Genomic DNA, 54,067 nt, shown 5'->3' with positions numbered 1-54,067 from the left:
CCCCGGCCGATTTCCTCGGTCCCGCTCCGCTTTCCGGCCTTTCGGCTTTCCGGCGAGTCCGACTCTATCAGATCCTTTCGGGCCTGATTCCCAGTCAGAGGGGCTTGTCCTCGCGGCTGTTGGGCCGTTCCGACGTCCCAAACTTTAGCGGATTCCCCGTCCCCGAGCTAATCGGGGGTTCGGAATTGAATTCGGGCATGCCGAATAGAATCCCGGCCGGGAGATCGTGCGAGTGGTTGGGGGTGCCGCCCTGTGGGCAACTCGCAGGACTCTACGCCACCAGCCCCCGCGGCACAAAAGCGGGGCCCGGTGCGACGCATCGCACCGGGCCCCGCCCACGGAAGCCGCTGAGGGGTCAGGCCCCGACCGGCTCCTTCGTACCGCCGTCACGCGGCTCCGGGACGTCCGGGTCCGAGTCGGACTGGGAGCCCGCGGAGTCGAGCAGTGTGCGCTCGTCGAAGGGCAGCTCGCCGGCGAGGACCCGCTTCACCCGGTCCCGGTCGACCTCACCGGTCCACGTGCCGATGAGCAGCGTGGCCACGGCGTTGCCCGCGAAGTTGGTGAGAGCGCGGGCCTCGCTCATGAAGCGGTCGATGCCGATGATCAGGCCGACGCCGTCGACCAGGCCCGGCTTGTGGGACTGGAGGCCCGACGCGAGAACGGCGATGCCGGAGCCGGAGACGCCCGCGGCGCCCTTCGACGCGATCATCATGAAGAGGAGCAGACCGATCTGCTCGCCGACGGACATCGTCTGGTCCAGGGCGTCGGAGATGAAGATGGACGCCATGGTCAGGTAGATCATGGTGCCGTCGAGGTTGAAGGAGTAACCGGTCGGGACGGTGATGCCGACGACCGGTCGGCTGACTCCCAGGTGCTCCATCTTCGCGATCAGACGCGGCAGCGCCGACTCCGAGGAGGAGGTCGAGAGGATCAGCAGGAACTCCCGGCCGAGGTACTTCAGCAGCATGAAGATGTTGAAGCCCGTCACCAGGCGCATGATCACGGCCAGCACGATGCCGACGAACAGGGCGCACGTGACGTAGAAGCCGACCATGATCGTGAGCAGAGCCTTGAGCGCGTCGAGGCCCGTTTCGCCGATCACCGCCGCCATCGCGCCGAACGCGCCGACCGGGGCGGCCCACATGATCATGCCGAGGACCCGGAAGACGAGCTTCTGGATGTGCTCGACGCCGCGCAGGATCGGCTCGCCGGAGCGGCCCATGGCCTGCAGGGCGAAGCCGACGAGCAGCGCGATCAGCAGAGTCTGGAGGACCGAGTCGCCGGTGAAGGCGGAGACCATGGTGGTCGGGATGATGCCGAGGATGAAGTCGACGGGGCCTTCGTTGGCCTCTTCGGCCGCGGTGTGGCCGGCGCCCTTCACCGCCTCGGTGAGGTGCATGCCGTCGCCGGGGTGCAGGAAGTTGCCGACGAGCAGGCCGATGGCGAGGGCCACGACCGACATCACCATGAAGTAGCCGAGGGCGAGGCCGCCGACCTTGCCGATCTTCGCGGCCTTCCGGACGGAGCCGACGCCCAGGACGATCGTGCAGAAGATGATGGGCGAGATCATCATCTTGATCAGGTTCACGAAGCCCGTGCCGATGGGCTTGAGTTCCTTGGCGAAGTCGGGCGCAATGAAGCCGACGGCGATGCCGAGCAGCACGGCCACGATCACGGCGATGTAGAGATAGTGGGTGCGGTCCCGCTTCGCTGGTGCGGCTGGCCCTGCGGTCTCTGTGTCGGCCACGGTTCCTCCTGACGACGACGTCGGCGTACCAGGTCGTGCGGCTCACGTCCTGCGAATCCTGGCGACTATCTCTCTCCCCGGTGAGGACCGTCACCCTTCCGTTCATTTAGTTCGCGCTTATACGAAGAGGCAGACTGTTCCGCATGCGTCTCCCCCGTCCCCGCAGCCTGGCGGGCCAGCTCTTCGCGATGCAGGTCGTGCTGGTGGCCGTCGTGGTGGCGGGGTGCGCCCTCTTCACGTACGTCAGTGACCGGGGGCAGGCGGAGAACAGTGCGCGGCGGCAGGCCACGGCCACGGCGCGGGCGGTCGCCGACGCGCGGTCCGTGCGCGAGGCGGCCTCGGGGGCCCGGGATCAGACCGCGCTGTTGCAGCCGTACGCGCGTGAGGTGCAGAAGCACACGGGCGTCGACTTCGTGACGATCATGGATCCGCGCGGGATCCGGTGGACGCATCCGGACGAGCGGGAGATAGGGGAGCGCTACCTCGGGCACATCGGGCCCGCGTTGAAGGGGCACACGTTCTCGGAGACGTACACGGGGACGCTCGGGGCCTCGGTGCGGGTGGTCACGCCGATCTACGACGAGGGGCGGCACCGGGTCGTCGGGCTCGTCAGTGCCGGGATCACGATCGACGTGATCACCGCGCAGGCGCAGGGGCAGGTGCTCGCCGTGGCGGGCGTCGCGCTCGCCGCGCTGGTGCTGGGCGGCATCGGTACGTACGTCATCAACGCCCGGCTGCGTCGGCACACGCACGGGATGAATGCGACCGAGCTGAGCCGGATGCACGCCTATCACCAGGCCGCGCTGCACGCCGTGCGCGAGGGGCTCGTGATGCTGGACGGGCAGCGGCGGGTCGCGCTCATCAACGACGGGGCGCGGGTGCTGCTCGGCGTGGAAGAGGGGGACGCCGTGGTGGGGCGGTCGGTCGCCGAGCTCGGGCTGCCCGCGCCGCTGACCGGTGCGCTGCTGGCCGCCGAGCCGCGGGTCGACGAGGTACATCTGACGGCCGACCGGGTCGTGGTGGTCAATACGTCGCCGGTGGCGAGCGGTGAGCGGCGCGGCACGGTCGTGACGTTGCGCGATCACACCGAGTTGCAGGCGGTGATGGGTGAGCTGGACTCCGAGCGGGGGTTCACGCGGGCGCTCAGGTCGCAGGCGCACGAGGCGGCGAACCGGCTGCACACGGTCGTCTCGCTGATCGAGCTGGGGCGGGCGGACGAGGCCGTGGAGTTCGCGACCGCCGAGCTGGAGCTGGCGCAGGCGCTGACCGATCAGGTCGTGGGTGCGGTGGCCGAGCCGGTGCTGGCCGCGCTGCTGCTGGGCAAGGCGGCGCAGGCCAATGAGCACGGTGTGGAGCTGGTGGTGTCGGCCGACACGCGGATCGACGACGGTCTGCTGCCGCAGGCGCTGCCCGCGCGTGACCTGGTCACCGTGCTCGGCAATCTCGTCGACAATGCGGTCGACGCGGCGCAGGGGTCGCCCGGGGCGAGGGTCACGGTGACCGCGCGGACCGATGACGACGTCCTGTTGTTGCGGGTCTCGGACACCGGACCGGGGGTCGATCCGGCGCACGCCGACTCCGTCTTCGACCGCGGCTGGTCGACGAAGCCGTCGGGGGCGGGTGGGCGTGGGCTCGGTCTGGCGTTGGTGCGGCAGGCGTTGACACGGTGTGGTGGGGTGCTGGATCTGGGCCGCGCGCCGGAGGGCGGCGCGGAGTTCACGGTGCGGGTGCCACTTGCCGATCAAGCCCCTGCGGCGATTGAGCAGCGGGGTCCGGGGCGGAGCCCCGAGTGCTCGGCCCCGGAGGGGGTTACGGCCGCGGGGCTCTGCCCCGGACCCCGCGCCTCGATCGCCGGCGAGGCCGATAGGGCAGACTCCGGCGGGGCCGAGAGTGCCGACACGGCCGGAACCGCAGGAAGAGGAACCCCATGAGTGAGCTCGACCGCACCATCCGGGTCCTCGTCGTCGAGGACGACCCCGTCGCCGCGGACGCGCACGCGCTGTACGTCGGCCGGGTTCCCGGTTTCACCGCCGTGGGCAAGGTGCACTCGGCGGCGCAGGCCAGGCGGTTCCTGGACCGCACCCCCGTGGACCTGCTCCTGCTCGACCTGCACCTGCCGGACGGCCACGGGCTCACGCTCGCCCGCACGCTGCGCGCCGCCGGGCATCAGGCGGACGTCGTGGCGGTGACGTCCGCCCGCGATCTGGCGGTGGTCCGCGAGGGCGTGTCGCTCGGGGTCGTGCAGTACGTCCTGAAGCCGTTCACGTTCGCGACGCTGCGGGACCGGCTCGTGCGCTACGCCGAGTACCGCGCGACGACCGGCGAGGCGTCGGGGCAGGACGAGGTCGACCGGGCGATCGCCACGCTGCGTTCGCCCGCGCCGGCCGCGCTGCCCAAGGGGCTGAGCGCGCCGACCCTGGAGCGGGTCACGCACACGCTGCGGGAGGCCGTGCCCGAGGGGATGACGGCGGCGTCGGCGGCGGAGGTGGTGGGGATCTCGCGGATCACGGCCCGCCGGTACCTGGAGCATCTGGTCGACTCCGGTCGGGCCGTGCGCAGTCCGCAGTACGGGCAGGTGGGCCGCCCGGAGCTGATCTACACCTGGAAGTAGCCGGCCCGCCGTCCTAGCGGACCCGGAAGCGGGTCAGCGTGTCCTCGCCCGCGGGGCCCGTGCCGGACTTGTCGACGACGTACGCGGTGCCGCGCGCGATCTCGACGTGGTTGGGGTTGGCGCCCGTGCTCACCGTTTTGACGACGGAGCCCTTGCGCGGGTCGACGACGGTGGCGGTCGCGTCGGTGCGGTTGACCGCGACGACGTCGCCGGACCGGTTGTCGGTGGCCACGGACAGGGGTCCCCCGCCGGTCGGTACGGATTTGGTGACGAGGCCCTTGTCGAGGTCGACGACGGAGACGGTGCCCGCGGTGTTGTCGGCGGTGTAGGCGGTGCGGCCGTTCTTGGAGAGGGCGACGGACAGGGGGCCGTCGCCGGTCGGGACGAGGCGCGGCTTCGTGGACTTCCGGGTGACCTGGATCAGTTGGTCGTTGGTGAGGTCGGCGGCGTAGACCGTGCCGGTGCGTTCGTCGACGGCGAGGCCGGTGGGGCCCGCTCCTTCGACGGTGACGCGCTTCTTCTCGGTGAACGTGCGGCTGTCGAAGCCCACGACGCTGCCGTCGCCGAAGCCGCTCGCCCACACGGTGTCGTGCCGCTCGTCCACCACGATCTCGCGGGCGTGCGCGACGTTCGGCAGCGTGGCGAGGTGGGCGCCGGTGCGCTGGCTGTAGACGGCGACCGAGTTGTCGCGGGTGTTGGTGACCCACACGGTGTTGTGCTCGTCGTCGACCGCGATGCCGTAGACCGCCTCGACGGCTCCGGTGGAGGCGTCGGTGACCGGCGGGGTGTACGTCGCCTCGACCTTGAGCGTGACCGGGTCGAGCTTGGTGAGCGCGGAGCCGGTCACCGGGGGACGGCCCACCGACGACGTGGTCCACAGGGCGTGGTTCCGCTCCGAGTACGCCGACTGGTAGAGCCCTTTGGCGACGGGAGCGGAATCGGCGGTGGCGGCCGCGGCGGTGCCGGTCTGCGCCGCGGAGGCGCCCGCGACGAGGGCCACGGCGACGGCGGCGGAACGGCGGATCCGGGGGGTGATTCGAGGCATGCTGCGTCAATCTCCTTTGCGGACGGGGGCGTTGTGACGCCACCCGAAGACCAACTTAGCTTAGCCTAACCTAACCTGCACACCCCATTGACCCTGTCCGGTACCGCCCTTACGTTCACGGGCAGCCACGCGAGGCAACGAAGCCCGCGATGCTCCGTAGGAGGTCGTGCCCGTGCGCCCCACCGCCCCGATCCTCACCGCCACCGTCCTGCTGGCCGCCGCGACGCTGACCGCCTGCGGCGGCGGCTCAGGAAGCGACTCGGACACCATCAAGGTCTCCTTCAAGCAGTCCACGGACAACAAGGTCAAGGTCATGGACACCTACCTGGCCGCAATGAAGAAGCAGTTCGAGAAGGCGAACCCCGGCAAGAAGGTGGAGTTCGTCCCGATCAAGGCGCCGGACGCGGAGTACTACACGAAGCTCCAGCAGATGCTGCGCTCCCCCAGGACCGCCCCCGACCTCGTCTACGAGGACACCTTCCTCATCAACTCCGACATCGCCAGCGGCTATCTCAAGCCCCTCGACCCGTACCTGGACAAGTGGTCGGACTGGGACCAGTTCATCGGCACGGCGAAGACCGCGGCGAAGGCGCGCGACGGGAAGACGTACGGCGTCCCGGACGGCACCGACACCCGCGGCCTCTGGTACGACAAGGCGATCCTGCGGAAGGCCGGCGTCCAGCTGCCCTGGCAGCCGAAGAACTGGGACGAGGTCCTGGACACGGCCCGCACCATCAAGCGGAAGGTCCCCGGCGTCACCCCGCTGAACGTCTACACCGGAAAGCCGGCCGGTGAGGCCTCCACGATGCAGGGCTTCCAGATGCTCCTGTACGGGACCGGTTCCGGGAGCGCGGACCCGCTCTACGACAAGGCCACGAACAAGTGGGTCACGGGCTCGAAGGCGTTCAAGGACAGCCTGAGGTTCGTGGAGACCGTCTACAAGGAGAAGCTCGGCCCCGACACCTCCGACGCCCTCGACCCGAACTTCCCCACGCAGGTGCGCGGTGAGCTGCTGCCCGAGGGCAGGCTCGGCATCAACCTCGACGGCTCCTGGCTGCCGCAGGACTGGATCAAGGGCAGCGGTCACGAGTGGCCCGAGTGGTCGAAGAAGCTGGGCCTCGCCCACATGCCGACGCAAACGGGCCAGGCGCCCGGCAAGGTCTCCATGTCCGGCGGCTGGACCTGGGCGATCCCCGCCAAGTCCGCCAATCCCGACCTCGCCTTCGACTTCGTCAGGACGATGCAGACCAAGCAGAACGCGCAGCGCTGGTACATCGCCAACTCCGGCATCGCGGTCCGCAAGGACGTGGCCGCCGACCCCGCGTACGTGAAGGCGCAGCCCGGCATCAAGTTCTTCACGGACCTCGTGGCGAGCACCCACTACCGCCCGGCCTACCCCGCGTACCCGAAGGTCTCCACGGCGGTCCAGGAGGCGATGGAGTCGGTGACGACGGGGGACGCCTCGGTCGAGAAGGCGGCGTCCGCGTACGACGAGCAGGTGAAGGCGGCGGCGGACGGCAAGGTCGTCAAGAAGCCTTGAAGGGGGCGGAGTTGAGCGAGAGAGCAGCGTCGTCATGACGCGTCGCAGAACCGTGTTCCGGCTCGTACCGATCGCCCCCGCGACTGTCATCATGGCGCTCTTCCTCGCGGGGCCGATCGCGTACTGCGCCTACATCGCCTTCACCGACCTGCAGCTGACCGGGCAGGCGGAGTCGTCCTTCGTCGGCTTCGACAACTTCACGGCGGCGTTCAAGGACGACGCGTTCCTGAACGCCGTCTGGCTGACGCTGGTCTTCACGTTCCTGTCGTCGATCGTCGGCCAGAACACACTGGGGCTCGCCCTCGCGGCGCTGATGCAGCGCGCGTCGAAGCCCGTCAGGAGCGTCACCGGGGCGGTCGTGGTGACGGCGTGGGTGCTGCCCGAGGTCGTCGCCGGATTCCTGCTGTACGCCTTCTTCCGCCGTGAGGGCACTCTCAACGCGATCCTCGACTGGCTGCAACTGCCCGGCCAGAACTGGCTGTTCACGCTGCCGATCCTGGCCGTGTCGTTCGCGAACGTGTGGCGCGGCACCGCTTTCTCGATGCTGGTGTACTCGGCGGCGCTCGGCGATATCCCCACGGAGGTCACCGAGTCGGCGGAGGTGGACGGCGCGAACGCCTGGCAGCGGCTGTGGCACATCACGCTGCCGATGATCCGCCGCTCCATCGGCACGAACCTGATGCTGAACACTCTTCAGACCCTGTCGGTCTTCGGGCTGATCTGGGTGATGACCCGCGGCGGGCCCGGCAACCACAGCCAGACCCTCCCCCTGTTCATGTACGAGCAGGCCTTACAGAAGTCCATGATCGGCTACGGCACCGCGGTCGCCCTGCTGCTGCTCGTCGTCGGCTCCCTGTTCTCGCTGGTCTACATGCGTCTGCTGCGTACGGAGGCCTGAGTGAAGACCCGTATCCGTAGACGGCTGACGGCGGACGCGGCGCTCGTCCTCGTAGCGCTCGCCTTCGCGCTGCCGCTGGCCTGGGTCGTGCTGTCCTCGGTCGACGCGGGGGCGAATCTGCGGGTGAAGTGGCCGGAGCGGTTCACGTTCGGCAATTTCGACGACGTCCTGAAGCCCGATGTCACCTTCACGCCGCTGCTCAACTCGCTGATCCTGTGCGGCGGCGCGACGGCCCTCACGGTCGCTTCCGCGGCGCTCGCCGCGTATCCGCTCTCGCGCTACCGCTCGCGCCTGAACACCCCGTTCCTCACGACGACGCTGTTCGCGACCTGCCTGCCGATCACCGCGGTGATGGTCCCGGTGTACGCGCTGTTCGTGCAGGTGAACCTGATCGACACCATGTCGGGCACGATCTACTTCTTCGCCGCGTCCCAACTCCCCTTCGCTGTATGGCTGATGAAGAACTTCATGGACGGCGTGCCGAAGGACCTGGAGGAGGCGGCGTGGACGGACGGGGCGAACACCTTCCAGGGACTGCTGCGCATCGTGCTGCCGCTGATGGGGCCCGGCGTCGCCGTCGTCACCGTCTACTCGTTCGCGATGATGTGGGGGAACTTCTTCGTCCCGTTCATGCTGCTGCTCTCCCCCGACCAGATGCCGGCCTCGGTCAGCATCAACGACTTCTTCGGCAACCGGGGCACCGTCGTGTACGGGCAGCTCGCCGCGTTCTCGATCATCTACTCGACGCCCGTGGTCCTGCTGTACGTGCTGGTCTCGCGGCGCTTCGGCGGCGGTTTCGCCCTGGGCGGCGCGGTGAAGGGCTGAGTGATCTCGTCGTTGTGCATGAGCGCGGCACACCACAAGTTCCGTCAACAGACACCAACTTGTCACGTAGGACGCACAGACCGTAGCCAAACGCCCCGTGACCCCCTACTTTGTGCCCGTGCACCACGAGGCCATGCCGAACCAGCCCACCCCGCCGTTCAACGCCCCCGCCGCCCGCCGCCTGCGCGAAGCGCTCGGCATGGCGCCGGGGCATGTCGCGTACGGCATGCGTGCCTCGTACGGGCTCGCGTACATCACCCCGGACCTCGTCGTCGCCTGGGAGCGCGGCGAGGCGTCGCCGACCGCCGGGGAACTCGCGGCGCTCGCGGGCGCGCTGTGGTGCTCGCAGAGCGAACTCATCGGCGAGCCGCGTACCCTGCGCGAGTACCGGCTGACGCTGGGGCTCGCCCCGGAGGACGTGGCCCGCGCCGTCGGCATGGAGATCCACTCGTATCTGCGGACGGAGGAGACGGGCGACTGGCAGGGCAACGACCGGCAGGCGACCGCGCTCGCCGAGACGCTGCGGCTCACCCCGCGGGCGCTCGCGACGGTGACCGGCCGGGACGCGCAGCTCACGGAGCTGCTGCGGGACGCGGCGCGCACCCGCTGGCAGGGGTCCGTGCGGCCGATCGCCCGGCTGGTGCCGGTGCCGCGCCGCGAGCTGGAGGACGTCCTGCACGAAATGCACCTGGAGTACCAGGCGTTGATGGCGGCCACGCTGAGCTGGGGCGGTGGCACGTCGCCCGGGGCCGGGGACGCGGGGCGGCAGTTCCTGGAGCGGATCCTGGACGAGTTCTGGTCCAGGATCCGCCATCCGTGACCCGCGTGCGGCGCTCGGCCTAGAAGACCGACTCGGCCTCGTCCATCCGGTCCTTCGGGACCGTCTTCAGCTCGGTGACCGCCTCCGCGAGCGGCACCATCGTGATGTCGGTGCCCTTCAGCGAGGTCATCTTGCCGAACTCGCCGCGGTGCACGGCCTCCACAGCGTGCCAGCCGAACCGGGTCGCGAGCACGCGGTCGTACGCGGTGGGCGTGCCGCCGCGCTGGACGTGACCGAGGATGACCGGGCGGGCCTCCTTGCCGAGGCGGCGCTCCAGCTCGTAGGCGAGGGCGGTGCCGATGCCCTGGAAGCGCTCGTGGCCGAACTGGTCGATCTCGCCGGTGCCGTAGTCCATGGTGCCCGTGGCGGGGTGGGCGCCCTCGGCGACGCAGACGACGGCGAACTTCTTGCCGCGGGAGAAGCGCTCCTCGACCATCTTGACCAGGTCGGACGGGTCGAAGGGCCGCTCGGGCAGGCAGATGCCGTGGGCGCCGCCCGCCATGCCGGACTCCAGGGCGATCCAGCCCGCGTGCCGGCCCATGACCTCGACGACCATCACCCGCTGGTGGGACTCGGCGGTCGTCTTGAGCCGGTCGATCGCCTCGGTGGCGACGCCGACGGCGGTGTCGAAGCCGAAGGTGCGGTCGGTGGAGGAGATGTCGTTGTCGATCGTCTTCGGCACGCCGACGACCGGCAGGCCCGCGTCGGACAGCATCCGGGCCGCCGTGAGCGTGCCCTCGCCGCCGATCGGGACGAGGGCGTCGAAGCCGATCTCCTCGGCGAGCTGCTTCGCGTTCTCGCAGGCCGCGCGGAAGCGGTCGCGCTCCAGGCGGGACGAGCCGAGGATGGTGCCGCCGCGGGCGAGGATGCCGCTGACCGCGTTCAGATCGAGGGGCTGGTAGCGCCCGTCGAGCAGCCCCGCGTAGCCGTCCTCGAAACCGAGCACCTCGTCGCCGTAGTGCGTGACGGCGCGGTGCACGACCGACCGGATCACGGCGTTCAGGCCAGGGCAGTCGCCGCCTGCGGTGAGAACTCCGATACGCATCGTGCTGTGTCTCCTGCTCGCTACTGGTACGTCGGTGAGCGATGTCGATTGTTCCACGCCCGCCGGGCCGCCGCGCTCGCTCGCGGCTGCGCAGGGAGCTTCGGAAGGGGCTGCGTGGGCACTTGGTCCCAAGGAAAGAGGCCTTCCGTCCGGCGGGCGACCTAGCCACCGCCGGAGGTATTGTCAAGAGGGCACGGCTTCCATTGCGCGCCTTTTTTTGACCCGAAAGAGACCGAATCAACCCGGAAACGCCGGGTTGGAACGCGTAGGACCATGACGCGTAGAACCACGAGGGAAACGGAGAGCACGCGTGACGCGCAGCGTGTACGTGACCGGGATCGATCGCGGCGACGGCCGCCAGGTCGTGGAGCTGGGGGTCATGGAGCTCCTGACCCGTCAGGTCGACCGGGTGGGCGTCTTCCGGCCGCTCGTCCACGACGGCCCCGACCGGCTCTTCGATCTGCTGCGGTCGCGCTACCGCCTGGGCCAGGACCCCGCGACGGTGTTCGGGCTCGACTACCACGAGGCCTCCGCGATCCAGGCCGAGCAGGGCACCGACGAGCTGGTCTCGCGCCTCGTCGACCGGTTCCACCAGGTGGCCCGCGAGTACGACGTCGTGCTCGTCCTCGGCAGCGACTACGCCGACACCCAGCTGCCGGACGAGCTCGCGATCAACGCCCGCCTCGCCAACGAGTTCGGTGCCTCCGTGATCCCGGTCGTCGGTGGCCGGAGGCAGACCGCCGAGTCGGTGCGCGCCGAGGCCCGCAACGCCTACCGCGCCTACGACGGCCTCGGCTGCGACGTCCTCGCCATGGTCGTCAACCGGGTCGCCCCCGCCGACCGCGAAGGCATCGCGGAGCGGCTCGCCAGCAGCCTGCCCGTACCGAGCTACGTCCTGCCGGACGAGCCCGCGCTCGCCGCGCCGACCGTCGCCCAGATCACCCACGCGCTGGGCGGCAAGGTGCTGCTCGGCGACGACTCGGGCCTCGCCCGCGACGCGCTCGACTTCGTCTTCGGCGGCGCCATGCTGCCGAACTTCCTCAACGCCCTGACCCCCGGCTGCATGGTCGTCACCCCCGGCGACCGCGCGGACCTGGTCGTCGGCGCGCTCGCCGCGCACAGCGCCGGCACCCCGCCGATCGCGGGCGTGATCCTGACCCTGAACGAGCGGCCCGGCGAGGCGATCCTCAAGCTCGCCGAGCGCCTCGCGCCCGGCACCCCGGTCATCGCGGTGACCGGCGGCTCCTTCCCCACGGCGGCCGAACTCTTCGCCATGGAAGGCAAGTTGAACGCCGCGACGCCGCGCAAGGCGGAGACCGCCCTCGGCCTCTTCGAGAAGTACGTCGACACGGCCGGCCTGCTGCGGACCATCCAGGCGCCGTCCTCCGACCGGCTCACGCCGATGATGTTCGAGCACAAGCTCCTGGAGCAGGCCCGCTCGGACAAGCGGCGCGTCGTGCTGCCCGAGGGCACCGAGGAGCGCGTGCTGCGGGCCGCGGACGTGCTGCTGCGCCGCGGCGTCTGCGACCTGACCCTGCTCGGCCCGGTCGAGCAGATCCGCAAGAAGGCCGCCGACCTCGGCGTCGACCTCGCCGACAGCGACATCGTCGACCCGCAGACCTCGGCACTGCGGGAACGGTTCGCCGACGCGTACGCGGCGCTGCGCGCCCACAAGGGCGTCACCCCGGAGCTGGCCCACGACGTGGTCGCCGACGTGAACTACTTCGGCACGCTGATGGTCCAGGAGGGGCTCGCCGACGGCATGGTGTCGGGGTCCGTGCACTCCACGGCCGCGACCATCCGGCCCGCCTTCGAGATCATCAAGACCAAGCCGGACGCCGCGATCGTCTCCTCGGTCTTCTTCATGTGCCTGGCCGACAAGGTCCTCGTCTACGGCGACTGCGCCGTGAACCCGGATCCGAACGCCCAGCAGCTCGCCGACATCGCCACGCAGTCCGCCGGTACCGCCTCGCAGTTCGGCGTCGACCCGCGGATCGCGATGCTGTCGTACTCCACCGGCACCTCCGGCTCGGGCGCCGACGTCGACAAGGTCCGCGAGGCCACGGAGATCGTCAAGGCGGCCCGCCCCGACCTGAAGATCGAGGGGCCGATCCAGTACGACGCCGCGGTCGAGCCGACCGTCGCGGCGACCAAGCTGCCCGAGTCCGAGGTCGCCGGTCAGGCGAGCGTGCTGATCTTCCCGGACCTCAACACCGGCAACAACACGTACAAGGCCGTGCAGCGCTCGGCCGGCGCGATCGCCGTCGGCCCGGTCCTCCAGGGCCTGCGCAAGCCGGTCAACGACCTGTCGCGCGGCGCGCTCGTGCAGGACATCGTGAACACGGTCGTCATCACGGCGATCCAGGCCCAGACCCCCGCCAGCTGACCCCCACCACCACCGAAAGCAGTACCCGTGACAGCGACTCGAATCCTCGTCCTCAACTCCGGCTCCTCGTCGGTGAAGTACCAGCTCCTCGACATGGCGGACCACTCCCGCCTCGCCGTGGGCCTGGTCGAGCGGATCGGCGAGGAGACCTCCCGCCTCAAGCACACGCCGCTGGCCACGGGCGGCGCGACCCGTGAGCAGAACCGGCCGATCGCCGACCACGAAGAGGCGCTGAAGGCGGTCGCCGCGGAGCTGACCGAGGACGGGCTCGGCCTGGACTCCCCCGAGCTGGCCGCGATCGGTCACCGCGTGGTGCACGGCGGCAAGCTGTTCACGCAGCCGACCGTGGTCGACGACGCGGTGCTCAAGGAGGTCGAGCGGCTCATCCCGGTGGCGCCGCTGCACAACCCGGCGAACCTGACCGGCATCCGCACGGCCCAGACGCTCCGTCCTGACCTGCCGCAGGTCGCCGTCTTCGACACGGCGTTCCACACGTCGATGCCGGAGTCGGCCGCGCGCTACGCGATCGACGTGAAGACCGCCGACGAGCACCGGGTGCGGCGCTACGGCTTCCACGGCACCTCGCACGCGTACGTCTCCCGCAAGACCGCCGCACTTCTCGGCAAGCGGCCGGAGGACGTCAACGTCATCGTGCTGCACCTGGGCAACGGCGCCTCCGCGTCGGCGGTCCGCGCCGGGATCTGCGTGGAGACGTCGATGGGCCTGACCCCGCTTGAGGGGCTCGTGATGGGTACGCGTTCAGGAGACGTCGATCCGGCCGTCATCTTCCATCTGATGCGGGTGGGCAAGATGTCGGCGGACGAGATCGACGATCTGCTCAACAAGAAGTCGGGCCTGATCGGGCTGTGCGGCGACAACGACATGCGGGAGATCCGCCGTCGTATCGACGAGGGCGACCAGGAGGCCAGGCTCGCCTTCGACATCTACGTGCACCGCCTGAAGAAGTACATCGGCGCCTACTACGCGGTGCTCGGCCGGGTGGACGCGATCGCGTTCACGGCCGGGGTCGGCGAGAACGCGGCGCCGGTGCGCGAGGCTGCTGTGGCGGGCCTGGAGGAGCTGGGCCTCGCGGTCGACGGAGAGCTCAATTCCGTACGTTCCGACGAACCTCGGCTCATCTCCCCCGAATACGCCCGCGTGGCCGTGGCCGTGGTGCCGACCGACGAGGAGCTGGAGATCGCGCAGCAGACCTACGCCCTGGTACAGAACCGCAACGACTGAGCGCCCACCCGCCCATTTGTAGATTCCACCAGACGGAATATTCCGTAGCGAAACAAACCGATAGGATCGCCCCCATGCGCCGTTCCAAAATCGTCTGCACGCTGGGCCCAGCCGTCGACTCCGAAGAGCAGCTCGTCTCGCTGATCGAGGCCGGCATGAATGTGGCCCGCTTCAACTTCAGCCACGGCACCCACGCCGAGCACCAGGGTCGCTACGACCGTGTTCGCGCCGCCGCCAAGAAGACGGGCCGCGCCGTGGGTGTGCTCGCCGACCTCCAGGGCCCGAAGATCCGCCTGGAGACCTTCGCCGAGGGACCCGTCGAGCTGGTGCGCGGTGACGAGTTCACCATCACCACCGAGGACGTGCCCGGCGACAAGTCGATCTGCGGCACCACCTACAAGGGGCTGCCCGGCGACGTCTCCAAGGGCGACCAGGTCCTGATCAACGACGGCAACGTCGAACTCCGCGTCGTCGAGGTCGACGGCCCGCGCGTGAAGACGATCGTCGTCGAGGGCGGTGTCATCTCCGACCACAAGGGCATCAACCTGCCCGGCGCGGCGGTGAACGTCCCGGCCCTGTCCGAGAAGGACATCGAGGACCTGCGCTTCGCCCTGCGGATGGGCTGCGACATGGTCGCCCTGTCCTTCGTGCGCGACGCCAACGACGTCAAGGACGTCCACAAGATCATGGACGAGGAGGGACGCCGCGTCCCCGTCGGCGCCAAGGTCGAGAAGCCGCAGGCCGTCGAGAACATGGAGGGCGTCGTCGCGGCGTTCGACTGGATCATGGTCGCCCGTGGTGACCTGGCCGTCGAGTACCCGCTCGAGAAGGTCCCGATGGTGCAGAAGCGCCTCGTGGAGATGTGCCGCCGCAACGCCAAGCCGGTGATCGTCGCGACCCAGATGATGGAGTCGATGATCACTAACTCGCGCCCGACGCGCGCCGAGGCCTCCGACGTCGCGAACGCGATCCTGGACGGCGCGGACGCGGTCATGCTGTCGGCCGAGTCCTCGGTCGGCGCGTACCCGATCGAGACCGTCAAGACGATGTCGAAGATCGTCAAGGCGGCCGAGGAGGAGCTGCTCTCCAAGGGCCTGCAGCCGCTCGTGCCCGGCAAGAAGCCGCGTACGCAGGGCGGCTCGGTGGCCCGTGCCGCGTGCGAGATCGCGGACTTCCTGGACGGCAAGGCGCTGGTCGCCTTCACCAAGTCCGGTGACACGGCCCGCCGCCTGTCCCGCTACCGCGCCGCCCAGCCGATCCTGGCGTTCACCACGGACGAGGAGACCCGCAACCAGCTCTCGCTGAGCTGGGGCGTCGAGTCGCACGTCGTGCCGCACGTGGACAACACCGACGGCATGGTCGACCTGGTCGACGCCGAGCTGGTGAAGCTGGCCCGCTTCGACGACGGCGACACCGTGGTCATCACCGCCGGCTCGCCCCCCGGCGTCCCCGGCACCACCAACATGGTCCGGGTGCACCACCTGGGCGGCGGCGAGCGCGACTGACACCGCACCGCCTGAGCGCATGACAAAGGGCACCCCCTTGAGGGGGGCGCCCTTTGTCGTGTGCGGCTCCCGGACGGGCCTTGAGGCTGCCTCTACGAAAAAGGTCAGCTATAAAAGGTCAGCTGTCCTCGATCGTGGTGTGCAGACCGGGCACGTGCAGGTTCCCGCCGAACTGCGAGGCCTGCGTGACCTTGACGTTCGTGAAGAACAGGGTCGGCAGGTTCACCGGCGGCGGGTTCTTGGCGTTGAACGTCAGCGGGATGAGCCCGAGCAGATTGCCCGAGAGCTCCTCCGTGTACATGGTCGTCTTCCCGCCGCGGATCGTGGACGTGGAACCCTTGTCCGCGCGGATGTGGAAGAACTTCCCGTTCGGGCCCGGCGCGATCTGGTGCAGATCACCGATGTCCGTGCCCTTGGAGATCACGTACTTCATGACGCGCTTGGTCGACCCGTCGGCCATGCGCACGTCCACCAGGCCCTTGTAGTCCGCTCCCTTGAGCAGGAGCGAGCTGGCCTCCAGCTTCCAGGTGTCGCTCGGCAGCTGGGCCGGGGTGTCCTCGTCGGCGCCGGACGCGTCCGTGGCCGCCGGGCAGTTCTCCGGCACATCGCCGGAGCCCTGCGGGTCGCCCACGTTCTTGGTCGCGTCCTTGGCCGCGTCCGCCACCTTGTCGGTCGTGTCCTTGACCTTGTCGGTGGTGTCCTTGACCGAGTCCCCGACCTTGTCGGTCGTGTCCTTGACCGAGTCGGACGTGTCCTTGACCGTGTCCCCCACCTTGTCGGTGGTGCCCCCGAGGAGGCCGCCCGAGTCCTTCGAGGACGTGGACGCCGACGGGGAGGGAGTCGCGCTCTCGGACTCCTTGTCGTCGGGCGTGAACGCCTTCTTCAGGGCGTCGCCGACGCCCAGCGGGTCCAGCGGGTTCTTGGTCTCGGAGGCCGAGGGCGAAGGCGTGGCCGCCTCGTCCGAGGCCTCGTCGTCCGACTTCGTGGACTCCGACTTCGTGGACTCCGACGCGGAGGGCGTAGGAGTCGGGGTCGCCTTCTCCTGCTTCTCCTCGGAGCTGTCCTTCGAGGCCGACGCGGAGGGCGACGGGGTCGGCTTCGCCGACTCCTCCGCCTTGTCCTTGTCCTTGGCCTCGGCGTCGGACCCGTCCCGGTTCGCCTCGACGGCGTCGGCGCACGCCTTGTAGTCGTCCACCGAGAACTTCGTCGGGTTGTCCTTGGCCGACGCGAGCGTCGGCGTCAGGCCGAGCCCCATCAGCACTGCCGTGGGCATGGCCGCGAGAGCCACCGCCTTGCCCGCGGGCATGTGCATCTTGGTGAACAGATGCTTCTTCGGTGCCGCATGCCGCCGCGCCGCATGCCGCGGCCCGGTTCTCGCACGGGGCTCCTCGGAGCCCTCGTGGTGCACCTCGTCAGCCGGCACGGTGCCTCCCGTTCGTCCCGTTGTTCGGGCTCGTCCCTGACACGTCGTCGTTCACGCCCGCGACCTGATAGGTGGCTCCCGCGACGGGCGGCGCGACCGGCGCCTGGTCCGTGGACCTGACGTCGTCACCGCCCCTCTTGGCCGAGTCGTCCTGCTGTTCCGCCGGCGCCCAGGCGATGCCCAGACCACCGCCGACGAGGGAGAGCAGGAAACCGATGACGAAGCCGCCGAAGTTCGACACCACGAGGGAGACCAGGGCGAGAAGAATGGCCGCGACACCCGCGAACACACGGGAGTGCGGCTGGAACCACATCGTCAGGCCGAGTACGACCAGCAAGATGCCGATGATGAGCGAACCGGCCCCGGCCGTGGTCGCCATCTTGATCGTCATGTTGCCGATCGCGAGGTTCGCGTACGGGAAGTACATGATCGGGAGGCCGCCGAGGATTGACAGCAGGCCGCCCCAGAACGGGCGCTGACCGCGCCACCCTCGGAACGATTGGCGCATCTGACCAAGCTTGGGGCCCAGCCCTGCGTGCGCTTCGGCGCTCATGTCGTACAGCTCCTCGGGAAAGGCGTTGATCTGTGGTGATGGTGGCTGTCCGGAAACGGGCACGGGGACCCTGTCACTGCGAGTGCCCCCGCGCCCGGCCGTTCAGCACATCAAGTGCCAAGACCCCGGCCCGTACACGGGCCCTGTGGGCCTAGTAGCACTCGTGCTTGCCCTTCTGGACCTTCATCTTGAGGCCGGAGAGCTTGAAGGTGCCGGCCGTGGTGGCCCACGCACGCTGCTGGACGTTCTCGAAGTGCACCGAGTCGGCCTGCTGGGCGAACGCGTTGGGGTCGGCCTTGTCGCCCTGGTGGATACCGGGGCCCTTCTTGGCGTCACCCGCCGCCACACCGATGTCGATGTTGTTGAAGGTCGCATCGGCCTTCAGGTCATCGGCGTCGATGTAGAGGGTCTTGGCCTCGACCGGGGCGCTCTTGTCCGCACCGGCCGACAGCTTCATCGAGACATCGCCGAAGACCGGGACGGGGACAACCACCGACTGGCAGAGGTTGTTGATCGTCGCGGACTTCATGCCGACGACGGCAACCGGGTGCGTACCCGTCTTGCCGGAGTCGACGGCGCCGTACTGGACAAAGCCCTTGCCGTCGAGGGAGTCCGCCGTCACCTTGAACGACTGACCCGACACACTGAACGATGCCGCGAGCGCACCCTGGGACAGGGCCACGCCTATCGCGGCAGTCGCCGCGACGCTCGGCACCATGACTACGGCGAACCGCTTCCATCTGGTTCCGCCACGAGTCACGGACTTCATGACTGTTCCTCCTTCTCGGACGTACATCTCCGGCCCTGACTGCCCCGAAAGGCGGCTCAGCCGGGCAGGGATGGGAGAAGTGCTACGTCCTCGGGAAGGAGAGCGCCCGCATCGGAAGTGCTTGGTCTGTCCGCACCTTGATCACCGGCGATCACCCCCGAGCGACAACCACTGGTCGCACCTGAGCCATCACGCGCAACCTGCCGGACAGGCCCAGCCGGACGGCTGAGACCCCCCTGTCCTTGGACCGCCGGCGCTCCCGCTGGTTCGCCGTCGACCGCCCGGTGGGGACCCAAGAACCCCGCCGTTCGAATGGCTGTCGGACGGTGGGGAGAGGACCGAGCGTGCCCGATCGTGGTGCATTAACGGCGCGGACACAAGGGGGTTCGTTACTCGCGGGTAACGGACGGATAACCGAACACCGACGCAGTGACACCGAACAACAACTGAGGGTGCCGTCACTCAAGTTGCAATACAGGTTGAATACGGGACGAAAGCGGACAGAAGATCGAGTCCGACTTACTCCAAGTAACAGCGGCCGCGATTACCAAGTTTTGGTAAAACGCGGCCGCTGTGCGCCCCCGACAACGAAATTTTCACTCCGGCATCACAAGCCGCAGTGTTTAACAACTGGTCACTGACGGCTCAGAAGAGAACCCGGGCCAGAGCCGTACGCGCCGTCGTCACGCGCGGGTCGTCTGCGCCCACAACCTCGAACAGTTCGAGCAGTCGGACACGTGCCGCGTCGCGGTCCTCGCCGGCCGAGCGCCCCACCGTCTCGACGAGCCGCCCGAAGGCGTCCTCGACGTGGCCACCGACCAGATCCAGGTCGGCCGCCGCGATCTGCGCCTGCACATCGGCGGGCTTCTCGGCGGCGTCCTTGCGGACCTGCTGCGGGTCGAGCCCCTGGACGCGCTGGAGGAGCTGCGCCTGGCCGAGGCCGAGCTTGGCCTCGCTGTTGCCGGGGTCGTCGGACAGGACGTTCTTGTAGGCCTGAACGGCGCCGTCGAGGTCGCCGGCGTCCAGCGCCTGCACGGCCGCCTCCAGAAGGGCGTCGTAGGGGCCCGCTGGGGCCTCCTCCACGACCGGCGCCGCGCCCTCCGCTTCCGGGTCGACCGCGATGCCGGTGAGCCCGAAGCGCTCCTCGGCGACCTGGATCAACTGGTCGAGCGTGCCCCGGATCTGGGACTCGGGGGCGGCGCCCTGGAAGAGCGGCAGGGCCTGTCCCGCGACGACCGCGAAGACGGCCGGGATCCCCTGGACCCCGAACTGCTGCATCAGCATCTGGTTGGCGTCGACGTCGATCTTGGCGAGCACGAAGCGGCCGCTGTACTCGGCGGCGAGCCGCTCGAGCAGCGGGCTGAGCTGCTTGCAGGGCTCGCACCACTCGGCCCAGAAGTCGATGACGACCGGCACCTCGGTGGAGCGCTGCAGTACGGCGCTTTCGAAGTCGGCCTCACCGACGTCGATGACGAGGCTCGACGGCGGTACGGCACCGCCGCCGCCCTGCCGGGCCTGCTCGGCGCGCGCCTGCTCCGCCTTCGCCTTGGCCTCCTGGGCCGCCTTCACCGCGGCGAGGTCGACGACTCCGCTCATGGACATGTTCCGTGGCTGCATGCGTACAGTCTCCCCCTTCCGCGGACAGTTGTGGGCCGGGTCCGGCCCCGCAGACCTCCCGCCGGAATGCGAGACGCATCTGGAGGCACGGAGCGGACTCGGCCTGATGTGCTGCGGTGCCGGGTCCCCACCCGGCACCTAGTGGTTGCCGCTCGTCCGGGCCGCCCGGAGGTGCAGATCCGAGTCGGTCGTACGAGATCGAGCTTTCGCTACGACTCGTAGCGTAACTGCCATGACCGGAGCACGGAAACGGCACCCCGGCGATCACCCCGTGATCTGGCTCACGCGATCTTTCGGCCGTACTCGCCGGTATGGTCGACGACCATGCAGAGCCGCACGCCGTCTCCCTCCTCCCGTCCTTCTGCCCCCTCCAACGTCCGGACGGGGCGTCCGCGTTCCACGGCGGCGGACGAGGCGATTCTGGAGGCCACGCGGGCGGCGCTCGTGGAGCTCGGCTGGTCGAAGCTGACGCTCGGCGACGTGGCCACCCGCGCGGGTGTCGCGAAGACGACGCTGTACCGCCGCTGGCCGGGCAAGAGCGAGCTCGTCGTGGACGCGGTCGCGGTCCTCTTCGACGAGCTCGAACTGCCCGACCGCGGCTCGCTCGCGGCCGACGTGGAGGGCGTGGTGCGGCAGTTCGCGGCGATCCTGGACCGGCCCGAGACGAAGACGGCGCTGATGGCCGTGGTCGCCGAGTCCACCCGCGACGCGCCGCTGCGGGACCGGATCCGTACGTCGATCGTCGACCGGCAGAAACGACTCGTCCTGGAGGGACGGGCGCGGGCCGAGCGCCGCGGCGAACTCCCGCCGGCCCCCGACCCGGCCGCCGCCGCGGCCACGGCGGATCTCATCTTCGACGTGGCGGCGGGGGCGGTCGTGCACCGCACGCTGGTGAGCGCGGAGCCGGCCGACGCGGAGTGGGTGCGGCGGTTCACGGCGCTCCTGCTGGGAGGGCTCGCGGCGGCCGCCGCCGACCAGTAGTGCTGTGTGCGGGGGCTGCCTAGTCGTTCCAGGCGCAGCTGCCCAGCGTGGCGCGCTTCTTGGACACCAGGGCGTCCGCCTCGCCCGCCGGCAGCGCGCGCGTGCGCTTGTCGTGGCAGACCACGGTGCGGTCGGCGCGGCCCGCGAGGTCGACCAGGATCTGGTCCCAGTGGCGGTACTGGACGTCGTGCCCGGTGTCGGCGTACGTACGGGTCTTCACGTGCGCCGTGTCGGGCAGGTTGTCGCGCCAGGCCTTGAGCGTGCTCGCGGGCACGGTCGTGTCCTTGTCGCCGTGGTACAGGAACACCGGGGCCTTCAGCTTCGCCAGGTCCGGGCCCGGACGCTCGCAGTACAGCCGCTGCTCGTGCACCTGCGGCGCCGGATCGGCCTGCTGGCCGCGCTGGTTGTACGTCCGTGCCCCCTCCTCGTACGCGGTGTCCTGGAAGCCGGGGATGGACTTGACCGGGCTGTCGTCGGGGAAGGCCCACCACTTGCGCGGGTCCCTGATCTGGTCCTTGACGGCGGCGGCCATCTGGTCGTCCGTCAGGGCGCAGGAGTCGGACTTCTGGCCGTACGGCGGGAGGGCGGCGGCGAGGTGCAGGGCGCTGATCCGCTCCGGGGCCTTCGCGGCGATCTCGGCGGCGTACGGGCCGCCGCCGGATATCGCGATCACCTTGAACTTCTTCACGCCCAGCTTGTCGAGGACCTCGAGGGCGTCCTTGGCGTAGTCGGCCTTGCCGAGCTTGGGGTCGTAGTCGGTGTCGCCGAAGCCGTTGCGCTCGACCGTGATCATGCGGAGGTCCAGGTTCTCTCTGGTGGTGCGCATGAAGTCGGTCATGTGGACGGCGCGGGCGCTGGTGCCGGTGCCGCCGATGTAGAGCACGGGGGTGCCGTCGGCCGGGCCCGAGTCGGTGTAGTGGGCGGTGCGGCCCGAGGAGAGCTTGGCCGCGCGGACGTCGGCGCCGAGCGAGTCGAAGCTGTTCTGCACCTTCGGCTCGGCGGGCGGGCTCGCGCTCACCGCGCCGGCGCCGCCGATGGCGATTCCGCCGAGGAGGGCGAGGGCGGCGATGCCGACGGTGGTTGTGGTGCGGGTGGGCGCGGGCAGCGGCACGGTGGCTCCTGGTTCGTCGTGGGCACTTGGCGTGCCCGCGCCTACCCCAAGATCACTTGGTGACACCTGTAACGTCCCCCGAGGCCGCCGTGGTTGCGCCCTCGGGGCTCCGCCCCGGACCCCGCGCCTCAAGCGCCGGCGGGGCTGGAAAGATCGGGGCTCCGCCCCGGACCCCGCTGCTCAATCGCCGCAGGGGCTTGAAATGCCCCGATCAGAAACCGGGGGGTTCCGTGTAGACGCCCCATTCGTCGCGGAGCACTCCGCAGATTTCGCCCAGTGTTGCCTCCGCGCGGACCGCGTCGAGCATCGGGGCGATCATGTTCGAGCCCGAGCGCGCGGCGTCGATCATCACGTCCAGTGCGGCCCGCACCTTCGCGTCGTCCCGGCCCGACTTCCGGTCGCCGAGCACCCGCACCTGGTCCCGCTCGACCTCGTGGCTGACCCGCAGGATCTCCAGGTCGCCCGTGACGGACCCCTCCGCCACGTTGACGCCGACGACCTTCTTGTCGCCCTTCTCCAGCGCCTGTTGGTACCGGAACGCCGACTCGGCGATCTCGCCCGTGAACCAGCCGTCCTCGATCCCGCGCAGGATCCCGGACGTGATCGGCCCGATCGGGTGCTGCCCGTCCGGGTGCGCCCGCAGGCCCCGCTCCTTGATCTGCTCGAAGATCTTCTCGGCGTCCGCCTCGATCCGGTCGGTGAGCTGCTCGATGTACCAAGAGCCGCCCAGCGGGTCCGCGACGTTGCCGACGCCGGTCTCCTCCATCAGCACCTGCTGCGTGCGCAGCGCGATCTCGGCGGCCTGTTCGCTGGGCAGGGCGAGGGTCTCGTCGAGGGCGTTGGTGTGGAGCGAGTTGGTACCGCCGAGGACCGCCGCCAGCGCCTCCACGGCCGTCCGTACGACGTTGTTGTACGGCTGCTGCGCCGTCAGCGAGACGCCCGCCGTCTGCGTGTGGAAGCGCAGCCACTGCGCCTTCTCGCTGCGCGCCCCGTACACGTCGCGCATCCAGCGGGCCCAGATCCTGCGCGCCGCGCGGAACTTGGCGATCTCCTCGAAGAAGTCCACGTGCGCGTCGAAGAAGAAGGAGAGGCCGGGAGCGAAGACGTCCACGTCCAGGCCGCGGCTCAGGCCCAGTTCCACATAGCCGAAACCGTCGGCCAGCGTGTACGCCAGCTCCTGCGCGGCCGTCGAGCCCGCCTCGCGGATGTGGTAGCCGGAGACCGAGAGCGGCTTGTACGCGGGGATGGCGGACGCGCAGTGCTCCATCAGGTCGCCGATCAGGCGCAGATGCGGCTCGGGCTGGAAGAGCCACTCCTTCTGTGCGATGTACTCCTTGAAGATGTCGGTCTGGAGCGTGCCGTTGAGGACGGCGGGGTCGACCCCTTGCCGCTCCGCCGCGACCAGGTACATGCAGAAGACGGGGACCGCCGGGCCGCTGATCGTCATCGATGTCGTGACGTCGCCCAGCGGGATGTCCTTGAACAGGACCTCCATGTCGGCCGCGGAGTCGATCGCGACACCGCAGTGCCCGACCTCGCCGAGCGAGCGCGGGTCGTCGGAGTCGCGCCCCATCAGCGTGGGCATGTCGAAGGCCACCGAGAGCCCGCCGCCGCCGTTGCGGAGGATCATCTTGTAGCGCTCGTTGGTCTGCTCGGCGTTGCCGAACCCGGCGAACTGGCGGATGGTCCAGGTCCTGCCCCGGTAGCCGGTCGGGTACAGGCCGCGCGTGAACGGGTACTCGCCCGGCCAGCCGATCCGCTCGAAGCCCTCGTACGTGTCACCGGGCCGCGGCCCGTAGACGGGGTCGACCGGGTCCCCGGAGAGCGTGGTGAAGTCCGCGTCGCGCTTGCGGGCCTTGTCGTAACGGGCCTGCCAGCGTCGGCGGCCTTCCTCGATCGCGTCAGCGTCCATGCTTCAAATTTACTTGGACGTCCTACTAAATGTCGATGGGCCACGGCGGCCGATCGCCGCGAACCCGGCCGTTCATGGGCCCGGTCAGGCCCGCAGCGCCGCCAGATGCGCCGCGCGCACCTCCGCCGTCTGCCCCTGCACCACCAGGAACAGGCCCTCGCGCGCGAGCCGCTGGGCGGGCGCGGAGAGGCCGAAGGCGCGGCCCCCGCCGGCCACGATCGCCGCCGTCGTCGCCGCCCGCATCAGGTCGTACGCGCGCGTCTTCACCGCGAGCCGGTCCGCGAGCCGCTCCCCCGCCGGGACCTCGTCGACCAGCGCGTACGCGTCCCGGCGCGCGGCGTCGAGGCGTGCGCGCAGCACGCCCGCCGTCTCCTTCGCCTCGGCGTCGCCGGACGCGTCGAGCAGGTCGAGGGCGGCCCGTGCGACGCCGAAGACGGCCGGGTTGGTGTTGGTGTTCTTGGGCCGGTCGGCGCGCGCCCACTCCTCATAGGGCTGTCGCACGACGATGTCCTCCTCGGGCACCGTGAGCCCGTCGAGGACCAGGCCGACGGTGCGGGTGCCGGTGAGCGCGGCGAGTTCGAGCGGGTCGGTGGGGGTCAGGCCCGGCTGTTCGCGCGGTCGGGCGACCGCGAAGACGACCTCGCCGTCCTCGGTCGCCCCGCCGAGCAGGAACACGTCGTTCAGGCCCCAGCCCGTGTACCAGGGCACCCGCCCGTCGAACCGCACCCCGCCGTCCGCCAGCGGCGTCGCCCGCACCGGCAGCTTCGGAAAGGCCCGCAGGTGCGAGAAGGCGATGCCGGCGAGCGCGGCGCCCTCGGCCAGCGGGCGCAGCCACCGCTCGCGGGCCGCCTCCGCTCCCGTGGCAAGGGTGCGTACCGGCGTGTGGTGCTGGACCTGCACGAAGAACGTCGAGCAGCAGGCGCCCGCCAGGATCTCGGAGACCTCTCGCGCGACGGCGGCCGGCGCGTCCGAACCCCCGTACGCGACGGGCGCGTTCACGCCGAGCACACCCGAGGCCCTGACCGCGGCGATCGCCTCGGGAGTGACCCCGGTGCGGTCGTGGGCCTCGGCGGCGGGCGCGAGGACGTCCGCGGCGAGGCGCCGGGCGGCGTCCACCAGCGGGTGGTCCTCAAGGCGGCGGGGTGCGGTGGCGGTCATGCGGGTGCTCCTCGGGGCCGTACGTGCCTGTGGGGACACGGTGTCAGGTCCGTGCCCCCACAGGCGGTCTACATGATCGTGAGGCGCCGCACCGCCTCACCGGTCAGTTCGCGGGTATAGGGACCGGCCTCGCCCAGGGCCCGGTGCAGGGCCATGCCCTCGATGAGGGCGTCCAGCTGCCGGGTCGTGACCGGGTCGAAGTGGCGTTCGAGGAGCTGCCTGCTGCGTGCCATCCATGCCCGGGTCAGCTCCCGGTACTCCGGGCGGCGGGCGGCGAGTGTGTAGAGCTCCTGGGTGAGCACCAGATCGCGCCGGGGGCCCTCGGAGAGCGCGTGGATCAGTCCGGTGACGGCCTCCCGCGCCCCGTCGGGGGTCTCGACGCCCGCCAGATGCCGCTCGAAGACCGCCACGATGTGGTCGGCGAACCCCGTGAACGCCTCGCGCAGCAGATCGTCGATCCCGGCGAAGTGGTACGTCATCGAGCCGAGCGGCACCCCGGCCCGCGCGGCGATCTTGCGGTGCGAGACGCCCGCGACGCCCTCGTCGGCGATGTGGTCGAGGGTCGCGGCGAGGATGCGCTCGCGCCGCCCCGGGTCCGTCTGTCCGGTGGCCACGGCGTGCTCCTCAGATCTCGCGGACCGGGCGGGCGGGGTTGCCGACCGCGACGACGTTCGCCGGTACGTCCTTGGTGACGACCGCGCCCGCGCCGATCACGCTGTTGTCGCCGATGCTCACGCCGGGGCAGACGATGGCGCCGCCGCCGAGCCACACGTTGTCCCCGATGGTGATGGGCAGCGCGGCCTCCAGCTTGTCGCGGCGGGGGCCGGGCTCCACCGGGTGGGTGGGGGTGAGGAGCTGCACGCCGGGGCCGATCTGGCAGTCCTCGCCGATGGTGATCCGGGCGACGTCGAGCGCGGTCAGCCGGTAGTTGACGAAGGTGCGGGCGCCGATGGTGATGTTGCTGCCGTAGTCGACGTACAGGGGCGGTCGCAGTTCGACGCCCTCGCCGACGGAGCCGAGCAGCTCGGCCAGCACCTCGCCCGCCTTTTCGGGGTTGTCGAGGAATGCCTCCTCGTACCGGGCGGCGAGCCGCATGGCGCGCTGCTGGCGGGCGGCGATCTCCGGGTCGTCGGCGATGTAGAGGTCACCGGCGAGCATCCGCTCCAGGTTGCTGCGCGGGTCGTCGGCGAAGTGGTCCGTGGGCATGCGGACGAACGTACACCGAGGAGCGTACGGACGTACACTCCTGGTCACAGAAAAGGCGCGCGTCCGCGGAGGGATGCGCGCACCGTTTCCGAGCTGCGGTTACGCCTTGGCGAGCTTCGCGTCGTCGGCGACCTTGCCGTCGAGCTCCGCGGAGATCTTGCGCTCCACGAAGAACGCGGCGGTCGGGATCGTGCCCGCGATCAGCACCCAGAGCTGCTTGCCGACCGGCCACTTCGCCTTGGAACCCAGGTCGAAGGCGAAGACCAGGTACACGACGTACAGCCAGCCGTGCGCGATGGCGACGACGCGCGTGACATCCGCGGCCCCGTCCATGCCGAGTGCGTACTTGGCGATCATGCCGAGACACAGGAGGACCAGGAGCACACCGGTCACGTAGGCCATGATCCGGTACCGGGTCAGCACGCTCTTCTTCATGAGTCGAGGGTAACCGCCCGTTTTGCGGGATCTTCCGGCGGGCCGGGTGGACGGCACTTTCCGGTGATCACTCGTCCGTGAAGTCGTTCGCCGCCACCCGCAGAGGGCGCAGCATCGCGAAGATCTCGCCGCACTCCTCCGCGTCGTACACCCCGAGCCCGAAGTCCATCGCCATGAGGTCGCGGGTGGCCGCGTCGACGACCTCGCGCCCCTTCTCGGTGATCGTGGCGAGCGTGCCGCGCCCGTCGTTGGGGTTCGGGCGCTTGTCGACGAGGCCGGACTTCACGAGCCGGTCGACCGTGTTCGTCACGGACGTGGGGTGCACCATGAGCCGCTCGCCGATCTTCGACATGGGCAGCTCGCCCGCCTTGGAGAAGGTGAGCAGGACCAGGGCCTCGTAGCGCGCGAAGGTGAGCCCGTACGGCTTGACGACCGCGTCGACCTCGGCGAGCAGGATCTGGTGCGCGCGCATGATCGAGGTGATCGCGCCCATGGACGGCACGGACCCCCATCGCTGCTTCCAGAGTTCGTCGGCGCGGGCGATCGGATCGAAGGCGAGAGAGAGGGGCTTCGGCACGCGACCGACCTTACCGGGCGGTCATATGGCGGTCAGCCCCGTCTCGACCTTTGGGCCACGGGCCCGCCTCGCACAGCCGGACGCCCGACCGGCTCAATGCGCGTCGAACCGACAACCCTGTGTAACGATTGCCCGGTATTTGCGCTTTTGTACTCCTTCGCATGCCCTGTACGCGCTCCGAACCAGGGGGCAGGATGCCCGTCCCACCCACCCGCACCATGGCCGGTACGCCGACCCGCACCCTCGCGCTCGCCACCGCCGCGCTCCTCCTGTCCTCCTTCGCCGTCGGCTGTTCCGAGAGCGGCGGCGGTGGCGGCGCGGGCAGCGGCGGAGGCGGCCACGACTCCGCCGCGGAGGCCGCGCGGCGGACCGCCCCGTCCGGCGCCGTCACCGACTCCTCGCCGTTCTGGGTCGACCCGGACACCGCGGCCGCGCGGCAGGCCGCCCGGTGGAAGCAGGAGGGCCGCGGCTCCGACGCCGCCCTGATCGAGCGGATCGCCCTGCGCCCGCAGGCGATGTGGGCGCCGGGCGACTACCCCCGGCCCCCGGTCGCGGAGGCCGCCGCGCAGGCGAAGAAGGCGGACAAGACGCTGGTCCTCGTCGCGTACAACATTCCGAACCGCGACTGCGGTCAGCACTCGGCGGGCGGGGCGCACAGCGCGGACCTCTACCACCAGTGGATCGACGCGTTCGCCACCGGCATCGGGAAGGCGAAGGCCGTCGTCGTCCTCGAACCGGACGCGATCGCACACCTCGTCAGCGGGTGCAGCCCGGCGAAGTACGAGGACGAGCGGTACGCGCTGATGTCGTCCGCGGTCGACCGCCTGAAGCGGCAGCCGAACACGAAGGTGTACGTCGACGCCGGGAACCCGGCCTGGATCCCCGACGCGAACAAGCTGGTGGAGCCGCTGCGGCGGGCCGGGATCGGAAAGGCGGACGGCTTCGCCCTGAACGTGTCCAACTTCCGGACGGACAAGGACACCTCGGCGTACGGTCGCCGGCTCTCCGGGCTGCTCGGCGGCGCGCACTTCGTGGCCGACACGAGCCGCAACGGCGCGGGCCCCTACGGCGACGGCCGGGGCGACGCCTGGTGCAATCCGCCGGGCCGGGCGCTCGGCTCCGCCCCGACCACGCGCACGGGCGACGCCCTGATCGACGCGAAGCTGTGGGTGAAGCGGCCCGGCGAGTCGGACGGCACGTGCCGGGGCGGGCCCGCCGCGGGGACCTGGTGGGCGGAGTACGCCCTTGGGCTCGCCCGGAACGCGAAGGGCTGAGCCCCGCCGGGGCTGGATGTGCCTACGTCACCTGGATCCACTTCGCCTCGGACGAGACCCCGTCCTTGTCGGAGGCGAACAGCATGTACCAGCCCGGAGGGACGAGGGTCCGGTCCTTGGGGACGTCCACCGTCACCGCGTCCTTGGACTTCTTGACGTCGAGGGCGATCGAGCGCTGCTCCACGTCCGTCGTGTGGGTCACGGCGGACGGCCGCATGAGGCGGGCCGTGACGATGTCCCCGGCCTGCCGCGTGCGGAACGTGGCCTCGCCGCCCGCCGGGAGGGACTGCGGGCCCGCGCCGAGGACGGGCCGCCGGTCGCCGCCGCGGTGCAGGGCGGGCGGCGTGTAGATCTCCATGCGCTGCTCGAAGTGGCCGAGCTTGGTGTTCTGCTGGTTGTCGTAGAGCGGGTCGGAGCCGAAGCTGGCGACCCGGCCGTCGGGCAGCAGCAGCGCCTCGGAGTGGTAGTTGCGGCCGACCTTGGGGGCGGCGGCCTCCTGGAAGGCGTTCTGCTCGGGGTCGTAGAACTGCGCCTTGTGGATGTTGCTGGCGCTGCGGCCTCGGTAGTCCTTGGAGCCGTTCGTCGTGAAGACGGAGTCGTCCGGCATGATCACGGAGTTCAGGTAACGGGTGCCCTGCGGGAGTTCGGGCCCGGTCTTGAAGGAGGGGTTCTCCTTCTTCAGGTCCACGACCGCCGTGCGGGACGTCGCCTTCTTGGACTCGCCGACCCCGCCGCCGCCGAGGATCATGAAGCGCTGGTCCTGCGCGGGCGGCAGCAGCAGCGAGGACGAGGTCTCCGTCTGGTCGGTGTCGGTGAGGCCCGGCACCTTGTCGAACGTGTTGGTCTTCGGGTCCCACAGACCGGGCTCACGCCCCTTGGTGGCGGGTCCGTAGCCGGCGTTCGAGGCCGGGTAGAAGAGCTTGCCGCCCTTGGTGAGGAAGAGGGCCGGGTACGTCGGGAAGTAGCGCTTCGGGCCCATCGACCACTTCTTGGTCCTCGGGTCGTAGATCTCGTTGTCGCCGGGGTCGATCGTGCCGACGTCGTCGAGCCCGGACACCGCCATCACCCTGCCGTCCTCCAGGCCGACCAGGGTGGGGTACCAGCGGGCCTTCTTCATCGGCTCCACGGGGACGTACCGCTCGGCGACGGGGTCGAACTCGTAGGCCTCCTTGATGCCCTGGAAGTCCTGCTTCTCCAGGGTGATCTTCTCGGAGAGGCCGTACGTGTTGTCGGCGTCCTTGCCGCGCAGGCCCTCGATCTCGTACTGGGCGTTGTCGTCGGTGACGTACTGCCTGCCCTTCTCGGTGGACTCGACGAAGACACGGGCCTCGCTCGCCGTGATCTTCGTCTTCCAGGGCTGCGTGCCGCCGGCGGCGTTGCGCTTCTTGTCGAAGCCGCGCTCGGCCTTGGGCACGGTGACGTCGAACTGCGAGACGTACTCGGTGCCGGAGGGCGAGCGGAACGTCGTGCCCTTCTTCAGGTGCACCGCCTTGTCGGGGCTCTCGTTCTTGACGCGCATGCCGCCGCCGGCCTTCTCGACCTCGCCGTCGAGCCGTTCGTAGCGGGCGGTGCCGCCCGCCACCAGGAGCCGCCCGCCGGGGAGTTGGGCGTGGCCGCCGCAGAAGAAGTCGGCGGGGGTGGGGATCTTCTTGAAGGTGTTCGCCTTCGGGTCCCACAGGACGGTGTCGAAGGTGCCCGCGTCGAATTTCTTCTGCTCGTTGCCCGAGCCCGCCACGATGAGCACCTTGCCGGTGTGCAGGAGCGCGGCGTGGATGGCGTTGGTGCGGTACTCCTTCGGGATGTCGACCTGTGACCAGGAGCCGTACTTGGCCTTGTAGCCGGGCCGGGAGATCTTCCAGTCCTCGTACCGCTCGCTGGCGAAGGTCCAGGCGGCCGGGGCGTTCAGGCCGACGAGGACGGCGACGCCACCCGCGCCGAGGACCGTCTTCCGCATCCGGCGTGAAGGTCTGTAGGCCATGGGTCAGTTCCCTCCTGAGGTCGACGTGCTGGACACCGCGGGCACGGCGCGGACCGGTTCGGCCTCCACCCTGGTCGCGGCGGCCGCGGCGGCCTCGCGGCGCTGGGTGGCGTACCAGACGACCGGGGGCGCGAGCGCGATGCACAGGGCGAGGAACGCCCAGGTGCGCATGGCGACATGGGTGTGGTCGAGGGCGACGGACGCCGCGAGGGACGTGCCCAGCACGGCGGCCCAGAACAGATGGATACGGAAGGTCAGCGGCCGGTCGGCGCTGACGTCGCCGCCCTTGGGCGTGACGACGAAGCGGCTGGGGCGGCCGAGCAGGGCCGCGCCGAGCGACTTGAGGTAGATGGGCGCGGAGATCGCGGACATTCCCATGCCGGCGAGACCGCCGGAGCCCTCGGGTTCGTGGGGCGAGACGTTGTGCCGGCGGTTCCAGAGGTAGAGGCCGATCTGGAGGGCGGCCGCGTCGCTGTAGAGCATGAGCCACATGGACGCGGTGACCTGGGTGCCGGAGGCGCCGGTCCATAGGAACAGTACGCAACTGAGCACGCCGAGCAGCCAGTTGACGGCCGTCATCGGGTAGTAGACGAGCATCATCGAGTACGAGAAGAGGCGGCCGGGCGGCATCGTGGCCGGCGCCTTCCAGTACTGCCGGAACAGGGTCTCGTACGTGCCGCGCGACCAGCGGGTCTGCTGGGTGAAGAAGTCCGTCCAGGAGGCGGGGCCCTCACCGACCGCGAGCACGTCGGGGGTGTAGACGGAGCGCCAGCGCGCGTGGGTCTCCGGGTTGCGGTGGCGGTGGATCTCGAAGCCGGTCGCCATGTCCTCGGTGATGGAGTCGACGAGCCCGCCGATCTGCTTCAGGGCGGAGATCCGTACGACGTTGTTGGTGCCGACGAACATGGGGGCGCGGTAGCGGTTGCCCGCGCGCTGGATCAGCGCGTGGAAGAGGAACTGCTGGGACTCGGCGGCCTTGGTGACCGGGGAGTCGTAATTGCCGTAGACCTGCGGGCCGACGACGAACGCGACGTCGGGGTCGCGGAGGTAGCCGAGCATCCGTTCCAGGAACTCGGGGTGCGGTACGTGGTCGGTGTCGACGGAGGCGAAGAAGTCGTAGCCGCCGCCGTGCGCGGCGAGCCAGGCGTTGTAATTGCCGTGCTTGGTACGGGTCTTGTGGGGGCCCTTCGCCCGGTTCCACTCCGGGACGCCCTTGCGGGAGAAGTGCCGGACGCCGAGCCGGTCGCACAGTGCCTTGGCGTCGGGGTCGTCCCCCTCGTCCAGGAGCCAGACGTCGAGCGGCCCGTCGTGGGTGAGGCGGACGGCGCCTTCGAGGGTGGACCGCACCATCGCGAGGGGTTCCTTGCCGGGCACGTACGTCGTCAGGAACGCGACGCGGGTGCCGGGCTCGGGGCGGACGGGGACCGGGTCCCTCGCGACCATCGTCGCGTGCGCGATGGACAGGACGTTGACGAGCATGAACAGCTCGATGAGTCCGATCGCGACGAGCATCACGATGTCGAGCGAGACCAACCAGCGGTCTCCGCCCTCCCGTTCCACCCAGTGGGTGGGCCACACGAGGTACACGAGGAGCGCCCCGGTGAGCAGGGGCGCGAGCGTCATCAGGAGGACGGCGCGTATTCGGTGCGGCTCGTTCGACAGGAGCGAGGTGTACTGGACCCGGTAATCGCCCTCGCCGGGCGGCTCGGTGAGCGGCCCGGCGAGCCTGCTGTAGGTGTCGTAGTCGTAGCCCTCGTCAGGCCGCACAGTGCCCTCCAGGATCTGGTGATCGACCGTCTCGATACCCCCACAAAAGGGGACATTGACGGGCGTGTCGACCAGAGAAGGGCGTAAGGGTGAGGTATGGGCGGCTCTACGCCGGTCACTCGCCGGAGAGTTGCCGCTCCACCGTCTCCACCTTCGACGACAGGCCGTCCGTCACGCCCGGGCGGATGTCCGCCTTCAGGACCACGGACACCCGCGGCGCACGCTCCTCCACCACCGCGACGGCACGCTTGACCACGGCCATCACCTGGTCCCACTCACCCTCGATCGACGTGAACATCGCGTCGGTGCGGTTGGGGAGGCCGGATTCGCGGACCACGCGGACGGCGTCGGCGACGTACTCCCCCACGTCCTCGCCGACCCCGAGCGGGGTCACGGAGAAGGCGACGATCATGCGTTCACGACACCTTCCTGGCGGGCGCGGCCGGCGATCACCGCGGCCTCGCCCTCGCGCTTGAGCTTGCGCTCGGCGAAGAAGCCGCCGGTGGGCAGCACCGAGAGGACGAAGTAGAGGACACCGGTGCCGAAGCTCCACTTCGCGCGGTTCCAGGCGTCGAGCCAGAAGATCACGTACAGAACGAACAGGACGCCGTGGACCATGCCCATCACGGGCACCGCGTTGAAGTCCGTCGTCCGCTTCAGAACGGAGCAGATCAGCAGCAGCAGGAAGGAGACGGCCTCCGGGGCGGAGACCAGACGGAGGCGGCGGAGGGCGGAGGCGGTCTTGAGGTCCACGGGGCACCTTCGGCTAAGCGGGCGGACTGTCGTTGATCTTGTGAATGTGCGCACAAGCGTTTTCCCATTGTGGCATCGCGCCGGTCGGGGCCTGTCGGCGGGCTCCCTGTGCCGGATACCTTCGTCCCCGTGGCGACGTTCCGACTCCAGGGCAGCAAGATGCTCGCCGTCGACATGACGGGCGACAGTGTGAAGGCGAAGAACGGCTCGATGGTCGCGTACGACGGCCGGATGGCGTTCAAGAAGCTGAGCGGGGGTGGCGAGGGGATCCGCGGGATGGTGACCCGGCGCATCACCGGTGAGCAGATGACCGTGATGGAGGTCAAAGGGGAGGGCACATGCTGGTTCGCGGACCGGGCCAGTGAGATCAATCTGGTGGGACTGACCGGCGACAAGCTGTACGTCGAGGCGAGCAATCTGCTCTGCACGGACGCGGGCCTGCGCACCGGCACGTCCTTCACCGGCGTACGCGGCGCGTCCCAGGGCAACGGCCTGTTCACGACGACCGTCGAGGGCCACGGCCAGGCCGCGATCATGAGCGAGGGCCCGGCCGTCGTGCTGCGCGTCGGGCCCGACTACCCGCTGACCGTCGACCCCGGCGCGTACATCGCGCACCAGGGGAACCTGCGGCAGTCGTTCCAGTCCGGGGTGACCTTCCGTACGTTCCTGGGCGAGGGCGGCGGCGAGGCCTTCCAGATCCTCTTCGAGGGCGACGGTCTCGTCTACGTACAGCCCAGTGAGCGGAACACGATCGCAGGGGACGTATGACGATGACGGCCTTCAGGGAAATCAATGCGCGGATGGTCGAGGCGACCGTCGTGCCGGGGCAGCGGCTCTACAGCCAGCGCGGCGCGATGCTCGCCTACCAGGGCGACGTCTCCTTCACCCCCAACGTCCAGGGCGGTCAGGGCGGACTGATGTCCATGATCGGGCGGCGGGTGGCGGGCGAGTCGACGCCGCTGATGACGGTCGAGGGCAGCGGCACCGTACTGTTCGGGCACGGCGGGCACCACGTGCAGGTGATCACGCTCTCCGGCGACACCCTGTACGTGGAGGCGGACCGGCTGCTCGCCTTCGACGGGGCGCTGCGCCAGGGGACCATGTTCATGGGCTCGCAGGGCGGCGTCATGGGGATGGTGCGCGGCCAGGTCAGCGACCAGGGCCTGTTCACGACGACGCTGCAGGGGCACGGGGCGGTGGCCGTCATGGCGCACGGCGGGGTCGTCGAGGTGCCGATCACGCCGGGGCGGTCCGTGCACGTCGACCCGCAGGCGTACGTGGCGCACCACGGCGACGTGCGCAACAAGCTGTCCACGGCGCTCGGCTGGCGGGACATGGTGGGGCGCGGCAGCGGCGAGGCGTTCCAGCTGGAGCTGAGCGGGAGCGGTGCCGTGTACGTCCAGGCTTCGGAGGAAAAGCTGTGAGCGCTCAACCGGCCGGCGGCCCGGCCGTCTTCGACCCGATGACCCTGCCGGTCGACGACAACGTCAACGCGTACACCTTCTGCGTGGAGCTCAAGGGCAGCCAGTGGTTCCTGCAGAAGGGGAAGATGATCGCCCACTACGGGCGGATCGAGTTCAACGGCATCGGTCACGGGCGCCTCGACCGGCTCGTGCGCACCTCGTTCCACTCGCCGCTGCACGCGAGCGACTGGGTGGTCGCCGAGGGCAGCGGCAAGATGCTGCTCGCGGACCGGGCCTTCGACGTGAACTCGTACGACCTCGACGACGGGAATCTGACGATCCGCGCGGGGAACCTGCTCGCTTTTCAGCCAACTCTCTCGCTGAAGCAATCGATCGTTCCCGGCTTCCTCACACTCATTGGCACCGGCAAATTCGTCGCGGCATCAAACGGTCCGGTTGTGTTCATGGAGCCGCCGATCCGGGTCGATCCGCAGGCGCTCGTCGGCTGGGCGGACTGCCCCTCGCCCTGCCACCACTACGACCATGGATATCTGACGGGCGTGATCGGCGGTCTACGTGCGATGACGGGCATCGGCGGGGTCTCCGGCGAGGAGCACCAGTTCGAGTTCGTGGGCGCCGGGACGGTGCTCTTGCAATCGAGCGAGTCGTTGATGCCCGAACAGGCGGTGGGTGGCGTACCTCACCAGGCGGGAGTTCCCGCCGGATCCGGGGCGCCCCCTGGACAGCAAGGGGCACCGCGTCTTCCCGGACAGCTCGGTGACCTCCAGCGTCGCTTCGGGCTGTGAGCGGTAGTCTGCGGAGTGTGACGTCGAACGCGTGACCCCTTATCCGTAGTCCGCACCCCCTTGGGTGTGCGGGGAGTGCCCAGTGTCACCCCCCACATTCGTTCACCTTTCAACTTCTTAGGTAGAATCGATTCCATGGAGACCGAGACGGCCATGCCGTGGCTGACCGACGAGGAGCAGTGCGCCTGGCGCACGCACCTGGAGGTCAACAGACTGCTCAATTATCAGCTGGAGAAGGATCTCCAGCCCTTCGGCCTGACGATGAACGACTACGAGATCCTGGTGAACCTCTCCGAGGCCGAGGATCTCCGGATGCGGATGAGCGATCTCGCCGCGGCGACGCTCCAGTCCAAGAGCCGGCTGTCGCACCAGATCACCCGCATGGAGAACGCCGGCCTGGTCCGCCGCGAGAACTGCGAGTCGGACCGCCGCGGCCTCTACACCGTACTCACCGACTACGGCATGGAGACCATGCGGAAGGTCGCCCCGCACCACGTGGCGTCCGTCCGCAGGCACTTCGTCGACCTCATTTCCGCGCAGGAGCTGGGCAGCATGCGCCAGGCCCTGTCCCCCATCGCGGAACACCTGCGTTCGCAACGCGGCAAACCGTAGCGCCGCTAGTCGGCGGGCAGCGCGAGCGCGAAGAGAGCGCCGCCCTCCGGCGCGGAACGCACCATGAGCGTGCCGCCGTGCCGCTCCGCCACGTCGCGGGCGATGGCGAGGCCGAGACCGGCCCCGCCGCCGTCCCGGCTGCGTGCGTCGTCGAGCCGTACGAACCGCTCGAAGATCCGCTCGCGCTCGTCCTCGGGCACGCCCTGCCCGTCGTCCGCGACCTCCAGCAGCACCCGATCCCCCTCGGCACGCACCGCCACCCGGACCCCGGCGCGGGCGTGCCGCTGCGCGTTGTTCACGAGGTTGGCGAGGACCCGCGCCAACTGACCGCGTGAGCCGCTGACCCCGGGCACCTCCGTCACGTCCGCCGTGACCGGTACGCGGTCGCCCGTGCGCTGGGACAGCTCCTCGCGCACCAGGGCCGCGAGGTCAACCTCGGCGCCGCCGGGCTTCTCCCCCGCGTCGAGCCGGGCGAGCAGCAGCAGATCGGCGGCCAGCTCCTGCAAGCGCACGGTGTCCTCCACGGCGCCGTCCACATCCAGCAGCTCCGGGTGGGCGGCGCCCACTTCGAGCTGGGTGCGCAGCGAGGCGATCGGGCTGCGCAGCTCGTGCGAGGCGTCGGCGACGAACCGGCGCTGCCGCTCCACGGACGACTCCAGGGCGGCGAGCGTCTCGTTCGTGGTGCCGGCGAGCCGGGCCACTTCGTCGTGGGTGTCCGGTTCCGGCACCCGCCTGCCCAGGTCCTGCGACGCCGTGATCGCGGCCATCTCGGCCCGGATGCCCTCCACGGGACGCAGCGCGCGCCGGGTCACCAGCCAGGTGACGCCGCCGACGACGACGAGCAGCACGGGGAAACCGATCAGCATGGAGGTCAATGCCGTGTTGACCGCGCTCTTTTCGGCTTCGAGGGAGCCGCCCGCGTAGACGGTCAGATCCCCGAACGCGGTGTCCTCGACCTCGACCGCGGCGAACCGGTAGTCGGCGCTGTCGCCGTCGATGGTGGCGCTGCCTTCGGTGTAGTCGGTGTGGTCGGAGACGCTGCCGTTCCGGTTGTCGTCGTCTCCCCCGTCGTCGTCCCCGTCGTCGTCGGGGCGCGCCGCGCCGGGCGTCACCCCGCTCACGCCGGTGCCGGAGATCTTCTCCAGGTCCTCGGACGTGGCCAGCACCCTGCCGTCGTCGTCGACGACCTGCACCGGGTCCTCGTCGTCCAGGTCGAGGGAACGGGGCGCGGTGCCGGTGGCCAGGGCGGTGGCGACGCGGCGGGCGGTGGAGTCGGCGTCGCCGCCCGCCCGGTCGGTGAGGTTGCCGCGCAGCGAGAGCAGCACGGTGGCGCCGGCCGCGACCAGGGCGACCGCGACGACGAGTGTGGCGGCGAGGGCGGCGCGGGCCCGCACCGAGCTGAAGGGGCGCCGCAGCCTGCTCATCGGGGCGCCTCCAGGCGGTATCCGGCGCCGCGCACCGTGCGGATCAGCGAGGAGCCGAGCTTGCGCCGCAGCGCACTGACGTACACCTCGACGATGTTCGGGTCGCCCTCGTACGCGAAGTCCCACACGTGGTCGAGGATCTCGCCCTTGGAGACGACCTCACCGGCGCGGGTCACGAGCTGCTCCAGGACCGCGAACTCCTTGGTGGTGAGCGCGACTTCGCCGTTCTCGGCGTGGGTGACGCGGCGCGCGGCGGTGTCGACGGCGTAGGGGCCGACGGTGTGCACGGGGTTGGCGCCACCGGCGCTCCCCCGGCGCCGCAGCAGCGCCTTCACGCGTGCGACAAGCACCACGTACGAGAAGGGCTTGGTCAGATAGTCGTCCGCGCCGGTGTCGAGCCCCTCGGCCTCGTCGTACTCGCCGTCCTTCGCGGTCAGCATCAGGATCGGCACGTCGTTGCCCGCGGCGCGCAGGGCGGCGCAGACCCGGTAGCCGTTCATGCCCGGCAGCATGATGTCGAGCACGACCAGGTCGTACGCCACCTCGCTCGCCCGGTGCAGGCCCTCCAGGCCGTCGTGGACCACATCGACGGCGTAGCCCTCGGCGGTGAGGCCCTTGGCGAGGGACAGGGCGAGTCGCTTCTCGTCCTCGACGATCAACAGGCGCATGTGAGCAAGGGTCGCAGGTCGAACCTGAAGAACCCTGAAGGAACCTGAAGAGCCCTTCAGGCTTCTTCAGCGGGGCTTCAGGGTCGTACGGGCAGTGTGTTTCCCGAAGGACGGACAGGGCGGCCCGAAGTCGCCCACCAGACACGGGAGAAGCTCATGAAGCGCCGTACCACTGTCATCTCCGCCATCGCCGCCGTCGCCCTGCTCGGCGCGGGCACGGCCACCGCGGTCGCGGTCTCCGGCGACGACGGTTCGTCGAGCGCGACGCAGCAGTCGTCCGTGCGGGTCAAGGACGACGACGGCGTGAGCGACAACCAGGAAGAGGCGAACGAGGCGAAGGGCGCCAAGGTGTCGGCCGAGGACGCCATCGCCGCCGCCCTGAAGCACACACGCGGCACGGCCGTCGGCGCCGACCTCGACTCCGACGACGGCCGGCTCGTCTGGGACGTCGACGTGATCGGCTCCGGCGACAAGTGGAGCCACGTCGAGATCGACCCGGGCACCGGCAAGGTGCTCGGCTCCCACACCGAGCGCGACGACGACGGCGACGACAGCGCGGCCCGCGTCGCGGCGACCCTGAAGGGCGCGTCGACGTCGGCCGAGGACGCCGCCAAGGCCGCCGCTTCGAAGGGCACGGTCACCTCGGTGGACGCCGACGACGACGGCTCGGTGAAGGTCTGGGAGGTCGAGACGACGTCGCCGAACGGCACGCAGCACGACTGGCACGTGGACTTCCGCTCCGGCGCGGTGTCCGTGGACCACTCCTCGGACGACGACGGCGACGACGACTGACCCCCTACCGGTCATCGGGGCGCGGCACCGTGGTTGCACTCACGGGGCTCCGCCCCGGACCCCGCTGGCTCTCGTTCGAAAGGCGGGCTCAAAACACCGGCGCTCGGAGGCGCAGGAACGAGTGCCACCAGGAACGGGGCCAGGGCCGCTGCCGCGAAGCACACGGGCAGCGGGAGATGGCCCGCCAGGAGTCCCGCCCCGGCCGAACCGGCCGACATACCCGCGTTCAGGGACGTGTTGACCCACGCCCCGGCCTGCGTACGGAACCCGTCGTCCACCGACTCGTCCGCGATCAGGTACGCCGTGGTCAGCGCCGGAGCGACGAACAGGCCGACGCACGCCGCCGCCCCCGCGAGCGCGGACAGCCCGGGTGCGAGCGCCGCACCCCCCAGCGCCGCCGCCAGCCCGACCGCCAGGAACACCAGCCGGGAGTGGGCGGACCCGCGCCAGTCGACGGCGCCGTTGAGCAGCCCGCCCACCGCGCTGCCCGCCGACAGCGCCGCGAGGATCCACGCGGCCGCCCCGCCCCGCCCGCGCTCCTCGGCGAAGGCGAGGACGAGCAGGTCGACCGCCCCCAGCGCGGCCCCGACCCCGAGGGTCACCACCACGGGCTGCCGGAGCCGGCGGGCGACCTTCCCCCGGCCCGTACGACGGCGGCCGGACCGCGGCGCCGCGACCACCCCCGCCACCGCGGGCGAGGCGACGAACGCCAGCGTCCCGACGGCCACGAGGGCGGCGCTCAGGGCGACTCCGAAGGCGGCCGGGGCCCACAGCACCAGCACGCCCACCAGCAGCGGACCGCACACGAGCAGCAACTCCTCGGCGACCCCGTCCAGGCTGTACGCCCGCTGCAACAGCCGCCGGTCGTCGGACAGGAGCCGACCCCACACGGTGCGCATCGTGGGCCCGAGCGGCGGCGTGAGCGCCCCGGTCGGCAGGGCGAGCGCCACGAGCAGCCAACCGGGCGCCCCCGGTCTCCAGGCGACGGCGGCGAGGACCGCGAGCAGCGCCGCGTACGACAGGGCCATCGGGGGCAGCGCGCGGCGCGGCCCGTAGCGGTCGATGAACAGGGCGCGCAGCGGCGACAGGAGCACGCTGGCGGCGCCGTACAGCGCCATGACCGCGCCCGCGACGGCGTACGAGCCGGTGGCGGCGGTCACGGCGAGCATCAGGGAGAGAGCGACGGTCCCGTACGAGAGGCGCCCGAGCAGGGCGGCACCAAAGGTGCGCAGGGCGTACGGGGTCCGCAGCACGGCGGCGTACATGACGGTTTTCCTCCGGAACGAAGCATGCGTGGAGAACTCAACGGGGCGTGGACGCACCGGAGTTCTCTACGCACGGAGGAAAGACATGGCCGCACCGTAACAGGGTGCGGCCGGGGTGGACAGACGGTCGGGACAGGCCGTCAGGACCCCGTGAGGCCCTCCACCAGTTCGTCCGCGGCGCGGTAGGGGTCGAGGTCGCCGGAGACGATGCGCTCGGCGAGGGCGCCGAGGCGGCGGTCGCCGGAAAGGTCGCCGATCCGCTCGCGCAGCGTCGTCACCGCGATCGTCTCGACCTCGCGCGCCGCACGCGCCGCGCGCCGCTCGGCGAGCACGCCGTGCTCCTCCATCCACGCCCGGTGCTTCTCCAGGGCCTCGACGACCTCGTCGACGCCCTCGCCGCGCGCCGCGACCGTCTTCACGATCGGGGGGCGCCAGTCGCCGGGGGCCCGGGACTCGCCGAGCCCCAGCATGTGGTTGAGCTCGCGTGCCGTGGAGTCGGCGCCGTCCCGGTCCGCCTTGTTGACCACGTACACGTCGCCGATCTCCAGGATTCCGGCCTTGGCCGCCTGGATCCCGTCGCCCATACCGGGCGCGAGCAGCACCACCGACGTGTCCGCCTGCGAGGCGATCTCGACCTCGGACTGACCGACGCCGACCGTCTCGACGAGGATCACGTCGCACCCGGCGGCGTCCAGCACCCGGATCGCCTGCGGCGCGGCCCACGCGAGCCCGCCGAGGTGTCCGCGCGTCGCCATCGAGCGGATGTAGACACCGGGGTCGGAGGCGTGCTCCGACATCCGGACCCGGTCACCGAGCAGCGCACCGCCGCTGAACGGCGACGACGGGTCGACGGCGAGCACGCCGACCCGCTTCCCGGTCCGCCGGTACGCGCTCACGAGCGCCGACGTGGAGGTCGACTTGCCGACACCGGGCGATCCGGTGAGCCCGACGACGTAGGCACCGCCCGTGAGCGGGGCCAGCGCCGCCATGACCTCGCGCAGCTGCGGGGACGCCCCCTCGACCAGCGAGATCAGCCGGGCCACGGCCCGCGGCCTGCCCTCCCTCGCCTGCGCGACCAGCGTGGGGACGTCCTGCATCACAGCTCCGTTCGCCAGTTCCTGTGCCCTTACGAAGAAGGGTTACGCCTTGGGTACCCGCACGACCAGCGCGTCACCCTGACCGCCACCGCCGCACAGGGCGGCCGCGCCGATGCCGCCGCCGCGCCGCTTCAGCTCCAGGGCGAGGTGCAGCACGATGCGCGCGCCGGACATCCCGATCGGGTGACCCAGGGCGATGGCCCCGCCGTTGACGTTCACCTTTTCCGAGGACACTCCGAGGTCCTTCATTGACTGCACCGCGACGGCGGCGAAGGCCTCGTTGATCTCGATGAGGTCGAGGTCCTCGGTGGCGATGCCCTCCTTCTTGAGGGCGTGCGCGATCGCGTTCGAAGGCTGCGACTGCAACGAGTTGTCCGGGCCCGCGACATTGCCGTGCGCGCCGATCTCGGCGATCCACTCGAGGCCCAGCTCCTGCGCCTTCGCCTTGCTCATGACGACGACCGCGGCGGCCCCGTCCGAGATCTGCGAGGAGGTGCCGGCGGTGATCGTGCCGTCCTTCGCGAACGCGGGGCGCAGCTTGCCGAGCGACTCGGTGGTCGTCTCGCCGCGGATGCCCTCGTCCTTGCTGAAGACGACGGGCTCGCCCTTGCGCTGCGGGATCTCGACGGGCGTGATCTCGGCCTCGAACACGCCGTTCTTCTGCGCGGCGGCGGCCCGCTGGTGGGAGAGCGCCGCGATCTCGTCCTGCTCGGGACGGGCGATGCCGAGGCGGGTGTTGTGCTTCTCCGTGGAGGCACCCATGGGGATGTTCTCGAAGGCGTCGGTGAGGCCGTCGTACGCCATCGCGTCGAGCATCTCGACGGCGCCGTACTTGTAGCCCTCGCGGGACTTCGGCAGCAGGTGCGGGGCGTTCGTCATCGACTCCTGGCCGCCGGCCACGACGATGTCGAATTCGCCGGCGCGAACGAGCTGGTCGGCGAGCGCGATGGCGTCGAGCCCGGACAGACACACCTTGTTGATCGTGAGCGCCGGGACGTTCATCGGAATGCCCGCCTTGACCGCGGCCTGGCGCGCCGGGATCTGCCCTGCCCCGGCCTGCAGCACCTGGCCCATGATCACGTACTGCACCTGGTCGCCACCGATTCCCGCACGGTCGAGGGCGGCCTTGATCGCGAAGCCGCCGAGGTCGGCTCCGGAGAAGGACTTGAGCGAGCCGAGCAGTCGGCCCATGGGCGTCCGCGCGCCCGCGACGATCACTGACGTGGTACCGGTCGTTCCTGACATGAGGCACGGCCCCTTGGAGGTGAGGAGTGAACGAGGGTTTACTCGAATGTACTGACCGGTATGCGCCGCGTCATCGCCACGACGGTGTGATCGCGCGCACGTTGCGTAACCACTCGGTCCGCGCTGCACTGACAGCATGCTGACGCGAATCGACCACATCGGGATCGCCTGCTTCGACCTCGACAAGACAGTCGAGTTCTACCGGGCGACGTACGGCTTCGAGGTCTTCCACTCCGAGGTCAACGAGGAGCAGGGCGTGCGCGAGGCCATGCTCAAGATCAACGAGACGAGCGACGGGGGCGCGTCCTACCTCCAGCTGCTCGAACCCACCCGCGAGGACTCCGCCGTCGGCAAGTGGCTGGCCAAGAACGGCGAGGGTGTGCACCACATCGCCTTCGGCACGGCCGACGTCGACGCGGACGCGAGCGCCATCAAGGACAAGGGCGTACGCGTCCTGTACGACGAGCCCCGGCGCGGCTCGATGGACTCGCGGATCACGTTCCTGCACCCCAAGGACTGCCACGGCGTACTCACCGAACTCGTCACCGCCGCACCGAAGGAGTCGACGGAGCACTGACCTCCACATAGTCGGGCCGGTAGGGTTGTGGGGCGACTGACGTCTCGGGCGGCCAGTCGTGGGCCGGGGTCCGGGTTTCGGGGGACGAGGGTCGGAGCAAGTCGGGCAGCGGACGGCATCAGCCGTAACGGTCCGACGGCACCGGCTGGTTCGATCTGACACCATTCCCCGGGGGCCTCGTTCGCGGAATGGGCGGGGCTCGTAAGAAGAACTTGCGACCAGGGGACGGATGGGACCGCGCAGTGCGGGGCTATGAGAGCCAGGACGGCCGTCGGCCGGCTGAGACCGACCATCTCTCGCGGTTCGAAGCCGAGATGGATCGGCTGAAGACCGAGCGGGAGAAGGCCGTCCAGCACGCCGAGGACCTCGGCTACCAGGTGGAGGTGTTGCGCGCCAAGCTGCACGAGGCGCGCCGCAGCCTCGCGACCCGGCCTGCCTACGACAGCGCGGACCTCGGCTACCAGGCCGAGCAGCTCCTCCGTAACGCGCAGCTCCAGGCCGACCAGCTGCGCGCCGATGCCGAGCGCGAGCTGCGCGACGCCCGCGCGCAGACCCAGCGCATCCTCCAGGAGCACGCCGAGCAGCAGTCCCGGCTCCAGTCCGAGCTGCACACGGAGGCCGTCAACCGCCGTCAGCAGCTCGACCAGGAGCTCGCGGAGCGCCGCCGCACGGTCGAGACGCACGTCAACGAGAACGTGCAGTGGGCCGAGCAGCTGCGCGCCCGCACCGAGCAGCAGGCCCGCCGCCTCCTCGACGAGTCCCGCGCCGAGGCCGACCAGGCGCTCGCCGCCGCCCGCACCGAGGCCGAGCGCGTCGCCGAGCAGGCCCGCCAGCGCCTCACCTCCGAGGCCGAGGAGGCGCGCTCCGAGGCGCAGTCGATCCTGGCCCGCGCCCGCCAGGACGCCGAGCGCCTGCTGAACGCCGCGTCGACGCAGGCCCAGGAGGCCACCGACCACGCCGAGCAGCTGCGCACGTCGACGAGCGAGGAGTCCGAGCAGGCCCGCCGCAGGTCCGGCGAGCTGAGCCGGGCCGCCGAGCAGAAGATCGCCGAGGCGGACAGCGCGCTGCGCGAGGCCCGCGCCGAGGCCGAGAAGGTGCTCGCGGAGGCGAAGGACGCCGCGGCCAAGCAGCTCGCCGGCGCCGAGTCGACCAACGAGCAGCGCACCCGCACCGCCAAGGAGCAGGTGGCCCGCCTGGTGGGTGAGGCCACCAAGGAGGCCGAGGCCACCAAGGCGGAGGCCGAGCAGCTCGTCGCCGACGCGCGCGCCGAGGGCGAGAAGCTGATCGCGGAGGCCAAGGAGAAGGCCCGTACGGTCACCGCCGAGGAGACGGCGGGCGAGCTCGCGAAGGCCGCGCGCACCGCGGAGGACGTGCTCAACAAGGCGTCCGAGGAAGCGAAGACGACGACGAAGGCGGCGGCCGACGACGCCGAGCGGATCCGCGCCGAGGCCGAGGCCGAGGCGGACCGGCTGCGCGCCGAGGCGCACGACCTGGCCACGGAGCTCAAGGGCGCGGCCAAGGACGACACCAAGGAGTACCGCGCCAAGACCGTCGAGCTCCAGGAGGAGGCACGCCGCCTGCGCGGCGAGGCCGAGCAGCTGCGGGCCGAGGCCGTCGAGGAGGGCGAGCGGATCCGGGCGGAGGCCCGCCGCGAGGCCGTCCAGCAGATCGAGGAGTCGGCCAGCACCGCCGAGCAGCTGCTCGCCAAGGCGAAGGCCGACGCCGACGAGCTGCGCGGCGACGCGACGACGGAGAGCGAGCGCGTCCGCACCGAGGCCATCGAGCGGGCCACGTCGCTGCGCAAGCAGGCCGAGGAGACGCTGGAGCGCACGCGCGCGGAGGCCGAGCGGTACCGCACCGAGGCCGAGGAGCAGGCCGAGACCACCCGGTCCGACGCGGAGCGCGCGGCGCAGGAGCTCAAGGACGCCGCCGAGCGCGCCATGGAGACCAAGCAGGAGGAGGCGGCCCGGGAGCTGACCCGCCTGCACACGGAGGCCGAGGAGCGTCTGACCTCGGCGGAGACGGCGCTGAACGAGGCGCGGGAGCAGGGCGAGACGCTGCGCCGCGAGGCCTCGGAGGAGGCCGACCGGCTGCGCGCGGAGGCCGCCGAGCGCGCCCGTACGGTGCAGGCGCAGGCCGAGACGGAGGCCGAGCGCCTTCGTACGGAGGCCGCGGCCGACGCCTCGACGAGCCGCTCCGAGGCCGAGAACGCGGCTGTGCGGATGCGCACCGAGGCCGCCACCGAGGCCGAGCGCCTCAAGACGGAGGCGCAGGAGTCCGCCGACCGGACCCGCGCCGAGGCGCGGACGGCCGCCGAGCGGATCGCCGCCGAGGCCGCCGAGACGCTGGCCGCCGCGCAGGACGAGGCGGCGCGGCGCCGTCGCGAGGCCGAGGAGACGCTCGGCAGCGCGCGCGAGGAGGCCGAGCAGGAGCGCGAGCGGGCCCGCGAGCAGAGCGAGGAACTGCTCGCCGTGGCGCGCGCCCGCGTCGAGGAGGCACAGGCCGAGGCCGTACGCCTGGTCGAGGAGGCCGACCGGCGGTCGACCGAGATGGTCTCCACCGCCGAGCAGACGGCTCAGCAGGTGCGCGACTCCGTGGCCGGTCTGCACGAGCAGGCCCAGGAGGAGATCACCGGGCTGCGCAGCGCCGCCGAGCACGCCGCGGAGCGCACCAGGACGGAGGCGCAGGAGGAGGCCGACCGGGTCCGCTCCGACGCCTACGCGGAGCGGGAGCGCGCCACCGAGGACGCGAACCGGGTCCGGGCCGACGCCACCGCCGAGGCGGAGGCCGCCAAGGCCATGGCGGAGCGCACCGTCTCGGAGGCCTTCACGGAGGCGGAGCGGCTGCGCACGGAGGCGTCCGAGCACGCGCAGCAGGTCCGCACGGAGGCCTCCGACCTGCGGACGGCCGCCGACCAGGACGCCTCGCGCACCCGCGCCGACGCCCGCGAGGACGCCAACCGGATCCGCTCCGACGCGGCCGAGCAGGCCGACACGCTGATCACCGAGGCGACCACCGAGGCCGAGCGCCTGACGACGGAGACCAACGCGGAGGCGGAGCGGGTCCGTTCCGAGTCCACGGCGCGGGCCGAGCAGTTGGTGGGCGACGCCACCAGCGAGGCCGAGCGGCTGACCGCCGAGTCCACGGCGAAGGCCGAGAAGCTCGTCGGCGACGCGACCGCGGAGGCCGAGCGGCTGCGCGCCGAATCGACGGCCGCCGCCGAGCAGTTGACCAGCGAGACGCAGGCCGAGGCCGAGCGCGTACGGGCCGAGTCCGTCGCCAAGGCCGAGAAGCTGATCTCGGACGCGTCCGGCGACGCGGAGCGGCTGCGCGCCGAGGCCGCCGAGACGGTCACGTCCGCGCAGCAGCACGCCGAGCGGATCCGCAGCGACGCCGAGCGCGTCAAGGCGGACGCCGCGGCGGAGGCCGAGAGCATCACGGCGGCCGCCCGCGAGGAGGCCGAGCGCACCCTGGACGAGGCCCGCAAGGACGCCAACAAGCGGCGTACGGAGGCCGCCGAGCAGGTCGACAAGCTGATCACGGAGTCCGCGACCGAGGCCGACAAGCTGACGCGCGAGGCGCAGGAGACGGCGCAGAAGACGACCGCCGACGCGGAGTCGCAGGCCGACACGATGGTCGGCGCGGCCCGCACGGAGGCCGAGCGCCTGGTCTCGGAGGCGACCGTCGAGGGCAATTCGATCGTCGAGAAGTCCCGTACGGACGCGGACGAGTTGCTCGTCGGCGCCCGCAGGGACGCGACGCAGATCCGGGAGCGCGCCGAGGAGCTGCGCGACCGGATCACCGCCGAGATCGAGGAGTTGCACGAGCACGCGCGCCGCGAGTCCGCGGAGGCCATGAAGAGCGCGGGCGAGCGCTGCGACGCCCTGGTCAAGGCCGCGGAGGAGCAGCTGTCCGAGGCGCAGGCCAAGGCCAAGGAGATGCTGAGCGACGCGAATTCGGAGGCCGGCAAGGTCCGTATCGCCGCCGTGAAGAAGGCCGAGGGCCTGCTCAAGGAGGCCGAGCAGAAGAAGACCGAGCTGTCCCGCGAGGCGGACAAGATCAAGGCGGACGCGGAGGAAGAAGCGACCGCTATGCTCGAGAAGGGCCAGCGGGAGCTCGACGTGCTGGTCAGGCGTCGCGAGGACATCAATGCCGAAATCTCCCGTGTCCAGGACGTACTGGAGGCGTTGGAGAGTTTTGAGGCTCCGTCCGGCGGGGGAGGCAAGGACGGCGGCGTCAAGGCGGGGGCCGCGGCAGGTGCCACACGTTCGAGTGGCAAGAGCTCGGAGGGCTAGCCATTCGGCCAACAACCGTGCTCACCAAGGACCTTGGTCCCGGTTCCTGGCAAGCACTCCGTCCCTACGCCACTCAAAAGGGGTGACATTCTAGAGCCGAAGGCTGATCAATACGACATCTGCCCGATGACACGCCGCTACGCCCCCTAGGATTCCCCCTATCACCTCACCGGTCTCATTCGACAGGAACCCCATGAGCGACACTTCCCCCTACGGCTTCGAGCTTGTGCGGCGTGGGTACGACCGCGCTCAGGTGGACGAACGGATCTCCAAGCTCGTCTCCGACCGTGACAGCGCTCTCGCTCGCATCACTGCTCTGGAAAAGCGCATCGAGGAACTCCACCTCGAGACGCAGAACGCTCAGGCACAGGTGAACGACGCGGAGCCGTCGTACGCCGGCCTCGGCGCCCGCGTCGAGAAGATTCTCCGCCTCGCCGAGGAGGAGGCCAAGGACCTGCGCGAAGAGGCCCGCAGGGCCGCCGAGCAGCACCGGGAGCTCGCCGAGTCCGCGGCCCAGCAGGTGCGCAACGACGCGGAGTCCTTCGCCGCCGAGCGCAAGGCCAAGGCCGAGGACGAGGGCGTTCGGATCGTCGAGAAGGCGAAGGGCGAGGCCACCGCGCTGCGCACCGAGGCGCAGAAGGACGCGCAGTCCAAGCGCGAGGAGGCGGACGCCCTCTTCGAGGAGACGCGCGCCAAGGCCGCCCAGGCCGCCGCCGACTTCGAGACGAACCTGGCCAAGCGCCGCGAGCAGTCCGAGCGCGACCTGGCCTCCCGTCAGGCCAAGGCCGAGAAGCGCCTCGCCGAGATCGAGCACCGCGCCGAGCAGCTCCGCCTCGAGGCCGAGAAGCTCCGCACGGACGCCGAGCGCCGCGCGCGCCAGACGGTCGAGACGGCCCAGCGCCAGGCCGAGGACATCGTGGCGGACGCGAACGCCAAGGCGGACCGTATCCGCAGCGAATCCGAGCGCGAGCTCGCGGCCCTCACCAACCGCCGCGACTCGATCAACGCCCAGCTGACGAACGTCCGCGAAATGCTGGCGACGCTCACGGGCGCGGCGGTGGCCGCCGCAGGCGCCCCGGCGGAGGACGAGCCGGTCTCCCGAGGAGTTCCGGCCCAGCAGTCCCGCTAGCCGCGGTTCTACCCGTCGCCCCCTGCGAGCCCCGCCCGGGTCCCGCAGGGGGCGTCTTGCTGCACCGTGCCCCGCCACGGGGCTCCACCCCGGACCCCGCTGCTCAATCGCCGCAGGGGCTTGAAAGATCAAGCCCGGCCCCACTTGAGTGGCCGACCCCTATGACCCGTTTTAGCGTGGCTGCATGATCGAGCTCTCGGGGCTGACCAAGCGATACGGCGAGAAGACGGCCGTGGACGACCTCACCTTCTCCGTCCGGCCAGGAATCGTCACCGGCTTCCTCGGCCCCAACGGCGCGGGCAAGTCCACCACCATGCGGATGATGCTGGGCCTGGACAACCCGACGGCGGGCGACGTCCGCATCGACGGCAAGCACTACTCCCAGCTGAAGGACCCCCTGCGCTACATCGGCGCCCTGCTCGACGCGAAGGCGATGCACGGTGGCCGCAGCGCCTACAACCACCTCCTGTGCCTGGCGCAGTCCAACGGCATCCCCAAGAGCCGGGTGAACGAGGTGCTGGACACCGTCGGCCTCACGGCCGTGTCCCGCAAGAAGGCCAAGGGCTTCTCCCTCGGCATGGGTCAGCGGCTCGGCATCGCGGGCGCGCTGCTCGGCGACCCGCAGATCCTGATGTTCGACGAGCCGGTCAACGGACTCGACCCCGAGGGCATCCACTGGATCCGCAACCTGATGAAGTCCCTCGCGGCGGCGGGCCGCACGGTCTTCGTCTCCTCCCACCTGATGAGCGAAATGGCGCTCACCGCGGACCACTTGGTCGTCATCGGGCAGGGGCACCTCCTGGCCGACATGTCGATGCCGGAGTTCATCCGGCAGAACTCACGCTCGTACGTCCGACTGCGCTCGCCGCAGCGCGAGCGCCTGCTCGACGTGCTGCACCGGTCCGGCATCACGGTCGTGGAGTCCGGCGGCGCCCTGGAGGTGGACGGCCACTCCGCCGAGGAGCTCGGCGAGCTCGCCGCGAGCCACCAGCTCGTCCTGCACGAACTGAGCCCGCAGCAGGCCTCCCTGGAAGAGGCGTTCATGCAGCTGACGGCGGAGTCGGTGGAGTACCACGCGCACTCGTCCGCACCGGACCAGCAGGCACCCCAGAATCCGCAAGGCCCGCAGAACCCACAGACCCCGCAAGCCCCGCAGCCCCCGCAGAACCCGCAGCAGTCCGGCTGGGGCGCGAGCTGGAACCAAGCGCAGGACCCGAACCGAGAGAAGGGCGCCTGAGATGGCCGCGGCCCAGGTCCTCCGCTCCGAGTGGACCAAGATCAAATCGGTGAACTCGACGGCCCTCACCCTCGGCCTCGCCGTCGTCGTCTCCGTCGGACTCGGCATGCTGATCAGCGCCTTCACCGGCAACGAGTTCGACAAGATGTCGACCGGGGACAAGCTGACCTTCGACCCGACCTTCATCTCCTTCTCCGGCCTCACCCTCGGCCAGCTCGCGATGCTGGTCTTCGGGGTCCTCGTGGTCGCGAGCGAGTACAGCACGGGCATGATCCGCACCTCGCTGGCGGCGGTCCCGCAGCGCGGCACGTTCCTGTTCTCCAAGATCCTGGTCGCGGCGCTGCTGGCGCTCGCCGTCTCGCTGGTGATCAGCTTCGCGTCGTTCTTCCTCGGCCAGCTGATGCTCGGCGACCACAGCACGGACATCGGCGCCCCGAACGTGCTGCGCGCGGTGTTCGGAGCCGCCGTCTACATGACGCTGATGACGATGTTCTCCATGGGCATCGCCGCGGTGCTCCGCTCCCCCATGCTCGCGCTCGGCATCCTGATGCCGTTCTTCTTCCTGGTGTCGCCGATCCTCGGCAGCGTCTCGGCGACGAAGAAGGTCGCCCAGTACTTCCCCGACCAGGCGGGCACGAAGATCATGCAGGTGGTGACGCCGCCGAACGACGACTCGCCGTACGGTCCGGGAGGCGGGCTCGCGATCCTGCTGGTGTGGGTGGCCGTGGCCCTGATCGTCGGATACGTGCTGCTGAAGAAGCGGGACGCGTAGACGGGCCGCCTGGAACAGCCGTCCACCCCTGCCCTAGCCTGCGGCCCCATGGCGCTCATCGACCCCGGCCGCACCCTCGCCGCCCTCGGCTACGACACCGTCCCCGCCCTCAGCCCGCTCAGCTACCCCGGCCGCCCGGTCACCGCCCCGGCCCTCCTCATGGACGACGAGCTCCTCGACCTCGACGTGGAGCGCGAGCTGCCCCGCTGGGCCGCGGACCGCACCCCCGTCCTCGCCGTCGGCTCCAACGCGGCCCCCGCCCAGGTCGCCCACAAGCTGAGGAAGCTCGGTCTGCCGGTCGCCGTGCCGATGGTGCCGGTCCGCACCCGCGGCATCGGCGTCGGCTGCTCCGCGCACATCGGCCGCAACGGATACGTCGCCGTCGCCCCCTACCCGGATCCGCGGGCCGAGCGCACCCTCGTCGTGTCCTGGCTCGACGCGGCCCAGCTGAAGGCGGTCGACGCCACGGAGCTGCCGAACTACCGCAGGACCGCCGTCCCCGGCGCACCCGTGCCCGGTCTGCAGATGTACGTCGGCGAGCACGGCGTTCTCGTCGACCCGGCCACCAGAGCCCCACGACCCGGCGGCGGCGACCAGGCGGGCCTCCTGAGCGCCCTCATGGCGGCCTCCACGGAGCTGGCCGCGCTGCTCGGGCCCACTCCACGGGACTGGGTGCGCCGCGCCGCCGCCTCCCCCGCCGTGCGCGAGGAGGGCACCCGGCTCCTGCACACGGCCGGAACCGTCCCCTCCGGCCCCGCCTGACCCTTTGCTCACTCTTGGCCGGAACCGTCAGCGCCCGTATACGCTCCTAACCCTTACGGGGGCGTCTGCCCCGACGTCCTGAAACTCTCAGAACCTTCCGATGGGTGCGGAGAATGATCGAGGCAGTCGGCCTGACGAAGCGCTACGGCGCGAAGACAGCCGTGTACAACCTTTCCTTCCAAGTACGGCCGGGGACCGTGACCGGGTTCCTCGGGCCGAACGGCTCGGGCAAGTCCACGACGATGCGCATGATCCTCGGCCTCGACCAGCCGACCGCAGGCCGTGTGACCATCGGCGGCTACCCGTACAGCAAGCTGCCGAACGCGCCGCGCCACGTGGGCGCGCTGCTCGACGCGAAGGCCGTGCACGGCGGCAGGACCGCCCGCAGCCACCTGCTGAGCCTCGCCCAGCTCTCCGGCATCCCGGCCCGCCGGGTCGACGAGGTGCTCGGCGTCGTCGGGCTGCAGGACGTCGCGAAGCGGCGCTCCAAGGGGTTCTCGCTCGGCATGGGCCAGCGGCTCGGCATCGCCGCGGCGCTCCTCGGCGACCCGCAGGTGCTGCTCTTCGACGAGCCGGTCAACGGTCTCGACCCCGAGGGCATCCTCTGGGTCAGGAACCTGATGAAGCAGCTCGCCTCCGAGGGGCGGACCGTCTTCGTCTCCTCCCACCTGATGAGCGAGATGGCGCTCACCGCCGAGCACCTGATCGTCATCGGACGCGGACAGCTGCTCTCCGACATGAGCGTCAAGGACTTCATCGCGCACAACTCCGCCGGCTTCGCCCGGGTCCGTACGCCGGACAGCGAGCCGCAGCAGCGCGAGAAGCTGACCGCCGCGCTGACCGAGGCGGGCGGCCAGGTGCTGCCCGAGCAGGACGGCGGGCTGCGGGTCACGGGCCTGCCGCTGCCGCGCATCAGCGATCTCGCGCACGGCGCGGACGTACGGCTGTGGGAGCTGTCGCCGCACCAGGCCTCGCTGGAGGAGGCGTACATGCGGATGACGCAGGGCGCCGTCGACTACCGCTCGACCGCGGACCAGCGTGCGGGCTTCCAGGAGCCGCTGCCACCCGGCATGGTGCCGCCCGCCCAGATGCCGGTGCCGGGCCAGGACCAGCCGGGCTGGTACGCCCCGCCGCCGCCCCAGGCCCCGGCCCAGCAGCCGGTCGTGGACCAGAACCCGTACGCGGCCCCGGTCGCCCCGCCGGCCCCGCCGGCCGCCCCGAGCCCGACCGCCCCGCCGATGGACAAGGACGCCCGATGAGCACGCCGCCCCAGCCCCTCACCGCACCCGGCGCCTCGTACGCCTCGCCGATCCCGATCCGCAAGGCCCACCTCGGCGACGCGCTGGTCTCGGAGTGGACGAAGATCCGCTCCGTGCGCTCCACGATGTGGACGCTGGGCGTGATGATCGTGCTGATGGTCGGCATCGGTCTCGCCTCGGCCGCCGTGGTCGCCTCCGACGACGGACCGGCGCCTAGCGGCAACCAGGTGCTCGGCCTCGGCTTCTTCGGCACGCTGCTCGGCACCATCTGCGTGATGACCCTCGGCGTCCTGACCATCGCCTCCGAGTACGGCACCGGAATGATCCGTACGACGATGACGGCCTGTTCCAGCCGGAGCCGGGTGCTCGCCGCCAAGGCGATCGTCTTCTTCGTCCTCGTCACGGTGCTGACCACGGTGTGCGCCGCGCTCGTCGGCGCGCTCCAGATGGGCATCGTGGGCGTGGACTCGCCGGAGACCGGCACGCTGATCAAGGCGACGTTCGGCGTCGGCCTGTTCGTCGCGCTGCTCGGCCTGCTCGGTCTCGCCGTCGGCACGCTCGTCCGGCACTCGGCGGGCGCGATCACCATCATGGTCGGCATCGTGCTGCTGCCGCTGGTCATGGCGATCTTCATGTTCTCGGAGTCGCTCAAGGACCTTCAGCAGGCGCTGCTGGAGTACTCGGTCCCCAGCCAACTCGCGGTGCTCTACGACAACTCGGTGACCGCGGGATCGGGCCCGACGGGCTGGCAGCCGCTGTGGATCATGGCGGCGATCACCGCCGTGGCGCTCGGCGGCGCGTTCCTGACGCTGCAGAACCGCGACGTGTGAGCGGGGCGCGGTACGTCAGTACCGCGGCGCGTTCCTGGACCGCTGCACCTTCGTGGTGCGGCGGTCCTTCGCGTTCCAGCACGCCTTGTGCCAGTGCCGCCGGTCGTCCACTCCCCCGTACTCGGGCCAGGCGACGACATGTGCGACCCCGGAGGCGATCTCCTGGTCGCAGCCGGGGCAGCGGTACGTCTTTCCGACGGCGCTCGCGCCCGCCACATGGCGCACGCTCCACTGCTCGCCCTGCCAGCTCTCGGAGAACTGGAACCCGCCGTAGCGCCTCCCCACATCCTCACTGCTGCTGGACGATCCGCCTGCTTTGGGGCGGTTGCGGCGCGGAGACACGTCTCACCTCGGGACGTCGATACGGAGCAGGCGGTCGTGTCCAGCCTACGCCGACAGCCGGGGAGCACCTGAAAGACAGCCGGCCGTGCCACGCGTCAAGACTTGCCGGAAAATCCGCCAATCTTCTTGGGACGCCGTGTCTTTGGCACTTGCCAAACGTTATTGCCTTTAGGGGGAATGCCCGCGTCGGCGCCAAGGAAGGCAGGAGTGCGATGCGTGTAGGAACGTTTGTACTGGCCGCCCAGTTTCCGGGTCAGGGGCAGGGAGAGGCACTGCACCGCGCGGTGCGGTCCGCCGAGGTCGCCGAGGAGGCCGGGCTCGACTCGGCATGGCTCGCCGAGCACCACTTCGTGCCGTACGGGACGTGTCCCTCG

General features: G+C 70.5%; 49 protein-coding genes (1 of these 49 only partly in view). 25 read left to right on the top strand and 24 right to left on the bottom strand.

Annotation, left to right across the window (positions count from 1 at the left end):
- Positions 1-355 precede the first annotated feature (355 nt).
- Positions 356-1,747 carry a cation:dicarboxylate symporter family transporter gene (locus ACY34M_RS30060; protein ID WP_462721469.1) on the bottom strand — a complete coding sequence of 464 codons (1,392 nt, stop codon included), beginning with the start codon at positions 1,745-1,747 and terminating at the stop codon, positions 356-358.
- Positions 1,748-1,890: 143 nt separating this feature from the next.
- Between ACY34M_RS30060 and ACY34M_RS30055 the strand changes: the two genes are divergently transcribed.
- Positions 1,891-3,678: a sensor histidine kinase gene (locus ACY34M_RS30055; RefSeq protein ID WP_462721468.1), complete on the top strand. Its 1,788-nt coding sequence runs from the start codon at positions 1,891-1,893 to the stop codon at positions 3,676-3,678.
- The gene (locus tag ACY34M_RS30050) at positions 3,675-4,358 is read left to right on the top strand and encodes a response regulator (RefSeq protein WP_462721467.1); all 684 of its coding nucleotides are present in this window, start codon (positions 3,675-3,677) and stop codon (positions 4,356-4,358) included. The genes ACY34M_RS30055 and ACY34M_RS30050 overlap by 4 nt, the downstream gene beginning before the upstream one ends.
- Before the next feature lie 13 nt (positions 4,359-4,371).
- On the opposite strand, the gene ACY34M_RS30045 is transcribed toward ACY34M_RS30050, so the two are convergent.
- On the bottom strand, positions 4,372-5,403 hold the full coding sequence (locus ACY34M_RS30045) for a YncE family protein (RefSeq protein WP_462721466.1): 1,032 nt from the start codon (positions 5,401-5,403) through the stop codon (positions 4,372-4,374).
- 172 nt (positions 5,404-5,575) lie between these two features.
- Here ACY34M_RS30045 and ACY34M_RS30040 point away from each other — a divergent pair, with 172 nt between their 5' ends.
- The 4 genes from ACY34M_RS30040 to ACY34M_RS30025 all read left to right on the top strand — a co-directional run bounded on the left by ACY34M_RS30040 (position 5,576) and on the right by ACY34M_RS30025 (position 9,486).
- The gene (locus tag ACY34M_RS30040; protein ID WP_462721465.1) at positions 5,576-6,943 is read left to right on the top strand and encodes an extracellular solute-binding protein; all 1,368 of its coding nucleotides are present in this window, start codon (positions 5,576-5,578) and stop codon (positions 6,941-6,943) included.
- Positions 6,944-6,977: 34 nt separating this feature from the next.
- Positions 6,978-7,841: a carbohydrate ABC transporter permease gene (locus ACY34M_RS30035; RefSeq protein ID WP_462721464.1), complete on the top strand. Its 864-nt coding sequence runs from the start codon at positions 6,978-6,980 to the stop codon at positions 7,839-7,841.
- Entirely contained in the window at positions 7,842-8,666 is an 825-nt protein-coding gene (locus ACY34M_RS30030; protein ID WP_462721463.1) for a carbohydrate ABC transporter permease, read from the top strand.
- Positions 8,667-8,799: 133 nt separating this feature from the next.
- Positions 8,800-9,486 carry a helix-turn-helix domain-containing protein gene (locus ACY34M_RS30025; RefSeq protein WP_462721480.1) on the top strand — a complete coding sequence of 229 codons (687 nt, stop codon included), beginning with the start codon at positions 8,800-8,802 and terminating at the stop codon, positions 9,484-9,486.
- A gap of 19 nt (positions 9,487-9,505) precedes the next feature.
- On the opposite strand, the gene ACY34M_RS30020 is transcribed toward ACY34M_RS30025, so the two are convergent.
- Positions 9,506-10,531, bottom strand: coding sequence for an ATP-dependent 6-phosphofructokinase (locus ACY34M_RS30020; protein WP_462721462.1), 1,026 nt, complete (start codon positions 10,529-10,531; stop codon positions 9,506-9,508).
- 310 nt (positions 10,532-10,841) lie between these two features.
- Between ACY34M_RS30020 and pta the strand changes: the two genes are divergently transcribed.
- The 3 genes from pta to pyk all read left to right on the top strand — a co-directional run bounded on the left by pta (position 10,842) and on the right by pyk (position 15,664).
- The gene (gene pta, locus ACY34M_RS30015; protein WP_462721461.1) at positions 10,842-12,917 is read left to right on the top strand and encodes a phosphate acetyltransferase; all 2,076 of its coding nucleotides are present in this window, start codon (positions 10,842-10,844) and stop codon (positions 12,915-12,917) included.
- A 27-nt stretch (positions 12,918-12,944) separates the two neighbouring features.
- The gene (locus ACY34M_RS30010) at positions 12,945-14,159 is read left to right on the top strand and encodes an acetate kinase (protein WP_462721460.1); all 1,215 of its coding nucleotides are present in this window, start codon (positions 12,945-12,947) and stop codon (positions 14,157-14,159) included.
- Between the two features lie 74 nt (positions 14,160-14,233).
- Positions 14,234-15,664 (top strand): pyruvate kinase, encoded by a 1,431-nt coding sequence (pyk, locus tag ACY34M_RS30005; protein ID WP_462721459.1) that lies wholly within the window; start codon positions 14,234-14,236, stop codon positions 15,662-15,664.
- 118 nt (positions 15,665-15,782) lie between these two features.
- Here pyk and ACY34M_RS30000 read toward each other — a convergent pair whose 3' ends face one another.
- From ACY34M_RS30000 to ACY34M_RS29985, 4 genes are all read right to left on the bottom strand, one after another.
- Positions 15,783-17,087, bottom strand: coding sequence for a hypothetical protein (locus ACY34M_RS30000; RefSeq protein WP_462721458.1), 1,305 nt, complete (start codon positions 17,085-17,087; stop codon positions 15,783-15,785).
- Positions 17,077-17,640, bottom strand: coding sequence for a DUF6114 domain-containing protein (locus ACY34M_RS29995; protein ID WP_462721457.1), 564 nt, complete (start codon positions 17,638-17,640; stop codon positions 17,077-17,079). Before ACY34M_RS29995 ends, ACY34M_RS30000 begins: the two co-directional genes overlap by 11 nt.
- A 151-nt stretch (positions 17,641-17,791) precedes the next feature.
- Positions 17,792-18,409 carry a DUF6230 family protein gene (locus ACY34M_RS29990; protein WP_462721456.1) on the bottom strand — a complete coding sequence of 206 codons (618 nt, stop codon included), beginning with the start codon at positions 18,407-18,409 and terminating at the stop codon, positions 17,792-17,794.
- A gap of 645 nt (positions 18,410-19,054) precedes the next feature.
- Positions 19,055-20,026: a tetratricopeptide repeat protein gene (locus ACY34M_RS29985; protein ID WP_462721455.1), complete on the bottom strand. Its 972-nt coding sequence runs from the start codon at positions 20,024-20,026 to the stop codon at positions 19,055-19,057.
- 324 nt (positions 20,027-20,350) lie between these two features.
- Between ACY34M_RS29985 and ACY34M_RS29980 the strand changes: the two genes are divergently transcribed.
- Entirely contained in the window at positions 20,351-21,007 is a 657-nt protein-coding gene (locus tag ACY34M_RS29980) for a TetR/AcrR family transcriptional regulator (RefSeq protein ID WP_462721454.1), read from the top strand.
- 19 nt (positions 21,008-21,026) lie between these two features.
- On the opposite strand, the gene ACY34M_RS29975 is transcribed toward ACY34M_RS29980, so the two are convergent.
- The 7 genes from ACY34M_RS29975 to ACY34M_RS29945 form a co-directional block, all read right to left on the bottom strand.
- Positions 21,027-22,118, bottom strand: coding sequence for an alpha/beta fold hydrolase (locus ACY34M_RS29975; protein ID WP_462721453.1), 1,092 nt, complete (start codon positions 22,116-22,118; stop codon positions 21,027-21,029).
- Positions 22,119-22,329: 211 nt separating this feature from the next.
- Positions 22,330-24,030 carry an acyl-CoA mutase large subunit family protein gene (locus ACY34M_RS29970; protein ID WP_462721452.1) on the bottom strand — a complete coding sequence of 567 codons (1,701 nt, stop codon included), beginning with the start codon at positions 24,028-24,030 and terminating at the stop codon, positions 22,330-22,332.
- Between the two features lie 84 nt (positions 24,031-24,114).
- The gene (locus tag ACY34M_RS29965; RefSeq protein WP_462721451.1) at positions 24,115-25,188 is read right to left on the bottom strand and encodes an acyl-CoA dehydrogenase family protein; all 1,074 of its coding nucleotides are present in this window, start codon (positions 25,186-25,188) and stop codon (positions 24,115-24,117) included.
- A 68-nt stretch (positions 25,189-25,256) separates the two neighbouring features.
- Positions 25,257-25,802 carry a TetR/AcrR family transcriptional regulator gene (locus ACY34M_RS29960; RefSeq protein ID WP_462721450.1) on the bottom strand — a complete coding sequence of 182 codons (546 nt, stop codon included), beginning with the start codon at positions 25,800-25,802 and terminating at the stop codon, positions 25,257-25,259.
- Positions 25,803-25,812: 10 nt separating this feature from the next.
- On the bottom strand, positions 25,813-26,394 hold the full coding sequence (locus tag ACY34M_RS29955; RefSeq protein ID WP_462721449.1) for a sugar O-acetyltransferase: 582 nt from the start codon (positions 26,392-26,394) through the stop codon (positions 25,813-25,815).
- A 99-nt stretch (positions 26,395-26,493) separates the two neighbouring features.
- A complete protein-coding gene (locus tag ACY34M_RS29950) occupies positions 26,494-26,829 on the bottom strand; it encodes a DUF3817 domain-containing protein (protein WP_462721448.1) in 336 nt (111 codons plus the stop codon).
- 67 nt (positions 26,830-26,896) lie between these two features.
- The gene (locus ACY34M_RS29945; RefSeq protein WP_462721447.1) at positions 26,897-27,406 is read right to left on the bottom strand and encodes a MarR family winged helix-turn-helix transcriptional regulator; all 510 of its coding nucleotides are present in this window, start codon (positions 27,404-27,406) and stop codon (positions 26,897-26,899) included.
- Between the two features lie 218 nt (positions 27,407-27,624).
- On the opposite strand from ACY34M_RS29945, the gene ACY34M_RS29940 reads away from it, so the two are divergent.
- On the top strand, positions 27,625-28,680 hold the full coding sequence (locus ACY34M_RS29940) for a glycoside hydrolase family 6 protein (protein ID WP_462721479.1): 1,056 nt from the start codon (positions 27,625-27,627) through the stop codon (positions 28,678-28,680).
- 22 nt (positions 28,681-28,702) lie between these two features.
- On the opposite strand, the gene glxA is transcribed toward ACY34M_RS29940, so the two are convergent.
- The 4 genes from glxA to ACY34M_RS29920 all read right to left on the bottom strand — a co-directional run bounded on the left by glxA (position 28,703) and on the right by ACY34M_RS29920 (position 33,178).
- Positions 28,703-30,658, bottom strand: a complete 1,956-nt coding sequence (gene glxA, locus ACY34M_RS29935) for a radical copper oxidase GlxA (protein WP_462721446.1) — start codon at positions 30,656-30,658, stop codon at positions 28,703-28,705.
- Positions 30,659-30,661: 3 nt separating this feature from the next.
- Positions 30,662-32,425: a glycosyltransferase family 2 protein gene (locus ACY34M_RS29930; protein WP_462721445.1), complete on the bottom strand. Its 1,764-nt coding sequence runs from the start codon at positions 32,423-32,425 to the stop codon at positions 30,662-30,664.
- 115 nt (positions 32,426-32,540) lie between these two features.
- On the bottom strand, positions 32,541-32,837 hold the full coding sequence (locus ACY34M_RS29925) for an MTH1187 family thiamine-binding protein (RefSeq protein WP_462721444.1): 297 nt from the start codon (positions 32,835-32,837) through the stop codon (positions 32,541-32,543).
- Positions 32,834-33,178 carry a DUF3817 domain-containing protein gene (locus tag ACY34M_RS29920; protein ID WP_462721443.1) on the bottom strand — a complete coding sequence of 115 codons (345 nt, stop codon included), beginning with the start codon at positions 33,176-33,178 and terminating at the stop codon, positions 32,834-32,836. Before ACY34M_RS29920 ends, ACY34M_RS29925 begins: the two co-directional genes overlap by 4 nt.
- Positions 33,179-33,307: 129 nt before the next feature.
- Between ACY34M_RS29920 and ACY34M_RS29915 the strand changes: the two genes are divergently transcribed.
- The 4 genes from ACY34M_RS29915 (at position 33,308) to ACY34M_RS29900 (ending at position 35,999) form a co-directional block, all read left to right on the top strand.
- Positions 33,308-33,946 carry an AIM24 family protein gene (locus tag ACY34M_RS29915; RefSeq protein ID WP_462721442.1) on the top strand — a complete coding sequence of 213 codons (639 nt, stop codon included), beginning with the start codon at positions 33,308-33,310 and terminating at the stop codon, positions 33,944-33,946.
- A 2-nt stretch (positions 33,947-33,948) separates the two neighbouring features.
- Positions 33,949-34,602, top strand: coding sequence for an AIM24 family protein (locus tag ACY34M_RS29910; RefSeq protein WP_462721478.1), 654 nt, complete (start codon positions 33,949-33,951; stop codon positions 34,600-34,602).
- A 38-nt stretch (positions 34,603-34,640) separates the two neighbouring features.
- On the top strand, positions 34,641-35,387 hold the full coding sequence (locus ACY34M_RS29905; RefSeq protein WP_462721477.1) for an AIM24 family protein: 747 nt from the start codon (positions 34,641-34,643) through the stop codon (positions 35,385-35,387).
- 135 nt (positions 35,388-35,522) lie between these two features.
- Positions 35,523-35,999 (top strand): MarR family winged helix-turn-helix transcriptional regulator, encoded by a 477-nt coding sequence (locus tag ACY34M_RS29900; protein ID WP_462721441.1) that lies wholly within the window; start codon positions 35,523-35,525, stop codon positions 35,997-35,999.
- Between the two features lie 5 nt (positions 36,000-36,004).
- Here ACY34M_RS29900 and ACY34M_RS29895 read toward each other — a convergent pair whose 3' ends face one another.
- Positions 36,005-37,414, bottom strand: a complete 1,410-nt coding sequence (locus ACY34M_RS29895) for a sensor histidine kinase (protein ID WP_462721476.1) — start codon at positions 37,412-37,414, stop codon at positions 36,005-36,007.
- 5 nt (positions 37,415-37,419) lie between these two features.
- Complete coding sequence (locus ACY34M_RS29890) at positions 37,420-38,091, bottom strand: response regulator transcription factor (protein WP_462721440.1); 672 nt, start codon at positions 38,089-38,091, stop codon at positions 37,420-37,422.
- 156 nt (positions 38,092-38,247) lie between these two features.
- Between ACY34M_RS29890 and ACY34M_RS29885 the strand changes: the two genes are divergently transcribed.
- Complete coding sequence (locus tag ACY34M_RS29885) at positions 38,248-38,883, top strand: PepSY domain-containing protein (protein WP_462721439.1); 636 nt, start codon at positions 38,248-38,250, stop codon at positions 38,881-38,883.
- A gap of 11 nt (positions 38,884-38,894) precedes the next feature.
- On the opposite strand, the gene ACY34M_RS29880 is transcribed toward ACY34M_RS29885, so the two are convergent.
- The 3 genes from ACY34M_RS29880 to ACY34M_RS29870 form a co-directional block, all read right to left on the bottom strand.
- A complete protein-coding gene (locus ACY34M_RS29880) occupies positions 38,895-40,148 on the bottom strand; it encodes an MFS transporter (protein ID WP_462721438.1) in 1,254 nt (417 codons plus the stop codon).
- 140 nt (positions 40,149-40,288) lie between these two features.
- Entirely contained in the window at positions 40,289-41,245 is a 957-nt protein-coding gene (meaB, locus tag ACY34M_RS29875) for a methylmalonyl Co-A mutase-associated GTPase MeaB (RefSeq protein WP_462721437.1), read from the bottom strand.
- Positions 41,246-41,287: 42 nt separating this feature from the next.
- Entirely contained in the window at positions 41,288-42,490 is a 1,203-nt protein-coding gene (locus ACY34M_RS29870) for an acetyl-CoA C-acetyltransferase (protein WP_462721436.1), read from the bottom strand.
- Positions 42,491-42,626: 136 nt separating this feature from the next.
- Here ACY34M_RS29870 and mce point away from each other — a divergent pair, with 136 nt between their 5' ends.
- From mce to ACY34M_RS29830, 8 genes are all read left to right on the top strand, one after another.
- Positions 42,627-43,067, top strand: a complete 441-nt coding sequence (mce, locus tag ACY34M_RS29865; RefSeq protein WP_462721435.1) for a methylmalonyl-CoA epimerase — start codon at positions 42,627-42,629, stop codon at positions 43,065-43,067.
- 242 nt (positions 43,068-43,309) lie between these two features.
- Positions 43,310-47,362, top strand: coding sequence for a polarized growth protein Scy (scy, locus tag ACY34M_RS29860; RefSeq protein WP_462721434.1), 4,053 nt, complete (start codon positions 43,310-43,312; stop codon positions 47,360-47,362).
- A 193-nt stretch (positions 47,363-47,555) separates the two neighbouring features.
- Entirely contained in the window at positions 47,556-48,491 is a 936-nt protein-coding gene (locus ACY34M_RS29855) for a coiled-coil domain-containing protein (RefSeq protein ID WP_356373919.1), read from the top strand.
- A gap of 184 nt (positions 48,492-48,675) precedes the next feature.
- On the top strand, positions 48,676-49,728 hold the full coding sequence (locus ACY34M_RS29850) for an ABC transporter ATP-binding protein (RefSeq protein WP_462721433.1): 1,053 nt from the start codon (positions 48,676-48,678) through the stop codon (positions 49,726-49,728).
- Between the two features lies 1 nt (position 49,729).
- Positions 49,730-50,500, top strand: coding sequence for an ABC transporter permease subunit (locus ACY34M_RS29845; RefSeq protein WP_462721432.1), 771 nt, complete (start codon positions 49,730-49,732; stop codon positions 50,498-50,500).
- A gap of 48 nt (positions 50,501-50,548) precedes the next feature.
- Positions 50,549-51,262, top strand: a complete 714-nt coding sequence (locus tag ACY34M_RS29840; RefSeq protein ID WP_462721431.1) for a hypothetical protein — start codon at positions 50,549-50,551, stop codon at positions 51,260-51,262.
- A 113-nt stretch (positions 51,263-51,375) separates the two neighbouring features.
- Positions 51,376-52,521, top strand: coding sequence for an ABC transporter ATP-binding protein (locus ACY34M_RS29835; protein ID WP_462721430.1), 1,146 nt, complete (start codon positions 51,376-51,378; stop codon positions 52,519-52,521).
- Positions 52,518-53,351 (top strand): ABC transporter permease subunit, encoded by an 834-nt coding sequence (locus tag ACY34M_RS29830; RefSeq protein WP_462721429.1) that lies wholly within the window; start codon positions 52,518-52,520, stop codon positions 53,349-53,351. The genes ACY34M_RS29835 and ACY34M_RS29830 overlap by 4 nt, the downstream gene beginning before the upstream one ends.
- 15 nt (positions 53,352-53,366) lie before the next feature.
- On the opposite strand, the gene ACY34M_RS29825 is transcribed toward ACY34M_RS29830, so the two are convergent.
- Complete coding sequence (locus tag ACY34M_RS29825; RefSeq protein WP_462721428.1) at positions 53,367-53,693, bottom strand: ATP/GTP-binding protein; 327 nt, start codon at positions 53,691-53,693, stop codon at positions 53,367-53,369.
- 212 nt (positions 53,694-53,905) lie between these two features.
- Between ACY34M_RS29825 and ACY34M_RS29820 the strand changes: the two genes are divergently transcribed.
- Positions 53,906-54,067 carry the 5' portion of an LLM class flavin-dependent oxidoreductase gene (locus tag ACY34M_RS29820; RefSeq protein WP_462721427.1) on the top strand. Its footprint extends 885 nt past the window's final position, so 162 of the gene's 1,047 nt are visible here — the first part of the coding sequence; it begins with the start codon at positions 53,906-53,908; the stop codon falls past the right edge of the window.

This window comes from Streptomyces sp. EDA2-14 (assembly GCF_054963755.1).
Note: the sequence above shows the minus strand (reverse complement) of the source record. Positions and strands in the feature narration are given on the sequence as shown.

Excerpts from the sequence above, each read along its gene's own strand:
- ACY34M_RS29830 (WP_462721429.1), top strand. The coding sequence starts at position 52,518 with ATGAGCACGCCGCCCCAGCCCCTCACCGCACCCGGCGCCTCGTACGCC.
- ACY34M_RS29890 (WP_462721440.1), bottom strand. The coding sequence starts at position 38,091 with ATGCGCCTGTTGATCGTCGAGGACGAGAAGCGACTCGCCCTGTCCCTC.
- ACY34M_RS29855 (WP_356373919.1), top strand. The coding sequence starts at position 47,556 with ATGAGCGACACTTCCCCCTACGGCTTCGAGCTTGTGCGGCGTGGGTAC.
- ACY34M_RS29840 (WP_462721431.1), top strand. The coding sequence starts at position 50,549 with ATGGCGCTCATCGACCCCGGCCGCACCCTCGCCGCCCTCGGCTACGAC.
- ACY34M_RS29980 (WP_462721454.1), top strand. The coding sequence starts at position 20,351 with ATGCAGAGCCGCACGCCGTCTCCCTCCTCCCGTCCTTCTGCCCCCTCC.
- meaB (WP_462721437.1), bottom strand. The coding sequence starts at position 41,245 with ATGCAGGACGTCCCCACGCTGGTCGCGCAGGCGAGGGAGGGCAGGCCG.
- ACY34M_RS29905 (WP_462721477.1), top strand. The coding sequence starts at position 34,641 with ATGACCCTGCCGGTCGACGACAACGTCAACGCGTACACCTTCTGCGTG.
- pyk (WP_462721459.1), top strand. The coding sequence starts at position 14,234 with ATGCGCCGTTCCAAAATCGTCTGCACGCTGGGCCCAGCCGTCGACTCC.
- glxA (WP_462721446.1), bottom strand. The coding sequence starts at position 30,658 with ATGGCCTACAGACCTTCACGCCGGATGCGGAAGACGGTCCTCGGCGCG.
- ACY34M_RS29940 (WP_462721479.1), top strand. The coding sequence starts at position 27,625 with ATGGCCGGTACGCCGACCCGCACCCTCGCGCTCGCCACCGCCGCGCTC.
- ACY34M_RS29910 (WP_462721478.1), top strand. The coding sequence starts at position 33,949 with ATGACGGCCTTCAGGGAAATCAATGCGCGGATGGTCGAGGCGACCGTC.
- ACY34M_RS29925 (WP_462721444.1), bottom strand. The coding sequence starts at position 32,837 with ATGATCGTCGCCTTCTCCGTGACCCCGCTCGGGGTCGGCGAGGACGTG.
- ACY34M_RS29985 (WP_462721455.1), bottom strand. The coding sequence starts at position 20,026 with ATGCAGCCACGGAACATGTCCATGAGCGGAGTCGTCGACCTCGCCGCG.
- ACY34M_RS29970 (WP_462721452.1), bottom strand. The coding sequence starts at position 24,030 with ATGGACGCTGACGCGATCGAGGAAGGCCGCCGACGCTGGCAGGCCCGT.
- ACY34M_RS29900 (WP_462721441.1), top strand. The coding sequence starts at position 35,523 with ATGGAGACCGAGACGGCCATGCCGTGGCTGACCGACGAGGAGCAGTGC.
- ACY34M_RS29845 (WP_462721432.1), top strand. The coding sequence starts at position 49,730 with ATGGCCGCGGCCCAGGTCCTCCGCTCCGAGTGGACCAAGATCAAATCG.
- ACY34M_RS29965 (WP_462721451.1), bottom strand. The coding sequence starts at position 25,188 with ATGACCGCCACCGCACCCCGCCGCCTTGAGGACCACCCGCTGGTGGAC.
- mce (WP_462721435.1), top strand. The coding sequence starts at position 42,627 with ATGCTGACGCGAATCGACCACATCGGGATCGCCTGCTTCGACCTCGAC.
- ACY34M_RS30020 (WP_462721462.1), bottom strand. The coding sequence starts at position 10,531 with ATGCGTATCGGAGTTCTCACCGCAGGCGGCGACTGCCCTGGCCTGAAC.
- ACY34M_RS29950 (WP_462721448.1), bottom strand. The coding sequence starts at position 26,829 with ATGAAGAAGAGCGTGCTGACCCGGTACCGGATCATGGCCTACGTGACC.
- ACY34M_RS29990 (WP_462721456.1), bottom strand. The coding sequence starts at position 18,409 with ATGAAGTCCGTGACTCGTGGCGGAACCAGATGGAAGCGGTTCGCCGTA.
- ACY34M_RS29885 (WP_462721439.1), top strand. The coding sequence starts at position 38,248 with ATGAAGCGCCGTACCACTGTCATCTCCGCCATCGCCGCCGTCGCCCTG.
- ACY34M_RS29995 (WP_462721457.1), bottom strand. The coding sequence starts at position 17,640 with ATGAGCGCCGAAGCGCACGCAGGGCTGGGCCCCAAGCTTGGTCAGATG.
- ACY34M_RS30045 (WP_462721466.1), bottom strand. The coding sequence starts at position 5,403 with ATGCCTCGAATCACCCCCCGGATCCGCCGTTCCGCCGCCGTCGCCGTG.
- ACY34M_RS29955 (WP_462721449.1), bottom strand. The coding sequence starts at position 26,394 with ATGCCCACGGACCACTTCGCCGACGACCCGCGCAGCAACCTGGAGCGG.
- ACY34M_RS29835 (WP_462721430.1), top strand. The coding sequence starts at position 51,376 with ATGATCGAGGCAGTCGGCCTGACGAAGCGCTACGGCGCGAAGACAGCC.
- ACY34M_RS29870 (WP_462721436.1), bottom strand. The coding sequence starts at position 42,490 with ATGTCAGGAACGACCGGTACCACGTCAGTGATCGTCGCGGGCGCGCGG.
- ACY34M_RS30055 (WP_462721468.1), top strand. The coding sequence starts at position 1,891 with ATGCGTCTCCCCCGTCCCCGCAGCCTGGCGGGCCAGCTCTTCGCGATG.
- ACY34M_RS30025 (WP_462721480.1), top strand. The coding sequence starts at position 8,800 with ATGCCGAACCAGCCCACCCCGCCGTTCAACGCCCCCGCCGCCCGCCGC.
- ACY34M_RS29850 (WP_462721433.1), top strand. The coding sequence starts at position 48,676 with ATGATCGAGCTCTCGGGGCTGACCAAGCGATACGGCGAGAAGACGGCC.
- ACY34M_RS30035 (WP_462721464.1), top strand. The coding sequence starts at position 6,978 with ATGACGCGTCGCAGAACCGTGTTCCGGCTCGTACCGATCGCCCCCGCG.
- ACY34M_RS30050 (WP_462721467.1), top strand. The coding sequence starts at position 3,675 with ATGAGTGAGCTCGACCGCACCATCCGGGTCCTCGTCGTCGAGGACGAC.
- ACY34M_RS29880 (WP_462721438.1), bottom strand. The coding sequence starts at position 40,148 with ATGTACGCCGCCGTGCTGCGGACCCCGTACGCCCTGCGCACCTTTGGT.